Source organism: Pseudogulbenkiania sp. FW507-F1 (genome assembly GCF_058781125.1).
The window spans coordinates 85,705-129,706 of sequence record NZ_JBYSWM010000013.1; the positions used below are offsets into that span (position 1 = coordinate 85,705).

Genomic DNA, 44,002 nt, shown 5'->3' on the forward strand with positions numbered 1-44,002 from the left:
TGGGCTGGGAATGAGGCATGAACCCTCCAGAGCACGACGGCCGCGGCCGCCAGAACCCGACGTTGTAGCATCGCCGACGGGCTCGGGGCAAATGCGCTCGGAGGGCATCAAGGTTGGCCGAAGAGCATGCGGCATGCCGTCGGCGCGGCGGAACATGGAAAAACCTTGAGCGCGGGATGACGGCTCGGCGGCGCGGAAGCGGGCCTGGGGTGTGTCAGCAATGGTGCCGGCGCGGCGTGGGAAGCCATCGATGACCCACTCTAGCGCCGGGGGTTCACCCGTACCGCCAGCAGGCCCTTGACGTGGCGGTCCAGCACCACCACCAGCCAGCCCATGGCCACGAAGGCGAGCGCCAGGAACGCCGAGTTGACCAGCACCCCCTGGTAGCCCAGGCGCAGCACGTTGAGGAAGGGATAGGGATACAGCCCGACGAACACGCCGCGCAGCAAGGTGTAGGCGAGATAACCGCCGGGATAGGCCAGCCATAACAGCGCGTCGTGCCAGCGCAGCCGGGCCGGCGGCACGAACAGCACCCAGTGGACGAAGTAGCCGATCGGGATGACGTCGTGCAACAGCACGTCGCCCAGCCAGCGCCAGCCGGTGGGGTTCCACAGGTGCCGCAACAGGATGGCGTACACCAAGCCGACGATGGTGATGTACACCAGCGAGGCCGAGCGCACCGTCGGCCGCAGCAGGAAATGGCCGAAACGCGATTGCGGTCGCAAGCGCGGCACGGTCAACCCGGTTGCCAGGAACAGATTGGTGAGAATGGTGAAGTAGCTGAAGTAGTTGAACACCGTCCACTGCCACGCCACGCCCCGTGCGAGCTCGGCCACCACACCGAGATAGAGCTGCAGCACCAGCGCAAACCAGCCCAGCGACAACAGCAGCAACTCGAATACTTGTCTTGTTTTTTCGTTCTGCATGACACGCCCCTCGGCGTTGAAAGCCCACCATCGCAATCGCAATCACAATTGCGGGCTACGCTATATAAAGCATAGCCAAGCCGCATCCGGCTTGCGGCCAAATCCGGGGGAGCCATCACGATGAGCATCGCTTTTGCCGTGCACGGTGGCGCGGGGCCGGTCCAGCGCGCCGAACTCGATCCAGAACGGGACACGGCGCTGCGCGCCGGGCTGGCGGCGGCGCTCGACGCCGGTTATCGCGTACTACACGGAGGGGGCAGCGCGCTCGAGGCCGTGACCGTGGCCGTCGCACTGCTCGAGGACGACCCGCTATTCAACGCCGGGCGCGGGGCCGACTTTACCCTGGACGGCCGGGTGGAACTGGAGGCGGCCATCATGGATGGCCACAGCCGGAGCGCCGGCGCCGTCACCGGCGTCAGCGTCGTCAAGAACCCCGTCCGGCTCGCCCGCCGCGTGATGGAGGCGACCCCCTGCGTCATGCTGGGCTTTGCCGCCGCCGACGCCTTCGCCCGCGCCCAGGGCCTGGAATGCGAACCCCCGCAGTATTTCTTCACCGAGGCCCGCTGGCAGGCGCTGCAGCGCGAGAAGGCCCGCCAGGCCGAGGGACAGGCGAGCCAGGGTCATGGCACCGTCGGCGCGGTCGCGCTCGATTCGCAGGGAAGGCTCGCCGCCGCCACCTCCACCGGCGGGCGCGCCGGCAAGTGGCCGGGGCGCATCGGCGATAGCCCGCTGATCGGTGCCGGCACCTGGGCCGACGGGCGCTGCGCGGTATCCGCCACCGGGCATGGCGAGCACTTCATCCGTGCCGCCGTCGCCCACGACATCGCCGCCCGCCTCGCCTACGCCGGGCAGACGCTGGCCGACGCCGCCGACAGTGTGATCCACGGCACCTTGCTGGAACTGGGCGGCAGTGGCGGCGTGATCGCCGTCGACGCGGCAGGCCACGTGGCGATGCCGTTCAACAGTGCGGGTATGTATCGGGCGATGATCGATGGCACGGGGCGGCGCGCGCTGGCACTGTACCGTGACGACGCGCCGCCACCCTGATTCGTGACCGCCACAGGTGGGGGAAAAAGCGGGATGAATGGTGGCAGGCGGGCGTGCTGCCTTAGAGCCTGTTTACGATCTCTCGAGCTGGAGCGAGACAAGGCAAAAACGGCTGAGGAAGCGACGTTTCCACGTGGTCAATGAGCATTCCGAAGACGTTTTTAACGCCGTATCGCCGACGCGCAGCAGATCGTAAACAGACTCTCAGAGATCGACCTTGCCGCGCAGCGACTTGATGCCGCCGCGCCGGGCCTTGCCCTCCAGGCGGCGCTGCTTGGAACCGAAGGTCGGCTTGGTGGCGCGACGCGCCTTGGGGGTGTGGCTGACGCTGTCGATCAGCGCCTGCAAGCGTAGCAGGGCATCGGCCCGGTTCTGTTCCTGGGTGCGGTATTGCTGGGCCTTGATCACCACCACGCCGTCCTTGCTGACCCGCTGGTCACCCAGTTGCAGCAACCGCTCCTTGATGTAGGCCGGCAGCGACGAGGCGGTGACGTCGAAGCGCAGATGGATGGCCGACGACACCTTGTTGACGTTTTGCCCGCCCGCGCCCTGCGCGCGGATGGCGGAGAAGTCGACCTCCTCCTCTTGGACGGAAAAAACAGGGCGGGACATGGCGTGACGCTGGCGAGGGGATGAAGACCCGATTGTACCTGCGAATGGCGCCAGCGTGCGCCGCCCCTCCCCATCGTCCGGCTAGGACAGCAAGGCCACCAGCCAGCCGGGGTGGATCGACCAGCCGGCAAAACCGGCCAGCCCGAACAGCACGCCAAACGCGCCGAAACCCCAGGCCGACAGCAACAGCAGCCAGTTTTCCACCAGCGCCGCCACCGCGGCCGTGGCCAACGCGACCGACAAGGCGGCATCGCTCATGTCGAACTGGTCGTCGTGGAAGTTCAGCCGGTCGTACTCCGCCTCGCTGGCCTTGGCCTGCTTCTGGATGGCGACGGACCGCGCGGTGTACTTCTCCACATCCCGCGCCAGGCGAGCCTCTTCGGCGGCCATCACCTTGGCGTTGCCCGGCAGGCTCTGCGCCAGCAGCCGGGTCTGGTTCAGATTGCTTTCCGCCAGGTGCAGCTTGACCTTGTTGGACTGGTACTCGGCCCAGAAATCCACGGCGTCGGCCTTGGCCAGCTGCATGGCCTGGACGATGTTGTCGTCCTTGATCTTCGACACCCCCATGAACACCGACAGCAGCACCACCGTGATCGCGACGGCATTATTCAGCTGCTTCTTCTTGGCCTCGACACTGATTTCCACTTCCATATTGCCCCCCCTGTTGGATGACCCTGTCGCACGATGAGCGCAATCTACCACAGAGCCGTCGCCGCTTGCCGTGCTTGCCCCGGCCCGGCGCACGAACGGCACAGCGGACTCCACAGCCGAATGACCGCAACACAGCAAAAAAGTTGGCCGAAGACCGCGTGCTAACGGTCTTCGGCCAACCTTATGATCCCGGCGGGGTGCGCTGTTGCGCGCTGCTCAGCCGCCGAACTTCAGCAGCACCACGCCGGACATGATCAGCATCACCCCCATATAGCGCAGCAGCGACGAGGCATCGCCGAAAAACACCACCCCGACCAGAAAGGTGCCGGCCGCGCCGATGCCGGTCCACACCGCGTAGGCCGTGCCCATGGGGATCGTGCGCTGGGCCTGATACAGCAGGTAGCCGCTGAGTGCCATGCAGGTCACGGCAAAGGCGATGCCCTTGACCGTGTTGCCGCCGCTTTGCGCCATCTTCATCCCCAGCGGCCAACCCACCTCGAACAAACCAGCCATCGTCAGAAAGATCCAGGGCATATCCTTCTCCTCAAAAAATGCGTGTTGATGATTGCCGTCGTCCGTCAGCCGGCCGCGGCGCCGTCGATCAGGGCGTGCAGGCTTTGCACCACGTGCTCGCGTTCGGCCTGGCTGAAACCGACCAGCCCGAACAGCTCCAGAAACACCATGCCCTCGATCGCCAGGAAGGCCGTCAGCGCCCGGTCGTCGGGCAGCGCGGCGCGGATGCGCGGCAGGTGCCGGGCGTAAAAATCCTGCATCGGCGCCAGCAGGGTCGGATTGTTCATGGCGGCGGCCAGCATCGCCGCGGCGGTGCGGTGGTCCTGCCCGGTCAGCCCCAGCACGGCGTCGATATACGCCTTGAGATGGGCGACACCGGGCTCGGCGTCGGCCGGCCAGCAGCGCTCGATCTCCTCGTCGTAGCGCCGCACCATGCGCTCCATCAGCGCCTGGATCAGCGCTTCCTTGGTGCGGTAGGTGTAGAGCACCCCGCCCTTGCTGATGCCCGCCTCCGCCGCCACGGCGTCGATGGTCAGCCTGACCACGCTGTCGCGCATGATGACGCGCTCGGTGGCGTCGAGGATGCGATCCGGCTCGATGGTGGAGGTCCGTCCCATGCTGCGCCCCTTAATTTATCCGTCTGGACGGTATTCTATTAATGCTTGAAAAGAAAGGCAATACCTTCAACTCGGCAGCCGACGGCGGCGCCACGCCAGTGTCGACAGCCATACCGCGACGCTGCCCCTGTCCGTGCGGAGCGCCTCCGGACACCGCCGCACCCCGGCCAGCTCGCCCGTCCACCCTGCCTCACCTTGCGGTACGGCCGTTTACCGGCTTGGATGAAGAGAGACAGGCACCACTCCCGGGAGAGCTCATGCTCATCAACTGCGTCGCCTACCAGAACGGCAAGAAGCTGGCCGACCTGCCCATCGAGCAGATCCACGATTACCTCGCCCGGCCCGACTGCTTCGTCTGGGTAGCGATCCGCGACCCAGACGACAACGAACTGCAGCGCATGACCGAGCAGTTCCGGCTGCACGAACTGGCGGTGGAAGACGCTCGCCACGGCCACCAGCGCCCCAAGCTGGAGGAATACGACGGCATGCTGTTCTGCGCGCTGCAGCTGCTGGACTGCGACGAAGGTGGTGAGCTGCTGGTCGGCGAGATGGACCTGTTCGTCGGCCACAACTACGTGCTGTCGTTGCGCAACCGTTCGCAACAGGGCTTCCAGAACGTGCGCGCACGCTGCGAGCACGAGCCGCAATTGCTGCGCTTCGGCGCCGGCTTCGTGTTCTACGCCCTGATCGACTCCGTGGTCGACCGCTACTTCAGCGTGGTGCACCGCCTGGAAGACGAACTGGAAGAAATGGAGGAAAGACTGTTTGCGCGCGGCGACGCCGGCCAGCGCACCATCCACGACCTGTACCTGCTCAAGCGCAAGCTGGTCACCGTCAGCCACGCCGTGGTGCCGCTGAACGAGGCCGTGGCGCGGCTGCACGGCGGGCGCGTGCCGGAGGTGTGCCGTGAAGTACAGGAGTACTACCGCGACGTCGACGACCACCTGGCCCGCATCGCGCGCACCCTCGACTCGCTGCGCGACATGCTGGCCACCGCGATCCAGGTCAACCTGGCGATGATCTCGCTCGACGAATCGGCCGTCAGCAAGAAACTGGCCAGCTACGCCGCCCTGTTCGCGGTGCCGACCACCATCGCCGGCATCTACGGCATGAACTTCCAGAACATGCCCGAGCTGAAAACCAGCGTCGGCTACCCGCTGGCACTGCTGGCGATGCTGGTGCTCGACCTGTTGCTGTGGTGGCGCTTCAAACGCGTGGGCTGGCTTTAGGGCGTGTCATCCATGGCGTCCCCTTCGCGTTGCTGCCGCGAAAGTGGCCAGGCAAGGCACCGGGTCCCGCGCCCCGAGATCAGGCCGGCGCGGACGGCGCGTCCATCACCAGCAGGTCACGCTCGCCGTCACCCAGCGCCTTGTCCTGGTAAAACACCAGGCCCGGCAGGTCATCCGGCAGCGCCTCGGTCGCCGACGCCCCCTCCAGCAAGGCCAGCGCCGGGGCAATCACACAGCGCTGCAGGGCCTCGTCGCCCTCCATCTGCGCCAGGCGCAGGGAATAGGTCCACTCGTCGCCATACGGCGAGTCGGAATCGTCCCAGCACAACAGGCGCTGCGCCTCGTTCCGCCATGGCTGCCAGCCCTGCGCCGGAAAGCCGACGTAGGAATCGTATTCAAAGCTGAATTCGCAGGTCCAATGCGCCACGTGCAGCACCGGCTGGCAAGGCTGCTCGACGCCATCGACCAGGCGGTGCGGCACGCCGTCGCCAAACAGGCTGATCTGGTAGTTGAGCCAGGCCACGATCACTTCCTTGCGCTTCTTGCGCTTGATCAGCGGAAAACTCCCGGCCAGGGCGCTACGCCCCTCCCCTTCCCGTTGCTGCACGGCATTGATCACCGGCCCCACGTCGTGACACAGACCGCTGGCCGGTAACGCCTCGGCGATCAGGCGGTTCAGGGCATGCTGGATCGACTTCGCCTGTCGCCATTGTTCATTCGCTGCTTTTTCGCTGTGGTCAGCGCCTTCCTGCTCGGTGTTCATCGTGCCAACTCTTCTCATGTTCATCGCCAAGGCGGAAAAATGCCGGCCATGCGCTCCCACACTAACGGGACGGGCCGGCGGCACAGACCCTATACCATCAAACACCCACCCTTGCCCAGCGCAAGGGCCTGCGCCGTGCCTTTGCCAACCCGCCACATAATCAGAAGCAATTTATTGGCTTAATAACCAAACAAAAAGATATAATGAACGCTTTCCAGTCAGCAACGCCAAGGAAACGACAGCATGGAAGTCAGAGACAGCAACGGCACCCTTCTGAACGACGGTGATTCGGTACAAGTCATCAAGGACCTCAAGGTGAAGGGCTCCTCCACCGTGATCAAGCGCGGCACTCTGTTCAAGAACGTCCGCCTGCAGGAAGACGACGACGAGCACGTCGAATGCCGCAACGACAAGATCAAGGGCCTGATGCTGAAGACCTGCTTCCTGAAAAAAGTCTGATTTCCCCCGGCAGGCAGAACCAACGCCGCCTGCCGCGAGACGGACCCACGTTGGCCGAAAGCCCGGCAAACCGGGCTTCGGCCAACCTTCCACGCCCGCCAAACAAGCCGTGCCGCCCGGCACTTGAAACCCGCTGCCGATGCCCCCATTAATAATGGGATTATTCAGCGCGACGCATCACGCGGCGCATCCATCGACACGATCAGGACCTCCTCATGGCCATTACCGTAAACGGCGTTGAAATCACCGAAGCCATGGTGCAAGCCGAACTGGCAAACCACGCCGACGCCCCCAGCCCGCGCGATGCCGCTATTCAACAGCTGATCCTGCACGAGCTGCTGCTGCAAAAAGCCAAGGCCAGCGGTCTCGACACCAGCAACGAAGGCCAGGCCATCGGCGCCCTGCTCGACAAGGAACTGGCGTTTACGCCGGCCGATGAAGCCACCTGCCTGGCGTTCTACAACGACCACCCGGAACAATTCCGCCAGGGCGAAAGCGCCACGGCCAGCCACATCCTGTTCCCGCTGGGCCAGGGTGACGACGTCGCCAACATGCTCGCCAAGGCCAAGGCCGAAGGCGTGCTGGCCGAAGTACAAGCCAACCCGTCGCGCTTCGCCGACCTCGCCCGCGAACACTCCACCTGCCCGTCCGGCCAGCAAGGCGGCAACCTGGGCCAGTTCGGCCGCGGCCAGATGGTGCCGGAATTCGAACAGGCCGTGTTCAGCACCGAAGCCGGCCAGATCACCCCGAACCTGGTCGAAACCCAGTTCGGCTACCACGTCATCCAGGTCAACGACCGCCAGAGCGGCGGCCAGCTTGCCTTCGAGGACATCAAGGAACGCCTGGGCCAGTACCTGAACGAAATGGCCGGCCGCCAGATGATGCACGAGTACCTGAGCAAGCTGGTGGAAGAAGCAAAGATCGAAGGCTACTCGATGTCGGCGCAGTAATACCGACCGACAGGCAGCAACAAAAAAACCGGGCACCCGCCCGGTTTTTTTTATCTGAGCCGCCAACGACGCCAGCATCTTTCTCACGCCAGAGAGCCCCTCTCAGATCAGCCAGTCCAGCAGCGCCAGCCCGACCCAATTGGCAGCGATCAGCCCCACCGCCAGCAGCATCGGCCCCTCCCCCGCACGGTGACGCACCGCCGCCACCGCAAGCCAGGCGTACACGATCGACGCCAGCAAGCACACCCCGGCCTCGCCCCAGGCCCCGGCGGCGAAGAAACCGGGCCAATGTCCCACTACCTCCACCGCCACCACGGCCACCACGTTGACCAAGGCCCACCACGCCAGCTGGCGGTACAACCGTCCCGAAGACAAACTCATCACCTACCCCGTCCGACAAACCCGGCGCGATTATAAACACGCAAAGCCAACCGTCGGCATCTCAACAAGGGAATCACATTTGCCTCCACGAAAAGCCTTGTGCAAACGATCGACGTGCCGCACCAAGGCATCCGAACGACGACCCGGCAAGGCTACCGCGAAGAAATAATAGGAACCATCCGGAACATAATGGTGGCGGCAGGGGGTCGTCTGATTCCCCCGCACGGTTGCCTGGCTGGCCGATTGCAGGATGGGTGGAGCGCAGCGCAACCCATCACGACACGGGCATCATTTCAGTGAGGGGTTACGGCGCCAGCGCCTTCACCCATCCTACCAGCCAATTCATCAATTAATGGGCACGCACCTGCCAGCGATCAAAATAATCTGATTTGTATTCAGAAATCATTTTTTCTGCCGCATTCTTGGCAAACATATAATTCAAGCCGCCGCCAAGGACACCTCCTAAGACGGGAACAAATTTAGCAGCTTGATTCTTGGTTAGCTTAATGCCAAGCAATTTGGCAACCTCCATAATCAGACGAATAGCGACATTCGCGGAAGGCCCTCTCTTGGCAAGATTTTCAGCTGCAGCCTTCGTCATTTGGGTACGAATGGCGGCCTGAGCTGCCGCATCGAAACCCAGCGCCTTGAGATATATTAGTTGGGCCTTCTCCTTGTGGATCGCATTTTCAATATCGAACCCATTCAAGATGGCAATCTTCTGATTGAGCCTATATAGCTGAGCCGCCATGTTGGCGATATCGACGCCACCCAGGGCTATCGTCGTCGCAACACCACCAAACCCACTGGTTGCTCCACTTGCCGCACAATAACTTGCCGCCAAGCTGGCGTATTTAGTGGCAAGCTTTTCTATAAAAACATAATTATGAGGCTGTTCAACAAGGTCCTTTGCCGAGAAAACCTCCAAGCCACAGTCCCGCGCATCATTCAAAACATCTTGCGGATTGACATCCAGGACTATTTCCTTAATTTTCGAAAAAACAGATACCTCGTCGCTCACGTCATTTTCCTTTTTTGAAAAAAGCTATCAAGACATGTATCTTCACATATTCACTGCTATTGACAGCGCGTTATTACTGCGACAATTTACGATAAACACAACGCAAACATCATATATCAGACACGCCCCTCCTGGCACTTCAGACGCAAAAAAGCCGCCATCACTGGCGGCTTTTGATTTGTCTATTGCTTGGATCAGGCAAGCTTAACCAACTGCCCCTTCAGCTTCTCCAGCTTGTCGCCGAACTCGGCCAACTGAGTCTTGTCGCGTTCCACCAGATGCGCCGGCGCCTTATCGACGTAGCCCGGTTTTTCCAGCTTCGCAGTCAGCTTGGCCAGTTCGGCCTCGACCTTGCCGATTTCCTTGGTCAGGCGCGCGGTTTCGGCGGCCTTGTCCACTTCCACCTTCAGCATCAGACGGGCGTCGCCGCTGATCGCCACCGGGGAATCGTCTTCCGGCAGCTTGGCCAGCAGCGTGCCGTCGGTCAGGCGGCACAGCAGCTTCAGGTAGGGCACGAAGTCGGCCAGGGTCTGGTCGGTGGTTTCGATGAACAGCGGCGCCTTCACGGCCGGGCCGATGTTCATTTCGCCACGCAAGTTGCGCACCGCGTTGACCATGTCCTTGAACGCCTCCATGCGGGCGTTGGCGTCGGCATTGATCTTCTCCGGCACCGCCACCGGCCAGGCAGCCATCATGATCGAGTCGGTCTTGTTGGCGTTGGCCAGCGGAGCCACGGTCTGCCACAGCTCTTCGGTGATGAACGGCATGATCGGGTGAGTCAGGCGCAGCGCCACTTCCAGCACGCGCACGATGGTGCGGCGGGTGGCGCGCTGCTGCGCTTCGTTACCGTTCTGCAGCTGCACCTTGGCCAGTTCGACGTACCAGTCGCAGTACTCGTTCCAGATGAACTCGTAGATGGTCTGGGCGGCAAGGTCGAAGCGGTAGGTTTCCAGCGCGTTGGTGACGTCAGCCTCGGCCTGTTGCAGGCGGCCGATGATCCACTGGTCGACGAAGCTGTATTCCAGCGGCAGGCTTTCGTCCTGGCCGCAGTCCTTGCCCTCGACGTTCATCATCACGAAGCGGGTGGCGTTCCACAGCTTATTGCAGAAGTTGCGGTAGCCTTCGGCGCGCTTGAAGTCGAAGTTGACCGAGCGGCCAAGCGTGGCGTAGCTCGCCATGGTGAAGCGCAGTGCATCGCTACCGAAGGGCGGAATGCCTTCCGGGAACAATTTCTCGGTGGCCTTGGCGATCTGCGGGGCCTTTTCCGGGCGGCGCAGGCCGGTAGTGCGCTTCTCGACCAGCGGTTGCAGCGCGATGCCGTCGATCAGGTCCACCGGGTCGATCACGTTGCCCTCGGACTTGGACATCTTCTTGCCTTCGTGGTCGCGCACCATACCGTGGATGTACACGTCCTTGAACGGCACCTTGCCGCAGAAGTGGGTGGTCATCATAATCATCCGGGCGACCCAGAAGAAGATGATCTCGTAGCCGGTCACCAACACTTGCGACGGCACGAAGGCGCGCAGTTCCGGCGTGTCCTCCGGCCAGCCCAGCGTGGAGAACGGCACCAGCGCCGACGAGAACCAGGTGTCGAGCACGTCGTCGTCGCGGCGCAGCGTCTTGCCCGGCGCCTTGGCCTGGGCTTCTTCCAGGCTTCGGCCAACGTAGACCTGGCCGTCTTCGTCGTACCAGGCCGGGATCTGGTGGCCCCACCACAGCTGGCGGCTGATGCACCAGTCCTGGATGTTGTTCATCCACTGGTTGTAGGTGTTGACCCAGTTTTCCGGGATGAAGCGCACCTGGCCGGACTCGACGGCGTCGATGGCCTTCTCGGTGATGCTCTTGCCGGTGGCGTCGCCCTCGCCCACCTTGGTCATGGCGACAAACCACTGGTCGGTCAGCATCGGCTCGATCACCGAGCCGGTACGGTCGCCGCGCGGCACCATCAGCTTGTGCGGCTTAACTTCCACCAACAGGCCCTGCGCCTCGAGGTCGGCGACCATCTTCTTGCGCGCCTCGGAGGTGTGCAGGCCGGCGTAGGCAGCCGGCAGCTCGATGGTGCCCTGGGCCGAACCGTCGAAGCCGAACACCTGCGCCTTGTCGAGGATGGTGGCCTGCAGGCTCATCACGTTGATGAGCTGGGTGTTGTGGCGCTTGCCGACCTGGTAGTCGTTGAAATCGTGCGCCGGGGTGATCTTGACGAAGCCGGTGCCAAAGGCGGCATCGACGTAATCGTCGGCGATCACCGGGATCTGGCGGCCGGTCAGCGGCAGCTCGAGCATCTTGCCCAACAGGTGCTGGTAGCGCTCGTCGGTCGGGTTGATGGCCACGGCCACGTCGCCCAGCAGCGTTTCCGGACGGGTGGTGGCGACCACCACGGCCTCATCGCTGCCCACCACCGGGTAGCGGATGTGCCACATCGAGCCGTCTTCTTCTTCCGACAGCACTTCGAGGTCGGACACGGCGGTGCCGAGCTTCGGGTCCCAGTTCACCAGGCGCTTGCCGCGGTAGATCAGGCCCTGCTCGAACAGGCGCACGAACACTTCGGTGACCACGCCGGCGCGGGTCTCGTCCATGGTGAAGTACTCGCGGCTCCAGTCCACCGAGCAGCCGACGCGGCGCATCTGCTGGGTGATGGTGCCGCCGGAAACGTTCTTCCACTCCCACACCTTGTCGATGAACGCCTCGCGGCCCAGATCGTGGCGGCTCACGCCCTGCTCGGCCAGCTGGCGCTCGACCACGATCTGCGTGGCGATGCCGGCGTGGTCGGTGCCTGGAATCCAGGCGGTGTTGTCGCCCTTCATGCGGTAGTAGCGGGTCAGCCCGTCCATGATGGTCTGGTTGAAGGCATGGCCCATGTGCAGGGTGCCGGTGACGTTGGGCGGCGGCAGCTGGATGCAGAACGACGGCTTGTCGGAATCCATGTGCGGCTGAAAATAGCCGGCGTTTTCCCAGATGGTGTACCAGCGGCGTTCGATGTCGCCCGGTTCAAAGCTCTTGGCGAGTTCCATGGTCTGAATTCGTGTCCGTGAGGAAAGCAGAAAAATGGGATCGATTATAAACCGAATCGGTCCAACCTTCCGAGTCCGCCGTGTTATTTGGACAGCATGATGCAAAAGGCGTAGCCTATTCGGCCTGAAAGTCAAAACAACAACATATTCAATAAATTGCTTTTAAAAAAAAGCAATTACCACCTGATTTGCTTATGAAAACCCCAAAACGCGTGCTGGTCATCGAGGACAGCACCATGCTGATCCGTCCGGTCTGCCGCATGGTGGAGGAGCTGGGCTTCGAAGCGGTGCCGGCGATGAGCCTGGCCGAGCTCGAGCAACAGCTCGCCAGCGAGGTGCACTTCAGCGCCGCCGTGGCGGACTACTGCCTGCCGGACGCTCCCAGCGGCGAAGCGCTGCCGCCGCTGTTCCGGGCCGGTATCCCCACCATCGTCCTGACCGCCCACAACGACCAGCAGACGCGTGACGACATCCTGAGCATGCCGGTGGTGGACTACATCCCCAAGGACAGCCCCTCGGCGCTCGACTACCTGATGCGCATGCTCAAGCGCATCGATCGCAACCCCCAGATCAAGGTGCTGGTGGTGGATGACTCGCACACCACCCGCTCGCTGTTGCGCGACTACCTGCGGCGGCACCTGTACCAGGTGCTGGAGGCGGTCGATGCCGAAGCGGCGCTGCAGACCCTGCGCGAGCACAGCGACGTCAGCCTGGTGCTGGCCGATTACGGCATGCCGGGCATGGACGGCGCACAGATGACCAGCGCCATCCGCCGGCTCTACACCCACACCCGGCTCGCCATCGTCGGCATCTCGGTGCAGCAGGACAAGACCATGACGCCGCGCTTTCTCAAGGCCGGCGCCGACGATTATCTGCAAAAGCCGTTCACCTTCGAAGAGTTCACCTGCCGCATCACGCGCAATATCGAATTCGTCGAAAACCTGATGACGCTGGAGCATCTGGCGCATGCCGACCCGCTCACCGGGCTGTCCAACCGCCGCCACCTGTTCGAACAAGTGCAGAAGATCCGCGGTGCCTACGGCATCGCCATCATCGACATCGACCATTTCAAGCAGATCAACGACGGCTTCGGCCACGACGTCGGCGACGTCGTCATCCAGCACCTGGCCGACCGGCTGCGCGAGCACTTCCCGCGCGCCATCGTGGCCCGCTTCGGCGGAGAAGAGTTCGTGGTGCTGATGAAGCGTGACGCCGCCCACCCGCTGGCGCAACGGCTGGAAGAACTGCGACAGGAAGTGGAAAAAGAGGAAGTGGACAGCCACAAGGGCACGGTGCGCTACACCATCAGCATCGGCATGGCCGCGGCCACCGCACCGGATATCCGCGAGCTGCTGCGCCTGGCCGACGAGCGCCTCTACAAGGCCAAGCAAAACGGCCGTAACCGCGTCTGCGCAAGCTGAACCATCCTCGGAACAAACCCGTCGCAGTCGGAGTGCGAGCCAGAGTTGGTTGAATGCCGCCGAAGCACGGAAACCGGAATGACCAAGTCGCCCCTATAGAATGAGAGGAGCCTGGCGCCCCATCATCGATGGGCGCCACTCGCGCCGAGAGTTCCAGGCTCAGCATGGCCCCCGCGCAGGGAGCCCGCGGCGAGATCTGTCTCAGGCGGCGCGCTGCAGCACCCAGTCCAACGCGCGCGTGGGCAGCGCCCGCTTCAGGTACCAGAACAATTTTGTCGGAAACGTCACCCGGTAGCGTGCCGCCGGGTGTTTGCTCGCCAACGACTTGAGCACCGCGTCCAGCACCGCCTCCGGCGGCAGCGTGAAGGGCGCGGCGTGCCCCTCCTTCTTCAGGCGCACCAGCTGCTTCTCGTACGAGGCGCGGTGTGCGCTGTGCTCGATATCGACGTTCTTCAGGAAACGCGCCAGCGCATTGGGGCGGAAACGACTTTCGATCGGCCCCGGTTCGACCAGCGACACAAACACGCCGCTGCCCTCCAGCTCCAGCCGCAGCGTGTCACACAGCCCTTCCATGGCGTACTTGCTGGCGTTATAGGCACCGCGGTATTTCATCGCGGCAAAGCCCAGCACCGAACTGTTGAACAGGATGCGCCCGTGCCCCTGGCGCCGCATCGCCGGCAGCACGGTGTTGGTCAGCTCCCAGGCGCCGAACAGGTTGGTCTCGAACTGTTCGCGCAGCGCGGCGCGCGTGATGTCCTCTGCCGCGCCAGGTTGGCCGAAGCCCGCGTTGTTGAACAGCGCGTCGAGCGTACCGCCGGTGCGTGCCAACACCTCGTCGACCGCGACGCGGACCGAGGCCGAATCCGCCACATCCAGCAACAGGCACTCCAACCCCTCTTCGGCCAACCTTTGCACGTCCTGCGCCTGGCGGCAGCTGGCAAACACGCGCCAGCCACGCGCCTTGAGCCCCTTTGCCACGGTATAGCCAATGCCGCTAGAGCAGCCGGTGATCAAAATACTTGGGAGAGCCATGCAAGCGAAATCCTGTGAAACAGGCCAGAACGGCCACGCTGCGAACGGGCAGCAGATAGGTTGTTGATAGCGAGAACGGCATCATGCCTTTGCCGGACAGCAGGCCCGATCAGGCCGCATCTCCGTCGACACCGCATGGCATCGACTACACCAGGGTCCATGGCCTGCGACACCTCATTGGCAAGCCTCCGGCCTGCGGAGTGTACTACAGCCTGCCGCCGGCACGCGCGGAGGGGCGTCATACCAGCCCGGGGAATGCCGCCCCAAGCCCTGGCCATGATCCCGAACCGCACGAACCAACCAAACCGACCATTCACTTTAGAGAGGCTCTGCATAGAATAAAAAATGCCCGGCCAAGAAGTCGATGGAAATACCCCTGCCCCACCCACTTTGGCCCGAGCCGCGACCGCAAGCCCCCGTCCGCCACCGGATCCTCCATCGGGCACAGCGGGAAAGGAGAAACTCAAGATGCAGCTCATCGTGCAGAAAATCGACAAACCGGAAGCGGTCAACTTCATTCTGGGTCAAACACACTTCATCAAGTCCGTCGAGGACATCCACGAAACCCTGGTCGCAACCGTCCCTGGCATCCAGTTTGGCGTCGCCTTCTGCGAAGCCTCCGGCAAATGTCTGGTGCGATGGTCCGGCACCGACCCCGCCATGATCGAACTGGCCCAAAAGAACGCCCAAGCCATCGGTGCCGGCCATAGTTTCATTATTTTCCTGGGGGACGGCTACTTTCCGTTAAACGTGCTGAACGCAGTGAAAATGGTGCCCGAGGTCTGTCGCATTTTTTGCGCCACGGCCAACCCCACGGAAGTCATTCTTGCCGAAACGGAACAGGGTCGAAGCGTGCTCGGCGTAGTGGATGGCTTCTGCGCCAATGGCATCGAAGGCAACGACGACATTCAGTGGCGGAAGAATTTTCTGCGGCAGATTGGCTACAAGCTATGAGTGGATGCCCTTATGGCAGCCGCTGGTATTGGTCATGAACACGGCTCCTTGGTGGAGATTATCCACCTTAAGTTAGTGTCCCCGGTGAGCGGGACAGACCAGACTTCCTTTTGCAGCTAGAGCGCAGGGAGCTCATGAAGCTTCTGCGGAGCCTCGGGGTAGGATTGGTTGTTGTCAGCTTCGATAAAAGCATCATGTAGCGCCACGTTACCGTGCGTCGAGTCAAAGCGTTGGCGGTAGCTACGCGACACGGTTTGCATATCGAAGATTTGGTATTCAACCGGGACGTGCTGCAGCCGGGAAATGAGTGGGATCTCGGCCGCAAATCCCAAATCAGGAACCCTGATGCAGCAGGTGGGTAGCCCATTACTGGCTCGAGCTTCGCTCTTTCAAAGGAGCGGCATGACCAGCAAGGCAACGATCAGCGCCCATACCAGCGCCCCCACCGAAAACACCGTGTAGGCCAACGCTTCCGTCCGAACCGAGTCATCATGCTCAAACAGGGCATCAAGACCGTGATAAATCAGGCCGCCCGAGGCCATCAATCCGAGTATGGCCGCCAAAGCGTTGAATATCGGAACGGGAGCGAACAACGACAGGGCCGACAGCCAGATCGGCACCGGTGCGATGGCGGCCAGACGGTAGCAGTCGGCATAGGATGGGCGGGATTCGGTATGCACCGCATAACGGATAAACCAGGCCATCACATGCACACAACCCCAACTGGTCAGCAGGAAAAGCAGCGCGATACCAGCCCAATATTCGAACGTGACATGGGTGGAATAGACCTCGCCATGGAACCGGGCGGCGTACAGAATCATGCCGGTTGCCAGCAACGAGGGAATCAGCACGATTTTCAGGAACGAGCCCAAGGGCGAAGGATGGGTCCGTGATATATCGTTCCACCCCTCCTTGGAGGACACGACCATACGAAAAAGCGAGAGGGGTCTCATGGCAACACTCCTCGATAACAACAGGCAGTGAAATCAGTGGGGGCTTCTTCGACTATATAACGGCATGATCGGTTTGCAAGCACGCCAGCTGTGGTGGTCATGCCCGTGTTATGGACCGGCTTTTTTCAATAGCGTCGGTCTGACATCAAATCTATGCCATTCACCTCGGCGTTGGATGCCAGCCTTTCCAGGTACTGTTGCAGCGAACGGCTCAGGCTTTGCTCGGCAAGGTCGGAGGCCACGCGATCGCGTGCCATCTCCAGGGGCAGAAGTTTCCCCGGCTCACGCCGCTCCACCTTGACGATATGGAAGCCGTAACGGGTACGCACGACACGCGGCAAGACACCTACCGAGCCATCGGCAAACAGTACCGCCTCAAATTCCGGCACGGTATCCCCCCGTTGCAGTTGCCCGAGACTGCCACCAACCTGCGCCGACGGGCAGTTGGACATTTCGCGCGCCAATTCGGCAAAACGCGAGGCATCGGCCTGGGCCTGATGCAGTATCGCCTCCGCGCGCGCCAGCAGCGGCTGGATCGGTGTCCGTTCCGTCACTTGCAACAGGATGTGCGAGGCAAACACCAGTTCGCCCACCGTGTAACGCCCGGGATTCGCTAGGTAATGGCGCTCGACCTCTTCGTCGCCAGCCTGCGGCACCTTCACTTCACGTTCCAGCAAGTGTTCGAGCGCCGCCACAGTAGCGCTCTGGTCCGCATCCGCCGCCAGCAAACCCAGCGCCACGGCGCGCTGGCGGAGCAGTTCCTGCACGGAGGCAAACCGTAGATCGGCCGGCGTCCCCGCTACGATCTCGACGTCGTTGATGCGTGCAGTCAGTGATTGAGGGGTGGATTCGATGGGCATGAGTCAGGGCTCTTTAGGAAATTCGACGGTTGCTCGCCAGCTTTCTGTGGGTGCGCATCAGCTGATAGGGCCGAGAAAGATAGAAGATTGCCGCAAATCCACTCCAGATGTGGACCAAACGGGTAAACGGAAAAATCAGGAACACGGTGAGCCCGAGGAAGATATGGGCCTTGTACACCCAAGGCACCGAAAGGATCAGCGCAGCATTGTCTGCCCGGAAAATCACGATGCCTTGCACATAGGCAATCAACGCACCGAAGTCGTAACCGGGGACATGACTCGAGGAGTAAACCACGGTCAGCAGGCCAAGCGCGAGCTGGAGCCAGATGATCACCAGCACCACCATGTCCGCGGTACGGCTATTGCTCAGGATGCGTGGATCGCTGACCCGACGGTAAATCAGGATGCTGAGCCCGATGATGGAGAACACACCGGCCACCCCGCCCCCCACCATCGCCAACAACTCATGCGCCCTCTCGCTCATCAGTGCCAGCACGATGGGCTCCGGCATCAGGAAACCGATCAGGTGGCCGAAGAAGACCACAAGGACACCGAGGTGGAATAGCATCGAGCCCAGGCGCAGCTGACTCTTGCGCAGAATCTGCGACGAATCGCTTTTCCACGAATACTGCTCGCGGTCGAAGCGGATCAGGCTGCCGATGAAAAAGACCGACAGCGCAATGTAGGGGTAGAGGCCAAATAGAAAATCGTGCAGCGATTTCATGGTGCTTCTCCTCTCAATCCTGCTAGCGTGGCGGGCGCGGCATGAAACGGACCGTGGCGGTCGCGGGTTTGTGCACGCAGCTGGCATCGTCACCAAAGGCCGGGGGCGACTCCCAGTCGGCATCCAGATTCTCTTCTTCCTGAACCGTCAGGCAGGACCAGTCCAGGCCCGGCTGACGGATGCCCAGCAACAGAACGTCCGGCACGGCGGCGTACAGGCTGCCCTTTTCGATCAGGGCCTGCCCTAGTTTGCGCAGGACATCGGCACAATCGGTCAGCGTCGCATTGGCCTCGCTGAGGGGGCGCCGGCTCAGGAATTCGAGCACGGCGGGCAGATAATCCGGCAGTTCGCCTTCGACCAGCGACAAGCCCGCCCGGGCATACGCCAGATGCAGGTCGACCATCGCCGGCCCGCGATCGCGCGACTCCCCATGCACGTGCTCGAACAGGTACAAGGACGTACGGCGGCCCCGGTCGAATAGCGCGACGTAGTCTTCTTCCAGTGACAGCGGCTCTCCTGCTTGCAGCGCCTCGATCAGCCGCCGCAGCCGTTCTCCCGACTCGGCCGGCAGACGCCGGACAAGGGGCGTCAGCAGCTCGCCGATTTCCGGCAGCGCCGCCAGCAGAGCCGGTCCGGGATAGGTTAGCAACGCGCCCAGCGCGTGCAGCTCACGGGGGGTGTCAGTAATCAACGCTGTTCTCCGGATTGTGGCCCGCGATGGTTTTGAGCGGGATGACTTTCTTGCCACCCATCTTGCCGCCGAACAGACTCAGTTCACTGCTGCCGTCCGAGCAGCCGTTGCCAAAGGTAAAGCCGCACTCGCCGCGCAACTGATAGGCGTTTTCGGCGTATTCGCGGTGAGAGGTCGGAATGACGTAGCGGTCTTCGTAGTTGGCGATGGACAGGTAGCGATGCATGTCCTCCGCCTGGGCGACTGACAGCCCAGCCTGGGCCAGGATGTCCGGACTGTCGCGGCGCTCGAGCTGACGCACCCGGTAGAAGGCGCGCATCGCCAGCATCTTTTCCAGCGCCGCCGCCACCGGCGCTTCCTTGCCGGCGGTGAGCAAATTGGCAAGGTAGCGCAGCGGAATGCGCAGGCTGGAGACGTCGGGGATATGGCCCTTGGCGCCGATCTCGCCGGCGTTGGCACGCGCCTGGATCGGGGAGAGCGGCGGCACGTACCAGACCATCGGCAAGGTGCGGTACTCGGGATGCAGCGGGAAGGCGATCTTCCACTCCACCGCCATCTTGTAAGCCGGCGACTCGCGAGCAGCATCGAGCCACGCCAGCGGCATGCCCTGCTTCAGGGCTTCTTCGCGCACCGAGGCGGAATGGGGGTCGAGGAAGACGGCCAGTTGCGCTTCGTACAGGTCCTGTGGGTCTTCTACCGAGGCGGCGCTTTCGATCCGATCGGCGTCGTAGAGCAACACCCCGAGATAGCGGATGCGACCGACACAGGTTTCCGAACAGACCGTCGGCTGGCCCGACTCGATGCGCGGATAACAGAAGATGCACTTCTCGGCCTTGCCGCTCGACCAGTTGTAATAGATCTTCTTGTACGGGCAGCCCGAGACGCACATGCGCCAGCCACGGCATTTGTCCTGATCGATCAGGACGATGCCGTCCTCCTCGCGTTTGTAGATCGAGCCGGACGGACAGCTCGCCACGCAGGCCGGGTTCAGGCAGTGCTCACACAGGCGAGGCAGATACATCATGAAGGTGTTTTCGAATTCGCCGTAGATTTCCTTCTGCACCGCCTCGAAGTTGTAGTCCTGGCTGCGCTTGGCGAACTCGCCGCCGAGGATTTCCTCCCAGTTCGGTCCCCATTCGATCTTTTCCATCCGTTGTCCGGTCACGATGGAAATCGGCCGGGCCACCGGCGGGGTCGGCATCTCCGGCGCGGTTTGCAGGAATTCGTAGTCGAACGTGAAGGGCTCGTAGTAGTCGTCGATCTCCGGCAGATTGGGATTGCCGAACAGGTTGAGCAGCAACTGCAAGCGCCCGCCCTGCTTCAGCTTGAGCTTGCCGTTGGGCTTGCGCTCCCAACCCCCGCGCCAATGTTCCTGATTTTCCCAGTCTTTCGGATAGCCGATGCCGGGTTTGGTTTCGACGTTGTTGAACCAGGCGTACTCCATGCCCAAGCGGCTGGTCCAGACGTTCTTGCAGGTGACCGAACAGGTGTGGCAGCCGATGCATTTGTCCAGGTTCAGCACCATCGCGATCTGGGCGCGGATCTTCATGAGCGTTCTCCTCGTGCCGCAAGCGGGGTATCCATCCAGTCCACCTTGTCCATCTTGCGCACGATGACGAATTCGTCCCGGTTCGAGCCGACCGTGCCGTAGTAGTTGAAGCCGTAGGCCAAGTGCGCGTAGCCGCCAATCATGTGCGTCGGCTTGACCACGGTGCGGGTCACCGAATTATGGATGCCGCCACGGTGACCGGTGATCTCCGAGCCCGGGACATTCACGATCTTTTCCTGTGCGTGATACATCATGCACATGCCCTCCTTCACTCGCTGACTGACCACAGCTCGTGCGGCAATGGCCCCATTCAGGTTGTAAAGCTCGATCCAATCGTTGTCGACGATGCCACCTTTCTGCGCGTCGACCTCCGATAGCCAGACGATCGGCCCGCCGCGCGAGAGCGTGAGCATGATCAGGTTGTCGGTATAAGTGCTGTGGATGCCCCACTTCTGGTGCGGGGTGATGAAATTGAGCACGACCTCGGGATGGCCATTCGGCTTTTTCCCGACCAGCGGCGCGACGGTTCGGGTATCGATCGGCGGCCGGTAACTGGCAAAACCTTCACCGAAATCCCGCATCCAGGGATGATCCTGATAAAACTGCTGGCGCCCGGTCAGGGTTCGCCACGGGATCAATTCGTGCACATTGATATAGCCTGCGGTGTAGCTGACATGTTCGCTTTCAATGCCTGACCAGGTCGGCGAGGAAATGATCTTGCGTGGCTGCGCCTGGATGTCGCGATAACGGATCTTCTCGTCCTCCCGGACATCGGCAAGATGCGCGTGCTCGCGCCCGGTGAATTGCTCCAGCGCCTGCCATGCCTTGACCGCGACTTCGCCGTTGGTCTCCGGCGCCAGCGACATGATCACCTCGGCGGCATCGATGTCAGTTTCGATGCGTGGCATACCCTTGGTCGGTCCTTCCTCTGACACGATACGGTTGAGCCGTCCCAGCCCTTCGACCTCGGCTCCGGTATCCCAGCCAATACCCTTGCCTCCGTTGCCGAGCGTCTGCATCAGCGGCCCAAGGGCGGTAAAGCGTTTGTAGGTGTTCGGGTAATCGCGCTCGACCACCACGATGCTAGGCGCAGTCTTGCCGGGCAGCAGATCACACTCGCCCTTTTTCCAGTCACTCACGCCATAGGGTTGGGCAATCTCCGCCGGCGTATCGTGCTGCAGTGGTTGCAGCACGATGTCCTGCTCGACACCAAGATGGCCGGGCACCAATTCGGAGAATTTCTTGGCAATGGCCTTGTAGATTTCCCAGTCACTTCTTGTTTGCCAGGCAGGATCAACCGCCGCCGAGAGCGGATGAATGAAGGGATGCATGTCCGAGGTATTGAGATCATTCTTCTCGTACCAAGTAGCGGTCGGCAACACCACGTCGGCGTACAGGCAGGTCGTGGACATGCGGAAGTCAAGCACCGTGATCAGATCGAGCTTTCCTTCCGGCGCTTTCTCGTGCCAGACCACCTCCTCCGGCTTGGCTCCGCCGGACTCGCCCAGGTCGACACCCTGCATGCCATGTTGCGCCCCGACAAAGTGACGGAGAAAGTACTCGTGCCCCTTGCCGGAAGAGCCGAACAGATTCGAACGCCAGACGAACAGGTTGCGCGGGAAGTTCTCTGGACTGTCCGGGTCTTCGCACGCCAAACGCACCGCACCGGACTTGAGTTCACGGACCAGGTAGTCCTTGGCATCCAGCCCGGCGGCTCGCGCCGCGCTGGCAATGGACAGGGGATTGCGATCGATCTGCGGCGACGAAGGCAACCAGCCCATGCGCTCGGCACGGACGTTGAAATCGATCAAGCTGCCGCTATAGCGGGCCGGATCGGCCAATGGGGAGAGCAGCTCGCTGGCATGGAGCTGCTCGTAACGCCACTGGTCGGAATGCGCGTAGAAGAACGAGGTGCCGTTCATGTGCCGCGGGGGGCGAACCCAGTCGAGGGCGAAGGCCAGCGCCGTCCAGCCGGTCTGAGGCCGGAGCTTCTCCTGACCGACGTAGTGCGCCCAGCCACCGCCGGACACGCCGACACAGCCGCACAGCATCAGCATGTTGATGGCGGCCCGGTAGTTCATGTCCTGGTGGTACCAGTGGTTCATCGCGGCACCAATGATGATCATGGCCCGGCCTTGAGTACGCTCGGCGGTTTCGGCAAACTGGCGCGCGACGGCTACCACCTGTTCTGCCGGGACGCCGGTAATGGATTCCTGCCATGTTGGCGTATACGGCACATCGTCGTCGTAATCGCGGGCGACGGCCCCGCCCAACCCCCGGTCCAGCCCGTACTGGGCGCAAAGCAGATCGAACACGGTCGCGACATGGATGGTCTCTCCGTTCTGCTCCAGCCGCTTCACCGGGACATGACGCAGCAAGACGTTGCCCCCCTGCTCGTTGTGCCGGAACTGCGGGTGTTCGACCGCGCCGAAATAGGGAAAGGCAACTGTTGCCACCTCGTCGCGACGGTCGATCAGCGTCAGCGCCAGATCGAGATCACGGCCATCGGCCCCGTCTTTTTGTTCGAGATTCCACTTGCCGAGATCGCCGCCCAGTTGCTGGCCCCAGCGGAAACCGATCGCCCCCTGTGGTACGGCATAGTTGCCACTGGTCCGGTCGATGCCGACGGTTTTCCATTCCGGGTTGTTGCCCTGCCCGAGCTTGTCGGGAAAATCGCTGGCCCGCAGATAGCGGTCGGGCACGAACTGGTCGCCGTGCTGCTTTAGCGTCACCAGTAGCGGCAGATCGGTCAGCCGGCGGCAGTAATCGTCGAAATAAGGGACTTGCCGTTCGAGATGGAACTCGCGGAGGATGACGTGGCCCATCGCCATGCCGAGCGCCGCATCGGTACCCTGCTTGGGGTGCAGCCAGAGATCGGAAAGTTTGGCGACCTCGGAGTAATCCGGCGTGATCGCCACGACCTTGGTGCCGTTGTAACGGGCCTCGACAAAGAAATGCGCATCGGGGGTGCGCGTCTGCGGGACGTTGGAACCCCAGGCGATGATGTACGCCGAGTTGTACCAGTCGGCCGACTCCGGCACATCGGTCTGTTCGCCCCAGGTCTGCGGACTGGCCGGCGGCAGGTCGCAATACCAGTCGTAGAACGAGAGTAGCGTGCCGCCGATCAGGCTCAGGTAACGGGAACCAGCGGCATAACTGACCATGGACATCGCCGGAATCGGCGAGAAACCGACCACGCGGTCCGGGCCGTGGTGCTTGATGGTGTACACGTTGGCAGCGGCGACGAGCTCGGTTGCCTCATCCCAGCTCACTCGGACGAAACCGCCGCGCCCCCGAATGGACTTGTAGTCCTTCACCCGTTGTGGATCCTCAACGATCGAGGCCCATGCCGCCACAGGGTCAAGCGTCTTGCGCGCCTCGCGCCACAACCGTACCAGACGCCCCCGGATCATCGGATACTTGAGCCGGTTGGCGCTGTACAGATACCAGCTGTATGAAGCCCCGCGCGAACAGCCGCGTGGCTCATGGTTGGGCATGCCGGGGCGGGTCCGCGGATAATCAGTCTGCTGCGTCTCCCAGGTAACGATGCCGCCCTTGACGTAGATCTTCCAGCTACAGGAGCCGGTACAATTCACGCCGTGCGTGGAACGTACGATCTTGTCGTGCTGCCAGCGCTGCCGGTAGGCCACCTCCCAGTCGCGGTCCTCTTCCCGCACCTCGCCATGACCGTCGGCATAGGGCTCGCGTGGCCGGGTGAAAAAGCTCAGACGATCCAGAAAGTGGCTCATGAGGTTCCTCCTCTTTGGCGTCGGCCGCCGTTCAACAGGGCAGGCTGGCGTGCTTTCTCGCGTAAAACACCCAGCAAATCAATGTGCAGCTCAGGTAGAACAGTATGAATACATATAGTGCACCTTCCGTACGGCTGGTAAGCTTCATCGAAGCGCCGAATCCGTTTGGAATGGAAAAACCGCTGTAGGCACCGATGACGCCGGCAAAGCCGGTTATCTCGGCCGCTTCGGTCACGTTATGGGGTCGGCCACGCTACGACTCCTCGCTGTCGCCCTTGACCTTGACCTTGACCTTGACCTTGCGCTGGCTCAGTGCAGTGAACACCATGGGGGTCATGCGGGACACCGAGCAATTGCCAATTCCCGATAACAGGTACCGCAGTTGTACTACCTACCCCCCAGTAATTACCCCCCAGCTATCGTTCCGTTGGACAGTTTCCAAGGCAGGGACCTCAACACATTGAATGTCACCAGCGCCAAATACGACCAGCGACACCCGTGCACCACCGAGATAGTCGAAATCGCTATCCATTTCCAGCCGCGGGTCATGGCGGGCAGAACGCGATAGAAAAGGCGTAGCGTCGCACCAGACAGCGATGGCACGGCGGTCAGCATGAAAAGCTGGGCCTTACTGTAGGAGAAACCGGAGAACCACGATGCTCCAGATGACCTGAGGAGAAAGCCAGGATCGGGCAGAGGATCAATACCCCAGACTGCGGCAAGTGATACCCGAACCTTGCGGGCCCCAGAATCACTCGTCTTCATGCTCTCGGTACGTAATCGGCACTCCACTCACGGCAGGCCCTTCATTGGTGCAGCCAGTTACAACACTAGAATATGCTGCCGTGGTTTCCTAGGAAGACGACCAAAGGAATTATGCTGGTGATATGCCGATTTCAAATATTTGGGGATGAATAGGTCAAAAGCATTGATCTGCCTAGAGTTCAACGTTTGGCATGGTTCTACTTGCGTAATCCGGCTGAGGCAGAGAACTTCCCTGTGATTTCAAGTCCGTGTAGGGTAAGCGGACATCGCCTCGTTCCTTTACCTTGAAGGCCTCTTTTCGATGAACTTGTCCCCCACAACGGTTCAAATGTCCGTCGACTCCGACTTGGCCAACATGTCCCCAGCCTACTTCGGCATGGTCATGGCTACCGGCATCGTCTCGTTGGCTGCCTACCAGCAGGGTATCCTGGGCCTGGCACAGGTACTGTTCTATGCAAACATCGTCTTTTATGCAGTGCTATGGATGCTGACGGTGCTGCGCGCAGTGCGTTATCCGCACCAGTTCCTCGACGACATGATCGATCACCTGCGCGGGCCAGGTTTTTTCACGATGGTGGCTGCCACCAGTCTCATCGGCAGCCAAGCCGTTGTGCTCAATGGCAATTTCGCAGTCGGCATGACGATGTTCGCCGTCGCCGTCGGGCTGTGGGTCCTGTTGACGTACACAGTCTTCACCGGCTTCATCGTCAAGGAGACCAAGCCCACGCTCGACAAGGGCATCAACGGCGCTTGGCTGTTGGCGGTGGTGGCGTCGCAATCGCTGGCGGTGCTCGGCACGCTGGTGGCGGCCCATATCCAGCAGCCCAACCGGCTAGAAGTCAATTTCCTAGCACTATCGATGTGGCTGTTGGGCGGCATGCTCTACATCTGGACGATGTCGCTGATCTTCTACCGCTACACAATGTTCCGGTTCTCGCCAGCCGACCTGTCACCGCCCTACTGGATCAACATGGGCGCCATGGCCATCTCCACGCTGGCGGGCTCGATGCTGATCCTCAATGCCCCGGATGCGTGGTACTTGCGCTCGCTGGAGCCGTTCATCAAGGGCTTCACCGTCTTCTACTGGGCCACCGGTACATGGTGGATCCCGATGCTGCTGGTACTGGCCGCGTGGCGCCACATCTATCGACGCTTCCCGCTGCGCTACGACCCGCTGTATTGGGGCGCGGTGTTCCCGCTGGGCATGTACTCGGCCGGCACCCACCAAATGCTGCAGGCGATGGACTTTGGCTTCCTGTGGTTCCTACCACAGGCGTTCTTCTGGGTCGCGCTGGTCGCCTGGTCGGCCACTTTCCTCGGGCTGGTGCGCCAACTCATGCAACTCGTGGCGGCACGCTACGCGCGCCGGAGTTGAGCCGGTACGCCCCCGGGAACCCGCAGCGCGTGGGGCCTATCCGCTGCTGCCAAACCGCTTCCTGCCAGCTTCTTAGCCCAGCCACCCAGGTTACTTTCCATAATCGCAGGCTTTGCATAACCGGCCTTAACAGTCACGCTGGACATAGTCGAGTATTGGCTGCGTTACACAAAAATTCGGACTCACTCACGGTAGTGAGCAATTGGACTGCTGCTCAATACATTCCATCATGGAATCCATCAATGCCAAAGCTTCGTTTGAAAACATGCCATAGCAAGTTGAAACTTAGGCAAGTTTCAAAGGAGCAAGGCCATGCACAAAGTAAGCAGACTTCCGCGCATCGATGGTGACCTGGGGTGGTTCGAGACCGCGCCGGATCGCCAGATTCGTCTCGGCAAGCGCCTCAAGGGCGTCCATCAGTTCGACGTGGCCATCATCGGCGCTGGTTTTACTGGTGTTTCGCTGGCATATCGTTATGCCGAGATCAATCCTGGCGCGCGCATTGCCTTGATCGATGCGCTGCAGGTCGGGCAAGGAACGTCTGGCCGCAACTCGGGCTTCATCATCGATCTTCCCCACAACCTGGATGCAGGCAAGCCGGACGTTGAGCATGATCGTCGACTGTATCAGCTCAATACTTTCGCCATCGAACGCTTGCGGCAATTCAAGAATTCTCTCGACATCAACTGCAGTTGGCTCGACGTGGGCAAATATATGGCGGCCCATGAGGAACGCAATCTATCTGGCCTCGACAGTTTTATCCAAACCCTGAAGGCTTCGAATTTCGAATACGAGGTCGTTGAAGGCAAAGCCCTGGAAAAACGTCTCGGCACCAACTATTACCGCGCCGCGGTTTACACACCGGGCAACGTCTTGGTTAATCCCTCTGCGCTGATACGCGGATTGGCTGCCGGGCTGCCCAAGTCGGTCTCGCTGTTTGAAGAGAGCCCGGTCATGGCGTGCGAATACGGCTCTCCCCATGTGCTGAAATTCGTTGGCGGCACGATCAAAGCCAAGGTTGTCGTGCAAGCAGCTAACTCGTTCAACGAGGAGTTCGGCAAGCTTTCCAACCGGATTGCTCCTGTCTTCACCTATGCGAGCCTGACCGAGCCGCTGACAGATAAACAATATTCAGAGCATTTCAAGGCTGTTCAGCCTTGGGGAGTGACCTCGGCACATCCGGCGGGAGCCAGCGTGCGGTTTACTGCCGACCACCGCATTTTCGTCAGGAACATGCTCGATTTCGAACCCGGCCTGCAAAGCACCCAAGAGGGGCTGCACAAAGCCTGGATGCAACATCGCCGGTCATTCGAAGCACGCTTCCCATTCTTGAAATCGATGGCTTTCGATTTCACCTGGGGCGGCATGCTGTGCATGACGCTCAATCACGAGCCGGTGTTCAAGGATACCGGCGACGGCGTGTATCTGCTCGGCGGCTGCAATGGCGTGGGCGTGGCGAAGGGGACCTACCTCGGCTACTACATGGCGGACCATATGAACGGCATCAAGAGCGATAACCTCGGTTTCCTCCTTGCCAATAGCAAGCCAAGCTGGGTGCCGCCGGATCCTTTCCGGAAGGCCGGAGCCCGTCTGCGCCTCAAGTACGAATCGGGAAACGCCGGCGGCGACATATAACCTGATGGGGCTGGCGCGGGGCATCCGGCCGAGTGTTGTCTAGGCAGGCAATCGACGTTTCATGGACTTTGATGGAAACTTAACCAGGACTTGCATAATGATTACCCGAACAAAGCAAAACCAGCGGATGTCGCAACTCGTCAAATACGATGGGTTCATCGAAACGGCGGGGCAGGTGGCGGAAACCCCTGCGCTCGATATCAAAGGCCAGACCCTGGAAGTGTTGGGCAATATCGAGGCCCTGCTGGCTTCTGTCGGAGCGAGCAAGCAGAACCTCACACGCATCCAGATCTGGTTGGCCGACATGGGCGATTTTGACGCCATGAATGCGGTCTACGAAGACTGGCTCGCGGACGTGGAAAAGCCGGCCAGAGCCTGTGTGGAGAGCCGTCTGGCCGCGCCGGAGTACTTGATCGAAGTACAAGCCTTCGCCTATCTCAAATAGCACCTGGCATCCCTTCAGTAATGAAATACATAACCCTGGAGTTTTCAATCTCAGGGCTTTTGCACGATTTATCCAGGAATGCCAGGGGAAGCGGGACCGATATGCGGGCTATCCATGTGTATTGGCATGTTCTGCCTGCAGGTCGGCCAGCAGCCAGTCCCGGAATACCATGGCGGAAGGGCTCAGGGAGCGGCTTTTCCCGTAGACCAGATAGTCGCTCTTGCCAGGCGCGTAATAAAACTCACTGACGCGCTTGATGTCCTTGTTCGCCAATAGGGCATGCGTCATGAACTCCCAGCCCAAACCGATACCCATGCCTTGAACGGTTGCATCCAGGGCGAGCGTGACTTGATTGAACAACTGGGCATTCTTGGGGATGGTGTAGGCAATGCCGAAATGGGCGAACCAGTCGATCCAGGTGGGCCAGCGCCACGCGCTGGGGTCGAGATGAATCAGACGTTGCTGGAGCAGTTCTTCCGGCGTCAGCAGTTTGTCGATGGGATAGTCGTAGCGACTGACGGGATAGATCCGTTCTTCGAAGAGCATGTGGCTGTGCAAGGGCACTCGCCAGTTGTTGTCACCGTTGAGAATGCCGAGGTCGAAGCGCAAGCAGGACATTTCCGTGATCTCATTCGTCGCATAAATGTTGACGGTGATATCCGGGTGCTGCGTGTTGAACCGCGCGATGCGCGGGAACAGCCAGTAGTGTGACACCGCCTGGGTGCAACTGATGGTCACGCTTTGCCCTTCCGCCCAGCTGCGGATGCGGCTGATGCTCTCCGTCAATTGCTGGAGCATGGCATTCACGTCGCTATGGAGTTCCTTCCCGGCATCGGTCAACAGCAATTGCCGCGCCTCCCGCCTGAACAGTTCGAACCCCAGACTTTCTTCCAGAATCCTGATCTGCTTGCTGACCGCACTCTGGGTAATGAACAACTCATCCGCCGCCTTGGTGAAACTGCGATGCCGTGCCGCCGCCTCGAAAAACACTAGCGTATTCAAAGGTGGCAGATGCCGAAAAGTTGTTTTCATGGAAACGTTCCCGTATGCGGACTATTGCAACAGTTTACCTCGGTTAGGCACGGTTTTCGCATTCCATAATGGAATGCATATATGCCAAGAAATCCTTTGTTGCAAAAAGCCGATTGGCTCATATTTCACCATGAAAACCGCAGCTTATCGAACACGGTGAACGGTTTGAAGAAGAATGATGAGCTACCAGAAAACATCCACCCCAGCTTCTTTTTCGGAGCCAACCATGAGCGTCAAGAAATTCGTTCTCACCCTTGCCTGCGACGACCGTAAAGCGATCGTCGCAGCCGTCGGCAACTGCATCGCGGCCCAGAGCGGCAACATTATGGAGAGCGGCCAGTATGTGGACCCGGATAACCACCGCTTCTTCATGCGCGTGTGCTTCGAGGTCCACGAGAAAATGACCATCGACGATTTCAGGCAGGGTTTTGCGCCGGTGGCGCTGGCTTATGGCATGGATTGGCACGTGTTCGACTTGGATATCAAGCCGCGTGTGATGATCATGGTGTCGCAGCTCGGCCATTGCCTGAACGATCTGTTGTACCGCAACAGCATTAACCAACTGCCGATGGAGCTGATCTCGATCGTCTCCAACCATCAAACCTTTGCCCGCCGTGCCGAGCACGAGGGCGTCCCGTTCCATCATCTACCGATCACCGCTGACACCAAGGAGGAGCAGGAGGCAAAGCTGCTCGAACTGGTGCGGGAGCAGAAAATCGACTTGGTCATACTGGCGCGCTACATGCAGGTGCTGTCCGACGATCTGTCGCGCGAATTGGCCGGCCATGTGATCAACATCCATCACTCCTTCCTGCCCAGTTTCAAGGGTGCGCGCCCCTACCATCAGGCGCACAAGCGCGGCGTGAAGCTGATCGGCGCCACCGCGCACTACGTGACGGCGGATCTGGACGAAGGCCCGATCATCGAGCAGAACGTGCATCGCGTCGACCATTCGGCCACCGCCGACGACATGGTCGCCATCGGCCGCGACACCGAGTGCCAGGTACTGGCCAAGGCGGTGAAGCTCCACCTCGAACATCGGATTCTGCTCAATGAAGATCGCACCGTCATCTTTCACTAACCAGCCTTACCTCATCGATGGCAAGGCTTCGGCCAGCCAAGTCATCGCCAGTGTGACAGCGGCAGTCAGGGCGGAGCGACTGCGTCCCGGCCTGGCTGTCATCCTGGTTGGAGACGATCCTGCCAGCACCGTGTACGTGCGCAACAAGAGCCGCCGTGCCGAAGAGTGTGGATTTCTCTCGCGGCAATACACCTTGTCGGCCGAAACGCGGGGAAGCGAGCTGTTGGAATTGATAGGCAGGCTCAACGGCGATCCAGAAATTCACGGTATTCTCGTGCAGTTGCCATTGCCCAGGCATATCGATGCCTGCCAGATCATCAAGGCGATTGATCCGAGCAAAGACGTGGACGGCTTTCATTACGTTAACGTCGGACATCTCGCCACCGGGGCGCTGCACGAGGCGCTGGTGCCCTGCACCCCACTGGGGGCGCTGCACCTGATCCAGGAGGTGCTCGGCGACAAGCTGTGCGGCCTGCACGCCGTGGTGATCGGACGTTCCAATATCGTCGGCAAGCCAATGGCCAACCTGCTGCTGCAGCACGATTGCACCGTGACCATCGTTCATAGTCGTACCTTGTCCCCCGAGGCGGTGTGCCGCCAGGCCGATATCGTCATCGCCGCTGTCGGGGTGCCGGGCCTGGTTAAGGCCGATTGGGTCAAGCCGGGGGCCGTGGTCATCGACGTGGGCATCAACCGTATCGACCACCCGGGGGACTATTCGCGGCTGGTGGGGGATGTGGACTTCGACGAGGTGAAAACCGTGGCGTCGGCCATCACGCCCGTTCCCGGCGGTGTTGGCCCGATGACCATCGCGATGCTGATGCAGAACACGCTGAATGCCGCCAGGAGAAGCCGTATCCAGCAAGCAGCGGTGGTTTGAGGCGATGGCCCCCGCTCTTTTGCCTCGACTTACTATGGTCGGAACAGATGAGCGATGGGGCAGCTCAATGGCGCACCGCTTGGGGCTGCTAGTAGTGGACGAAATGGCGGAGACGGAAGGACAAGTGATGCTACTGGCAGCCCATGGTTGTGAGATGGTACAGGGACATTACTTCAGCAAGGCACTCTCTGCCGAGGCCTGCGAGAGGTTAATTGGGGCGGGCCCTTTAACGCTGCCGGTGGTCTCAATAAACAGAATCATCCCCCCACGCTGTTGGTTCTGGACGATGATCCTTTCGTCACGGACTTGGTGAGTAGGGAGCTGCGAAATGCCAGCTATCGCATACGGGTGGCCAATGACGTCGATGCCGCCTTCGAACTGCGGCGTGTCATCAGGTTGGAGTGGTGCTGAGTGACCAGAGCATGTCCAAACTGACAGGAACCGAGGGAGTGATGCATCCAGGGGCCCCTCGGGTTACGCACTAATTGCCAACGCGCTTAATAATCACATTTTAGGTTGTTATGATGCATAGTGAACGCAACAAAAGGCAGGCATCTGCAATCAAGGCACTACAGCGTGGGATGCTGCTACGCGCCCTCCTTCTCCCTCCCAGTCATCAAGTTCCGTCCTCGGCCGCCCTTTTTCTTGACTGCGCCGGCGATCAACCACAAGTGAGACAAAATTGGAGGCTATCGCACCACCCCCAATCGGCAGCGATGGCGGGATAAAGTGTCTATAGCGCGTCATGACATGAAACCCTTTCAAGAAAGAACCTGACTCGGCGACCCTGATGCTGTTCGCCGCACAACGCTGTACACAGCGTGTGCCCGATTAGGAGGAGCGTTTCGGATGGTAATCATTGTTGTGTTTTTCAAAGCGCTTGATCAGCTGCTCGGCTTCGTTTTTTGTAATTCCATAGGCATCCTGGATGCTTGTCCATCAACACGACTCGCTTGCCGGCAATCATGTCCAGGTAATCGTCGGGGAGATTGCCCCACTCTGCTTTCACCATGCCCTTGAATTGTTTCCAGTTACCTTCAACGATATCCCAGTTCACATCAAACTCCTTCCGTTTGGAACTCGACGGTGAAATGGCCAATCGAGCATCCTTCATCGCAGCTGGCCTCGTATTGCGTGTGCTCTTCGCTCAACGACAGGATGTTTCAGGAATCATGTGGCAACACGCCTAAGCTAACTTCATGGGAAGGCCCGATACCAATGAAAGACTAGTCGCATGATCAAGCGCAGTCGGTACGATGGCGCACATAGACCTCACGTGGTGGTGGACGGTGACATCGGCAATACTTCTGTAAGCTCGCTACAAGCCTAGTAGTGCCACTCCATGGTGACATCGGTGGCAACGGCGAGCAGAAAAATGCTGGCACCGTGTCAAGCTTACTTTAAAGCCCCCCTTCTCCATCTGCATCTAGAAACAGCAGCCCATCAATAGTGACAAGGGCGATGACTGCACCTCCGCTGTGCGTCTCCGATACGGTGCGAGGAGGAACTCATTTCTCGGGAGACGGAGCTGGAACGACCACCACGACATCACCGCCGGTTTTGCCACGCTCACCAGTAGCCCCAGTTGCGCCGGTCTCCCCAATAGAGCCGGAGGCTCCAGTGGCTCCTGTACTCCCGGTGGCTCCTGTACTCCCGGTGGCTCCTGTACTCCCGGTGGCCCCAGTGGCACCGCTGTAACCAGGTGATCCCGTTGTTCCGCTCGCCCCTGCGGCACCGGTCGGGCCAGCAGGCCCGGGAACGGGAACGGTAGCCGCCGGTGGAGAAGTCACGACAACTGGAGTTGGTCTATCGCACGCACTTAACGCCAAGGCAATCAGTACGGCTGAAAACAGGATCGAGTATTTCATGACAATTCCTTTGACTGTTTGACGAAAACAGCTCGAGTGGACTGATTTGCGACCATCTGGGGTTGCCGTTCAAAAGTACGCCGTATCAACAAGCGTTTCCGTTCGCTGGCGTACAAACCGCACATTAACTTGTCACGGGATAGTCAATCGAGGGCATCACCAACCAGCCCACAGGTAACGGAGATTCAGAGCTACGCCCCACCCTGGCCACCTGTGCCGTCGTAGAGCCGAACTGCCGCGCTGGCATTGGAGGACGAGCTTTTTTGTCTACCACCAGAAATTGTGGCTCTGGGTGCGATAGCGTACAGATAACTTTCTTTGTTTAACTAATATTAAAAACAGAGATAAGCAAGTGACTCCCAATAGCAAGGGTGGTCATCATGTCGTTTTGTGAAGGAGCTGGTGATGCGACTGAGCCTGCTCGATCTACCGTGGTGGGGTTATGTGCTGGTGACGCTGGGCCTGACCCACGTCACCATTGCGTCGGTAACGATCTTTCTCCACCGGCACCAAGCACACCGCACGCTCACGTTGCACCCCATTGCCAGCCACTTCTTCCGTTTCTGGCTGTGGCTGACGACTGGGATGGTCACCAAGGAATGGGCCGCCATCCACCGCAAGCACCACGCCCACTGCGAAACCTCGGAAGACCCCCACAGCCCGCAGATTTATGGCATCCGGAAAGTGCTATTCGAGGGCGCCGAACTCTATCGCCTGGAGTCCAGTATCCCTGCAACACTGGAGAAATACGGCCATGGCACCCCCGACGACTGGATCGAACGCAACCTGTACGCGAGGCACACCCAGCTCGGTATTGGCCTCATGCTGGGGATCGATATCATCCTGTTTGGTCCGATCGGACTCAGCATGTGGGCAGTACAGATGATTTGGATTCCGTTCTTCGCAGCGGGCGTCGTCAATGGTATTGGCCACTATTGGGGCTACCGCAATTTCGCACCGAACGATGCCTCAAGGAATGTCGTACCGTGGGGCATCCTGATCGGTGGCGAAGAACTGCACAACAACCACCACGCCTATGCCTCCTCCGCCAAGCTGTCCAGCAAGTGGTGGGAATTCGACATCGGCTGGATGTACATCCGAATCCTGGAGAGGCTTCACCTGGCGAAGGTATGCAAGGTTGCGTCCCAAGTCCGCTACAACACATCCAAGACCTGCTGCGACGTGGACACCCTGCAGGCGGTCATCACTCACCGTTACGACGTACTGGCCAAGTTCGCCAAATCCCTGCACCGAACCGCCGTAGAAGAAATTCGCAGCCTGCGGACCAGTACGCCCCCCGAATGGAAAGACTCCAAGGTACTGGTCAGCCTCTGGCTGCAAAGAGGGGTAAGGACATTGCCGGAGCAGGAACGCACCGCCCTTGAACAGGCCCTGCATTCCAGCACCGTGTTGAGCACCATTTACGCGATGCGGCAGGATCTTACTGCCCTGTGGAGCCGGTCCACCACGTCGAAGGAGCAACTGGTGAAACAGTTGGAAGACTGGTGCCGGCGTGCCGAGGAAAGCGGCATTGATGCGCTGCGAGAATTTTCTCGGACGCTGCGCTGCTACGACTCACAGTTAGGAGACATGGAATGACATTAGGAACCATTCTGCTGATCATCGTGGTTCTACTGCTGATCGGCGCTATTCCCACTTGGCCCCACAGCCGAGGATGGGGTTACGGTCCCAGCGGTGGTCTTGGGTTGATATTGGTGATCCTGCTCATCCTGTGGTTATTGGGCAGGATATAGCGCATTGCTCTGATTGCCTTTCAACAGACACCCAGTCCTAGACACCGAGCAAATCGATAACAGATGCACTTAGCCTGGATACCCTACGCTTTCAGCGTCGATATCAATAGCAGTGCCAGGTTGCTATAACAAAGCGAGCCATTCCCGCTCTGCCAGGGCGTGGTGCGCTTCAATCCCCCAGCGTTTGGAATACCCTCGCTGCTCTTACCCTGTTACAAACAGGAGGACAATATCTTGGCACCCAGCTATAGGACATTCAACCCCTTGCAACAGGCGCGCTGCCAACCAGAACGGCCAACTCCCCATTCAGGTGAGATAATGTACTTCGTTATGGGTAATAGTCGGAGGCAGTCGGGGTACGTAGAACTAACTTCCATCAAATAGGAACGATAACAATAGTTCCTATTTTATCCATCCCCCCACCAAACGGATAATTAGAATTATCTAACATAGTGAAATGTAGAACTTGGCTACGACAGAGGCCGGCGGAGACACCTACGCTTCCCATGGTCAAAAACGGCGCGCAGGCCGGCAGATTAGCTGGGGGCTCGTGAGGATGAGCCCCTCAGAGGGACTGCGGCAGCGGCAAGAAGCCTACCCTCAGGTGTCGACAACACTCGGTGGGTGGGTCTGAAAACAGCATGGCTTGCTGCCAAGCTGCCAGAGGAAGCTGGCAGAAATATCGCGTCAGCGTGATGGCCATCGTAACGATACGGCAGGCTTATTTCCTACGGGCAAGGAATGGAGGGGGTGGTTGGTTCATCCCGACACCAGCATGATCACTGGTGCGCGGTTGTAACCAGAAAGGTCAAAGTAAATCGCGCTATCCTGCTTGACGGCCACAGCCCCCTCTTACACTCCAGCAGGCCACCACACCCCACACTACCGCCAGCGCATTCCCCAGGGTAAACAGGACGTGGAATACCCTCGGCTCGACTAGCCATCCTTCCAGATGGTTCTCTCCTAGCACCAAGGAAAGACAACACAGCAACAGAGTGACATTGCGCTTGGTGGTCAAATCAGGTTGGCGTACCGCCTAGCTGAAAATGAAGGCCAGTAGCAGATCAAAGTAGGCAATCTCGCGTTGCCCGTGTGGCGACACGCCCCAAGTGGTGCCGCCTGCGGTCCATACCGGCATGGAGATAAGGGACACTACAGCACACACCGCCGCAACGGACCATAAGCACAGCAAGATATCAAAGCGGTAGTACCTCACCCCCTCCCTCCTTCTGATCATCATTACTCTGCAACTTCCTGCAGAGACAGTAGCGAGGTCAAGCCGGCACGGCAGGCTGAGCCGTTGACATCCACCAAGATGCAGAGAGGCGCACACCGATCTCGACGACAAGCCAAGAAAATGCCGTAAAATTTAATGCAGGTTTTTATGCAGGACAAAACAAACAGACAGCAAAAAAGCCCTGAATAATCAGGGCTTTTTTGACATATTCTGGCGGAGAGGGGGGGATTCGAACCCCCGTTAGGGTATTACCCTAAACACGCTTTCCAGGCGTGCGACTTAAACCACTCATCCACCTCTCCAGAACTGCTCCGATGTCGGCGTCGTTTGCGTTTCGTCGTCAGAGGCTGCGCAGTATATAAGCCATTTTTACGACTGGCAAGCTTTTTTATATGCAATATGCCACCCCTGTTCGTCGCCATACCCCGCCATAGCCAGCGTGTCCTGCGCGAACCTGGGCCAAACCACTGATCGAAAAGGAGAATCGGCCAACCTAATGCCTCGAACGCATCAACAGCGGTTCGAAACCACGAGCGAGCTGGTGTCCGCCTGACGCCCCAACTGGGGAGTGTCGGCGTGGCCGCTGTCGCCGTTCATCCCGTCATGCTCCCCCATGCCGGGAATACCCGGTTCGCTCGATAGACCGGGTGACAACGCATAAAGACTGAACCCCCGAAAAATCGGGGGTTCGCCAACGCTCGGCAAGACCATTCATTCCTCAGGAATGAACGGCAATGGAACGAGATATCGCCCGGCTCAGTCCGGCAGGCCCTGGCCCTTGGTTTCCGGCAGGAACCACGGCAGGATCAGGCCCAGCAGGTAGATCGAACCCAGCGTCAGCGCCGCATTGGCGACGCCGCCGAACGATTTGATCATGCTGCCGGCGATGATGGGGAACACCCAGGCGATCAAGCGCGCCACGTTGAACACGAAGCTGGCGGCAGTGGAGCGCACCGTAGAGGTGAACAGTTCCGCCGGGTAGATCGCCATCCACACGTAAGCGCAGCCGAGGGTGAAGAAGCCGTTGATCGGCGTGATCAGCATCATCGCCTCCACCGTCGAGGTCATGGCGTAGGTGACATAGGTGGTCAACAGCGCGCCGAGGAAGGTCAGGAACAGGAAGGGACGGCGGCCGATGACGTCGATGACGAAGCCCGCCACCATGTAGGCGACGATGGCGCCCGCGGTATACAGGATGGTGATCTTCGAGCCCCACGCAGGCGCATCCGCCAGACCTTGGGCCTTGGCCAGTGCGATGGTGAAGGTCGGCAGCCAGCTCGAGATCGCCCACCAGCCCACGGTGGTCACCAGGGACAGCAGCAGGGTGACGAGGGTGCGGCGGCGGGCTTCCGGCTCGCTGAAGAGCTGGACCAGGGTGAACGGGCGCTTGTCGCCGCTCCCCTTGGCATTGCCACCAGTGGCGTTCCAGCGCTTTTCTCGCACCGCCTGCTTCCATTTTTCCGATTCGTCGACGCCACGGCGGATGTACAGCACGAAGAAGGCCGGCACCGCACCCAGCGCAAACATCAGGCGCCAGGTTTCACCGCCCAGCGGATGCCACTGCGCCAGCACGTACCAGATCACGGCCGCCGCCAGGGTGCCCCAGCCAAAGCCGGACTGCAGGAAACCGGCGCCCTTGGCGCGCGCCTTTTCCGGCCAGGTTTCAGCCAACAGTGAGATGCCCGTGCTCCATTCGCTGCCCATGGCGAGGCCGGTGATAAAGCGCAGCACGCACAGCTGCGTGAAGGTCTGCGAGAAGGTGGTGAAGCCGGAGAACAGCGCATAGAGAAACACCGACCACAGCATCATGCGCTTGCGGCCGACGTAATCGGCCATCACCCCGCCCACCAGGCCGCCGATGCCCCAGCCCAGCAGGGTCACGCCGATGACGGTACCGGCATAAACGGTGGGAGACGCCAACTGCGCGGGCGTCAGCAACGAATGCAACATCGGGAACAACACGACGACCAGGGCGAATGCCTCGTAGCCATCGAAAATCCAGCCCAGGAAGCTGCCGGTGAGCACGCGCCAGTGGGTGGGGGTGAGATCGGCATGCCACGGTTTACGGGTGGCGACCAGTTGTTGGGTTTCCATCTAGTTCTCCTCTGAAGGGCGATCTGTTATCCAGCTTTTGTAGTTTTTGTTTCGTTATAGAAATGACCGGCACACCCGTGCCGACCGGGATCACGACAGCGTTGCATAGAGCCAGGGCTCCTCGGCGCGGCGCGCCTGTTCGAACCGGCTGATGGCCTCGCGGTGCTGCAGCGTCAGGCCGATTTCATCCAGCCCGTGCAGCAGACAATCCTTGCGGAACGGGTCGACCTCGAAGCGGGACACGCTGCCGTCCGGCGCCGTGACGGTCTGCCCGGCCAGGTCCACCTGCAGCCGGAAGCCGGGAGTAGCCGCGACCTGCTCGAACAGGCGCTCGACCACCTCGCCGTCGAGCACGATCGGCAGCAGCCCGTTCTTGAAGCAGTTGCCGTAGAAAATCTCGGCGAAGCTTGGCGCGATCAGCGCGCGGACGCCCCAGTCCCGCAAGGCCCACGGCGCGTGCTCGCGGCTGGAACCGCAGCCGAAGTTCTCGCGTGCGAGCAGCACGGACGCGCCCTGGTAACGCGCCTGGTTAAGCGGAAAATCCGGCACCAGCGGGCGGGCCGAACAATCCTGGCCCGGCTCGCCACGGTCCTGGTAGCGCCATTCGTCGAACAGGTAGGGGCCGAAGCCGGTCTTGCCGATCATCTTCAGGTACTGCTTGGGCAGAATGGCATCGGTATCGATGTTGGCGCGGTCGATCGGCACCACCAGCCCGTCGAGAGAAGTAAAAGCCTGCATGTGCTTGCTTCCTTTGCTTGCGTTCGTGGTTCAGATCTCGCCGACGGCAACGAAATGCCCGGCAATCGCCGCTGCCGCCGCCATGAGCGGGCTCACCAGATGGGTGCGCCCGCCGGCGCCCTGGCGTCCCTCGAAATTGCGGTTGGAGGTTGAGGCGCAGCGCTCGCCCGGCTGCAGGCGGTCGTCGTTCATGCCGAGGCACATCGAGCAGCCCGGGTCGCGCCATTCGAAACCGGCCTCGAGGAAGATGCGGTCCAGCCCTTCCGCCTCGGCCTGGCGCTTGACCAGCCCCGAGCCGGGCACCACCAGCGCCTGCACGATATTGGCGGCGATGTGCTTGCCCTGAACCACCTTGGCGGCGGCGCGCAAATCTTCGATACGGGCGTTGGTGCACGAGCCGATGAAAATCTTGTCGAGCGCGATATCGCGCAGCGCCGTGCCCGGCTCCAGCCCCATGTAGGCCAGCGCGCGCACGATGCTTTGCCGCCTGACCGGGTCGGCCACGTCGGCTGGGGTGGGCACGCGTCCGTCGATGGTGCTGACCATTTCCGGCGAAGTGCCCCAGCTGACATGCGGGCGGATGGCGGCGGCGTCGAACACGATGGTGGCGTCGAAAGTGGCGCCCTCATCGCTGCGCAGGGTGCGCCAGTAGGCCTCAGCGGCATCCCATTGCACCCCTTGCGGCGCGCGCGGGCGGCCACGCAGATAGTCGATGGTCTTGTCGTCCACCGCCACCATGCCGCAGCGGGCACCGGCTTCGATGGCCATATTGCACAGGGTCATGCGCGCCTCCATGCTCATCGCCGAGATGGCCGAACCGGCAAACTCGATCGCGTAGCCGGTGGCGCCTGCGGTGCCGATCTGGCCGATCAGCGCCAGCGCCACATCCTTGGACGTCACGCCCGCCGGCAACTCACCGTCGATCTGCACGCGCATCGTCCTCATCTTCTTGACCACCAGGCATTGCGTGGCCAGCACGTGCTCGATTTCGGAGGTGCCGATGCCGAACGCCAGCGTGGCGAAAGCGCCGTGCGTGGTGGTGTGCGAATCGCCGCAGACGATGGTCATGCCTGGCAGGGTGGCGCCCTGCTCCGGCCCGATCACGTGCAGGATGCCTTGGCGCGCGTCCTGCATCGTGTACTCGGTGATGCCGAAGCTGGCGCAGTTGGCGCGCAGCGTTTCCACCTGGCGGCGCGCGATGTCGTCGGTAATGCCGCCGGCACGGTTGGCCGTCGGCACGTTGTGGTCTTCGGTGGCCAGCACCGAGGCCGGACGCCACGGTTTCAACTGGCTGATGCGCAGCCCTTCGAAGGCTTGCGGGCTGGTTACCTCGTTGACCAGGTGCAGGTCGATATAGAGCAGCGTGTGGCCGTCGTCGGTATCGCGTACCGCATGCCGTTGCCACAGTTTCTCGAACAAAGTGCGAGCTGCCATGTGGTCTCCTCTTGTTTTATGTGTGCGCCGCGCATCGCGGCGGGTGTGCAAACCGGTGAAGCAGCGTCAGATGACGCCTCCCGCACGCAGGGCTTCGAGCGCGGCGGCATCGAGGCCGAGCGAACCCAGTATCTCATCGGTATGCTGGCCGAGCTGGGGGCCGACCCAGCGCGTGCTGCCCGGGGTGGCGGAGAGCTTGGGCACGATGCCGGGCAGGTCGATCGGCTGGCCGTCCGGCAGCGTGTGGCGTTCGATCATGCCGCGCGCTGCGTATTGCGGATCGCGTGCGATGTCCGCCGCGGTGTAGATCTTGCCGCTCGGCACGTCGGCCTGTTCCAGCACCGCCAGCACGGTGTCGATCGGATGGCGCGAGGTCCACTCGCCGATCACGCGGTCGAGCAGTTCGTTGTGCTGCACGCGCTTGGCGTTGTCGGCAAAACGCGGATCATTGGCAAATTCGGGCAGCCCGATGGCGTGCATCAAACGCTTGAAGATGCCGTCGCCGTTGCCGGCGATGATCACGTAGTTGCCATCGGCGCAGGGGTAGGTATTGGAGGGCGAAATGCCCGGCAGGCTCGAACCGGTACGCTCGCGGATGTGTTCGAACATGGAATATTCCGGAATCAGGCTTTCCATGATGCCGAACACCGCTTCGTACAGCGCCACGTCGATGAACTGGCCGGCGCCGCGGTTGGCCTTGACGTGATGCATGGCGAGCAGCGCGCCGATCACGCCGTACAGCGAAGCCAGCGAATCGCCCAGGCTCACACCCACGCGCACCGGCGGGCGGTCCGGGTAGCCGGAGAGGTAACGCAACCCACCCATCGATTCGGCGATGGCGGCAAAGCCGGGGCGTTCCCGGTAAGGGCCGCTCTGGCCATAGCCGGAGATGCGCACCATGACGAGCCTGGGGTTGATGGCCGACAGCTGCTCCCAACCCAAGCCCCAGGATTCCATCAGGCCGGGGCGGAAGTTCTCGATCACGATGTCGGCGTCTTTCACCAGATCGAGTACGATCTGCTGGGCGCGCTCGGACTTGAGGTTGAGCGTGACCGATTTCTTGTTGCGGCTCTGCGAGTACCACCACAGCGAAGTGCCTTCGTGCAGCTTGCGCCATTTGCGCAGCGGGTCGCCGTTGACCGGGGTCTCGATCTTGATCACCTCGGCGCCGAACTGGGCCAGCACCGTGCCGGCGTAGGGACCGGCAATCAGCGAGCCCATTTCGATGACCTTGATGCCTTGCAACGGCAGCGCTTGATCCGGTTGAGCCATGTCTTCTCCTCTTGGCTTCGTGTAGCGCGGCAAATCGAACCGGCCGCGCTGTTTGAATGCATCATGGACATTTCGCGTTCCGAGAAAAAACGCTAAATAATCAAGCGAGCCATCTCGAAACGAGAAGGCTCGAACCAGGAGATAAAGCATCATGCGTTTCGATCTCGAATCGCTGCAGGTATTGGTATCGGTGATCGAGGAAGGCAGCCTGGCGGCGGCCTCGGAGCGGCAGCACATCGTGCCCTCCGCCATCAGCCGCCGCATCGCGGAGCTGGAAAGCGACGCCGGCACCACCCTGCTCTACCGCCACAGCCGCGGCGTGGAGCCGACCCCGGCCGGCTCGGCGCTGTACCACCACGCCAAGCGCATGCTCGACCAGCTGCGGCAGATTTCGTCGGAAATGAGCGAGTACGCGCAGGGCGTGCGCGGGCACGTACGCATGCACGTGAACTTCTCCACCATGGTGCAATACCTGCCCGGCGACTTGTCGTCCTTCCTCGCCGCCAACCCGGACGTGAAGATCGACCTGGCGGAAAAAAGCAGCAGCCAGGTGCTGCGCGCGGTGGAGGCAGGCATCACCGACATCGGCATCGGCAGCCTGCCCGAACCGGTGCCGGGGCTGGAGGTGCGGCCCTACCGGGTGGACACCCTGGTCCTGATCGTGCCGCAGGAGCACCCGCTGGCTCAGGCCAGGCGGCTGCGTTTTGCCGACACGCTCGACCAGGACTACGTGAGCATGCCGCTGAGCGCCTCGATCTCGGCGCTGTGCACGCAAAGCGCCGAACAGGCCGGAAAACGGCACAAGATCCGCATCCAGGTGACCAGCTTCGAAGGGGTACGCAACATGGTATCGGCCGGGCTCGGCATCGGGCTCTTGCCTAAGGCGAGCGTCAAACCCTACCTGCGCACCAGCGCGCTGCGCATGATCGAGCTGGACGAGCCATGGGCGCGCCGCCCGCTTTCCATCGTTACGCGCAGTTATGCGAACCTGCCGGTGCCATCGCGCCTGTTGATCGACCACCTGGTGGCCCAGGCGGCGGCCGAAGCCTGAGCCTTCTCGATGCGAGAAGGCTTGCATCCCGATTGCTCAATTGTGCCGGCCCGTCCTGCGCTGCACACTGCCATCCCAAGCAGATCAACACGGGAGAGCAAGCGTGGTACTCAACGGCCAACAGAGGCGGGTATTCATCCAGGAAGTCGCCACACGTGACGGTTTTCAGATCGAACCGCGCATGGTCCCCACCCAGGACAAGATCGACCTAATCAACCGCTTGAGCCGCTGCGGGCTCGACAAGATCGAAGTCACCTCGTTCACCTCGCCCAAAGCCATTCCCACCCTGGCCGACGCCGAAGACGTGATGCGCGGCATCGAGCGGGTGCCCGGCGTCAGCTATGCTGCGCTGGTGCCCAATATGCGCGGCGCGGAACGGGCCCTGTCATGCGGGGTGGACGAGCTGAATCTGGTGATGTCGGTCAGCGAAACCCATAACCTGGCCAACCTGCGCATGACGCCGGAACAATCGTTCCAGCAAGCGGCGCAAGTGGCGGCGGCCTGCCAGGGCAGCCCGGTTGCGCTCAACCTTTCACTATCGTGCTCTTTCGGTTGCCCGATGGAAGGTGGAATCGCGTTCACCACGGTGCTGGGCTGGGCGGAAAAAGCCATCGACGCAGGAATCGGCGGCATCACGCTGTGCGACACCACCGGCATGGCCTGGCCGACCCAGGTATTCGAACTGTGCAGCGCATTTCACGAGGCTTTCCCCGACACCACCTTGACCGTGCACCTGCACAACACGCGCGGCATGGCGCTATCCAATACCATGGCAGCGCTACAGGCCGGCGTGGACCGCTTCGACGGCTCGCTCGGCGGGCTGGGCGGCTGCCCGTATGCACCGGGCGCCTCCGGCAACGTCTGCACCGAAGACATGGTGCACATGCTGGAACTGATGAATTACCACACCGGGGTCGACCTGCCGGCCTTGCTGGCCGCCTCTCGCCGGTTGCCCGGCTTGATCGGCCACGACACCAGCGGCCAGGTGGTCAAGGCCGGCCGCAGCCTCGACCTGCACACCATCCCCGATTACGTCAAGAAGGCCCGCCAGCACGCCCTGACCAAAACCGTCTGAATTCCTGATACTGTCAGTTGGACACCCGCGACCTCGTGTCGCGGTTTTTTTGACCGTCACGCCCCACCCCATCTGCCATCGCCGTTCGTGATGCGGACCCGTGAGCGGTTGACGCCCCCCCTTCCCCTTTCCCGAGTATCGCCCCACAAGAAC

At 61.0% G+C, this 44,002-nt stretch carries 38 protein-coding genes and 1 tRNA gene (1 of these 39 cut by a window edge); 15 read left to right on the top strand and 24 right to left on the bottom strand.

Going from position 1 to position 44,002, the window contains the following annotated elements; all coding sequences use genetic code 11:
- Together rarD and AC3WG5_RS10625 are read right to left on the bottom strand one after the other, a co-directional pair.
- Positions 1 to 19: the start of an EamA family transporter RarD gene (gene rarD, locus AC3WG5_RS10620; protein ID WP_008953556.1), read on the bottom strand. The gene continues 890 nt to the left of window position 1, outside the view; only the first 19 of its 909 coding nucleotides appear in the window; it begins with the start codon at positions 17 to 19; its stop codon lies off the left edge, out of view.
- Between the two features lie 241 nt (positions 20 to 260).
- Positions 261 to 926: a Pr6Pr family membrane protein gene (locus tag AC3WG5_RS10625; protein WP_492568643.1), complete on the bottom strand. Its 666-nt coding sequence runs from the start codon at positions 924 to 926 to the stop codon at positions 261 to 263.
- A gap of 120 nt (positions 927 to 1,046) precedes the next feature.
- Between AC3WG5_RS10625 and AC3WG5_RS10630 the strand changes: the two genes are divergently transcribed.
- Entirely contained in the window at positions 1,047 to 1,973 is a 927-nt protein-coding gene (locus AC3WG5_RS10630; RefSeq protein WP_492568644.1) for an isoaspartyl peptidase/L-asparaginase family protein, read from the top strand.
- Positions 1,974 to 2,177: 204 nt separating this feature from the next.
- On the opposite strand, the gene arfB is transcribed toward AC3WG5_RS10630, so the two are convergent.
- The 4 genes from arfB to AC3WG5_RS10650 all read right to left on the bottom strand — a co-directional run bounded on the left by arfB (position 2,178) and on the right by AC3WG5_RS10650 (position 4,366).
- Positions 2,178 to 2,585 (bottom strand): alternative ribosome rescue aminoacyl-tRNA hydrolase ArfB, encoded by a 408-nt coding sequence (gene arfB / locus AC3WG5_RS10635; RefSeq protein ID WP_482581035.1) that lies wholly within the window; start codon positions 2,583 to 2,585, stop codon positions 2,178 to 2,180.
- A gap of 81 nt (positions 2,586 to 2,666) precedes the next feature.
- Positions 2,667 to 3,236, bottom strand: coding sequence for a DUF4337 domain-containing protein (locus AC3WG5_RS10640; protein WP_482581033.1), 570 nt, complete (start codon positions 3,234 to 3,236; stop codon positions 2,667 to 2,669).
- 216 nt (positions 3,237 to 3,452) lie between these two features.
- Positions 3,453 to 3,770: a DMT family transporter gene (locus AC3WG5_RS10645; RefSeq protein ID WP_008953551.1), complete on the bottom strand. Its 318-nt coding sequence runs from the start codon at positions 3,768 to 3,770 to the stop codon at positions 3,453 to 3,455.
- A 44-nt stretch (positions 3,771 to 3,814) separates the two neighbouring features.
- Entirely contained in the window at positions 3,815 to 4,366 is a 552-nt protein-coding gene (locus tag AC3WG5_RS10650) for a TetR/AcrR family transcriptional regulator (RefSeq protein ID WP_492568645.1), read from the bottom strand.
- 257 nt (positions 4,367 to 4,623) lie between these two features.
- Between AC3WG5_RS10650 and corA the strand changes: the two genes are divergently transcribed.
- Complete coding sequence (corA, locus tag AC3WG5_RS10655; RefSeq protein ID WP_014087700.1) at positions 4,624 to 5,595, top strand: magnesium/cobalt transporter CorA; 972 nt, start codon at positions 4,624 to 4,626, stop codon at positions 5,593 to 5,595.
- 79 nt (positions 5,596 to 5,674) lie between these two features.
- On the opposite strand, the gene AC3WG5_RS10660 is transcribed toward corA, so the two are convergent.
- Positions 5,675 to 6,358 (bottom strand): hypothetical protein, encoded by a 684-nt coding sequence (locus AC3WG5_RS10660; protein WP_492568646.1) that lies wholly within the window; start codon positions 6,356 to 6,358, stop codon positions 5,675 to 5,677.
- Positions 6,359 to 6,601: 243 nt separating this feature from the next.
- Here AC3WG5_RS10660 and AC3WG5_RS10665 point away from each other — a divergent pair, with 243 nt between their 5' ends.
- Both AC3WG5_RS10665 and AC3WG5_RS10670 read left to right on the top strand, forming a co-directional pair.
- Complete coding sequence (locus AC3WG5_RS10665) at positions 6,602 to 6,817, top strand: alkylphosphonate utilization protein (RefSeq protein WP_008953547.1); 216 nt, start codon at positions 6,602 to 6,604, stop codon at positions 6,815 to 6,817.
- 215 nt (positions 6,818 to 7,032) lie between these two features.
- Positions 7,033 to 7,767, top strand: coding sequence for a peptidylprolyl isomerase (locus tag AC3WG5_RS10670; protein ID WP_008953546.1), 735 nt, complete (start codon positions 7,033 to 7,035; stop codon positions 7,765 to 7,767).
- A 102-nt stretch (positions 7,768 to 7,869) separates the two neighbouring features.
- Here AC3WG5_RS10670 and AC3WG5_RS10675 read toward each other — a convergent pair whose 3' ends face one another.
- From AC3WG5_RS10675 to AC3WG5_RS10685, 3 genes are all read right to left on the bottom strand, one after another.
- A complete protein-coding gene (locus AC3WG5_RS10675) occupies positions 7,870 to 8,148 on the bottom strand; it encodes a hypothetical protein (protein ID WP_482581026.1) in 279 nt (92 codons plus the stop codon).
- 349 nt (positions 8,149 to 8,497) lie between these two features.
- Positions 8,498 to 9,169 carry an EcsC family protein gene (locus AC3WG5_RS10680; RefSeq protein ID WP_492568647.1) on the bottom strand — a complete coding sequence of 224 codons (672 nt, stop codon included), beginning with the start codon at positions 9,167 to 9,169 and terminating at the stop codon, positions 8,498 to 8,500.
- 194 nt (positions 9,170 to 9,363) lie between these two features.
- The gene (locus AC3WG5_RS10685; RefSeq protein WP_492568648.1) at positions 9,364 to 12,180 is read right to left on the bottom strand and encodes a valine--tRNA ligase; all 2,817 of its coding nucleotides are present in this window, start codon (positions 12,178 to 12,180) and stop codon (positions 9,364 to 9,366) included.
- A gap of 194 nt (positions 12,181 to 12,374) precedes the next feature.
- On the opposite strand from AC3WG5_RS10685, the gene AC3WG5_RS10690 reads away from it, so the two are divergent.
- Positions 12,375 to 13,601 carry a diguanylate cyclase gene (locus tag AC3WG5_RS10690; RefSeq protein WP_492568649.1) on the top strand — a complete coding sequence of 409 codons (1,227 nt, stop codon included), beginning with the start codon at positions 12,375 to 12,377 and terminating at the stop codon, positions 13,599 to 13,601.
- 201 nt (positions 13,602 to 13,802) lie between these two features.
- Here the strand turns inward: AC3WG5_RS10690 and AC3WG5_RS10695 are convergent, their stop codons facing one another.
- Positions 13,803 to 14,633: an SDR family oxidoreductase gene (locus tag AC3WG5_RS10695; protein ID WP_492568650.1), complete on the bottom strand. Its 831-nt coding sequence runs from the start codon at positions 14,631 to 14,633 to the stop codon at positions 13,803 to 13,805.
- A 468-nt stretch (positions 14,634 to 15,101) separates the two neighbouring features.
- Between AC3WG5_RS10695 and AC3WG5_RS10700 the strand changes: the two genes are divergently transcribed.
- Complete coding sequence (locus tag AC3WG5_RS10700) at positions 15,102 to 15,587, top strand: adenosine-specific kinase (protein WP_014087708.1); 486 nt, start codon at positions 15,102 to 15,104, stop codon at positions 15,585 to 15,587.
- A 389-nt stretch (positions 15,588 to 15,976) separates the two neighbouring features.
- Here the strand turns inward: AC3WG5_RS10700 and AC3WG5_RS10705 are convergent, their stop codons facing one another.
- From AC3WG5_RS10705 to AC3WG5_RS10730, 6 genes are all read right to left on the bottom strand, one after another.
- On the bottom strand, positions 15,977 to 16,540 hold the full coding sequence (locus AC3WG5_RS10705; RefSeq protein ID WP_008953539.1) for a YIP1 family protein: 564 nt from the start codon (positions 16,538 to 16,540) through the stop codon (positions 15,977 to 15,979).
- A gap of 125 nt (positions 16,541 to 16,665) precedes the next feature.
- Positions 16,666 to 17,400 (bottom strand): peptidylprolyl isomerase, encoded by a 735-nt coding sequence (locus AC3WG5_RS10710; protein ID WP_492568651.1) that lies wholly within the window; start codon positions 17,398 to 17,400, stop codon positions 16,666 to 16,668.
- A 13-nt stretch (positions 17,401 to 17,413) separates the two neighbouring features.
- Positions 17,414 to 18,124, bottom strand: coding sequence for a respiratory nitrate reductase subunit gamma (narI, locus tag AC3WG5_RS10715; RefSeq protein ID WP_008953537.1), 711 nt, complete (start codon positions 18,122 to 18,124; stop codon positions 17,414 to 17,416).
- A gap of 22 nt (positions 18,125 to 18,146) precedes the next feature.
- Positions 18,147 to 18,815: a nitrate reductase molybdenum cofactor assembly chaperone gene (narJ, locus tag AC3WG5_RS10720; protein ID WP_008953536.1), complete on the bottom strand. Its 669-nt coding sequence runs from the start codon at positions 18,813 to 18,815 to the stop codon at positions 18,147 to 18,149.
- Entirely contained in the window at positions 18,805 to 20,364 is a 1,560-nt protein-coding gene (narH, locus tag AC3WG5_RS10725) for a nitrate reductase subunit beta (RefSeq protein WP_008953535.1), read from the bottom strand. Before narH ends, narJ begins: the two co-directional genes overlap by 11 nt.
- Complete coding sequence (locus AC3WG5_RS10730) at positions 20,361 to 24,113, bottom strand: nitrate reductase subunit alpha (protein WP_492568652.1); 3,753 nt, start codon at positions 24,111 to 24,113, stop codon at positions 20,361 to 20,363. Before AC3WG5_RS10730 ends, narH begins: the two co-directional genes overlap by 4 nt.
- Positions 24,114 to 25,233: 1,120 nt before the next feature.
- On the opposite strand from AC3WG5_RS10730, the gene AC3WG5_RS10735 reads away from it, so the two are divergent.
- From AC3WG5_RS10735 to AC3WG5_RS10745, 3 genes are all read left to right on the top strand, one after another.
- Positions 25,234 to 26,253, top strand: a complete 1,020-nt coding sequence (locus AC3WG5_RS10735; protein ID WP_492568653.1) for a tellurite resistance/C4-dicarboxylate transporter family protein — start codon at positions 25,234 to 25,236, stop codon at positions 26,251 to 26,253.
- A 312-nt stretch (positions 26,254 to 26,565) separates the two neighbouring features.
- Entirely contained in the window at positions 26,566 to 27,888 is a 1,323-nt protein-coding gene (locus tag AC3WG5_RS10740; RefSeq protein WP_492568654.1) for an NAD(P)/FAD-dependent oxidoreductase, read from the top strand.
- A 97-nt stretch (positions 27,889 to 27,985) separates the two neighbouring features.
- Positions 27,986 to 28,333: a RidA family protein gene (locus AC3WG5_RS10745; protein WP_492568655.1), complete on the top strand. Its 348-nt coding sequence runs from the start codon at positions 27,986 to 27,988 to the stop codon at positions 28,331 to 28,333.
- Between the two features lie 108 nt (positions 28,334 to 28,441).
- Here the strand turns inward: AC3WG5_RS10745 and AC3WG5_RS10750 are convergent, their stop codons facing one another.
- On the bottom strand, positions 28,442 to 29,365 hold the full coding sequence (locus AC3WG5_RS10750; protein ID WP_482581012.1) for a LysR substrate-binding domain-containing protein: 924 nt from the start codon (positions 29,363 to 29,365) through the stop codon (positions 28,442 to 28,444).
- Between the two features lie 226 nt (positions 29,366 to 29,591).
- Here AC3WG5_RS10750 and purU point away from each other — a divergent pair, with 226 nt between their 5' ends.
- Together purU and AC3WG5_RS10760 are read left to right on the top strand one after the other, a co-directional pair.
- Entirely contained in the window at positions 29,592 to 30,446 is an 855-nt protein-coding gene (gene purU, locus AC3WG5_RS10755) for a formyltetrahydrofolate deformylase (protein ID WP_492568656.1), read from the top strand.
- The gene (locus AC3WG5_RS10760; RefSeq protein ID WP_492568657.1) at positions 30,418 to 31,326 is read left to right on the top strand and encodes a bifunctional 5,10-methylenetetrahydrofolate dehydrogenase/5,10-methenyltetrahydrofolate cyclohydrolase; all 909 of its coding nucleotides are present in this window, start codon (positions 30,418 to 30,420) and stop codon (positions 31,324 to 31,326) included. The genes purU and AC3WG5_RS10760 overlap by 29 nt, the downstream gene beginning before the upstream one ends.
- An 871-nt stretch (positions 31,327 to 32,197) precedes the next feature.
- Here the strand turns inward: AC3WG5_RS10760 and AC3WG5_RS10765 are convergent.
- On the bottom strand, positions 32,198 to 32,383 hold the full coding sequence (locus tag AC3WG5_RS10765; RefSeq protein WP_492568658.1) for a CsbD family protein: 186 nt from the start codon (positions 32,381 to 32,383) through the stop codon (positions 32,198 to 32,200).
- A 1,216-nt stretch (positions 32,384 to 33,599) separates the two neighbouring features.
- Between AC3WG5_RS10765 and AC3WG5_RS10770 the strand changes: the two genes are divergently transcribed.
- Positions 33,600 to 34,793 carry a DesA family fatty acid desaturase gene (locus AC3WG5_RS10770; RefSeq protein WP_492568659.1) on the top strand — a complete coding sequence of 398 codons (1,194 nt, stop codon included), beginning with the start codon at positions 33,600 to 33,602 and terminating at the stop codon, positions 34,791 to 34,793.
- On the top strand, positions 34,790 to 34,948 hold the full coding sequence (locus tag AC3WG5_RS10775; RefSeq protein WP_008952645.1) for a DUF3309 family protein: 159 nt from the start codon (positions 34,790 to 34,792) through the stop codon (positions 34,946 to 34,948). The genes AC3WG5_RS10770 and AC3WG5_RS10775 overlap by 4 nt, the downstream gene beginning before the upstream one ends.
- A gap of 1,448 nt (positions 34,949 to 36,396) precedes the next feature.
- On the opposite strand, the gene AC3WG5_RS10780 is transcribed toward AC3WG5_RS10775, so the two are convergent.
- The 5 genes from AC3WG5_RS10780 to AC3WG5_RS10800 all read right to left on the bottom strand — a co-directional run bounded on the left by AC3WG5_RS10780 (position 36,397) and on the right by AC3WG5_RS10800 (position 41,723).
- Positions 36,397 to 36,487: transfer RNA gene (locus tag AC3WG5_RS10780), tRNA-Ser, on the bottom strand.
- A 454-nt stretch (positions 36,488 to 36,941) separates the two neighbouring features.
- Positions 36,942 to 38,279, bottom strand: a complete 1,338-nt coding sequence (locus tag AC3WG5_RS10785) for an MFS transporter (protein ID WP_492568660.1) — start codon at positions 38,277 to 38,279, stop codon at positions 36,942 to 36,944.
- 90 nt (positions 38,280 to 38,369) lie between these two features.
- Positions 38,370 to 39,017, bottom strand: coding sequence for a 3-isopropylmalate dehydratase small subunit (gene leuD, locus AC3WG5_RS10790; RefSeq protein ID WP_492568661.1), 648 nt, complete (start codon positions 39,015 to 39,017; stop codon positions 38,370 to 38,372).
- A gap of 30 nt (positions 39,018 to 39,047) precedes the next feature.
- A complete protein-coding gene (leuC, locus tag AC3WG5_RS10795) occupies positions 39,048 to 40,451 on the bottom strand; it encodes a 3-isopropylmalate dehydratase large subunit (protein ID WP_492568662.1) in 1,404 nt (467 codons plus the stop codon).
- A gap of 66 nt (positions 40,452 to 40,517) precedes the next feature.
- Positions 40,518 to 41,723: a CaiB/BaiF CoA transferase family protein gene (locus AC3WG5_RS10800; protein ID WP_492568663.1), complete on the bottom strand. Its 1,206-nt coding sequence runs from the start codon at positions 41,721 to 41,723 to the stop codon at positions 40,518 to 40,520.
- A 151-nt stretch (positions 41,724 to 41,874) separates the two neighbouring features.
- Between AC3WG5_RS10800 and AC3WG5_RS10805 the strand changes: the two genes are divergently transcribed.
- Both AC3WG5_RS10805 and AC3WG5_RS10810 read left to right on the top strand, forming a co-directional pair.
- Positions 41,875 to 42,774, top strand: a complete 900-nt coding sequence (locus AC3WG5_RS10805) for a LysR family transcriptional regulator (protein WP_492568664.1) — start codon at positions 41,875 to 41,877, stop codon at positions 42,772 to 42,774.
- Between the two features lie 103 nt (positions 42,775 to 42,877).
- On the top strand, positions 42,878 to 43,849 hold the full coding sequence (locus tag AC3WG5_RS10810) for a hydroxymethylglutaryl-CoA lyase (RefSeq protein ID WP_492568665.1): 972 nt from the start codon (positions 42,878 to 42,880) through the stop codon (positions 43,847 to 43,849).
- The last annotated feature ends 153 nt before the right edge of the window (positions 43,850 to 44,002 follow it).

What these genes read in the sequence shown, in the direction of transcription:
- AC3WG5_RS10625 (WP_492568643.1), bottom strand. Translation starts at nt 926, where the DNA reads ATGCAGAACGAAAAAACAAGACAAGTATTCGAGTTGCTGCTGTTGTCG.
- AC3WG5_RS10630 (WP_492568644.1), top strand. Translation starts at nt 1,047, where the DNA reads ATGAGCATCGCTTTTGCCGTGCACGGTGGCGCGGGGCCGGTCCAGCGC.
- arfB (WP_482581035.1), bottom strand. Translation starts at nt 2,585, where the DNA reads ATGTCCCGCCCTGTTTTTTCCGTCCAAGAGGAGGAGGTCGACTTCTCC.
- AC3WG5_RS10640 (WP_482581033.1), bottom strand. Translation starts at nt 3,236, where the DNA reads ATGGAAGTGGAAATCAGTGTCGAGGCCAAGAAGAAGCAGCTGAATAAT.
- AC3WG5_RS10645 (WP_008953551.1), bottom strand. Translation starts at nt 3,770, where the DNA reads ATGCCCTGGATCTTTCTGACGATGGCTGGTTTGTTCGAGGTGGGTTGG.
- AC3WG5_RS10650 (WP_492568645.1), bottom strand. Translation starts at nt 4,366, where the DNA reads ATGGGACGGACCTCCACCATCGAGCCGGATCGCATCCTCGACGCCACC.
- corA (WP_014087700.1), top strand. Translation starts at nt 4,624, where the DNA reads ATGCTCATCAACTGCGTCGCCTACCAGAACGGCAAGAAGCTGGCCGAC.
- AC3WG5_RS10660 (WP_492568646.1), bottom strand. Translation starts at nt 6,358, where the DNA reads ATGAACACCGAGCAGGAAGGCGCTGACCACAGCGAAAAAGCAGCGAAT.
- AC3WG5_RS10665 (WP_008953547.1), top strand. Translation starts at nt 6,602, where the DNA reads ATGGAAGTCAGAGACAGCAACGGCACCCTTCTGAACGACGGTGATTCG.
- AC3WG5_RS10670 (WP_008953546.1), top strand. Translation starts at nt 7,033, where the DNA reads ATGGCCATTACCGTAAACGGCGTTGAAATCACCGAAGCCATGGTGCAA.
- AC3WG5_RS10675 (WP_482581026.1), bottom strand. Translation starts at nt 8,148, where the DNA reads ATGAGTTTGTCTTCGGGACGGTTGTACCGCCAGCTGGCGTGGTGGGCC.
- AC3WG5_RS10685 (WP_492568648.1), bottom strand. Translation starts at nt 12,180, where the DNA reads ATGGAACTCGCCAAGAGCTTTGAACCGGGCGACATCGAACGCCGCTGG.
- AC3WG5_RS10690 (WP_492568649.1), top strand. Translation starts at nt 12,375, where the DNA reads ATGAAAACCCCAAAACGCGTGCTGGTCATCGAGGACAGCACCATGCTG.
- AC3WG5_RS10695 (WP_492568650.1), bottom strand. Translation starts at nt 14,633, where the DNA reads ATGGCTCTCCCAAGTATTTTGATCACCGGCTGCTCTAGCGGCATTGGC.
- AC3WG5_RS10700 (WP_014087708.1), top strand. Translation starts at nt 15,102, where the DNA reads ATGCAGCTCATCGTGCAGAAAATCGACAAACCGGAAGCGGTCAACTTC.
- AC3WG5_RS10705 (WP_008953539.1), bottom strand. Translation starts at nt 16,540, where the DNA reads ATGAGACCCCTCTCGCTTTTTCGTATGGTCGTGTCCTCCAAGGAGGGG.
- AC3WG5_RS10710 (WP_492568651.1), bottom strand. Translation starts at nt 17,400, where the DNA reads ATGCCCATCGAATCCACCCCTCAATCACTGACTGCACGCATCAACGAC.
- narI (WP_008953537.1), bottom strand. Translation starts at nt 18,124, where the DNA reads ATGAAATCGCTGCACGATTTTCTATTTGGCCTCTACCCCTACATTGCG.
- narH (WP_008953535.1), bottom strand. Translation starts at nt 20,364, where the DNA reads ATGAAGATCCGCGCCCAGATCGCGATGGTGCTGAACCTGGACAAATGC.
- AC3WG5_RS10730 (WP_492568652.1), bottom strand. Translation starts at nt 24,113, where the DNA reads ATGAGCCACTTTCTGGATCGTCTGAGCTTTTTCACCCGGCCACGCGAG.
- AC3WG5_RS10735 (WP_492568653.1), top strand. Translation starts at nt 25,234, where the DNA reads ATGTCCCCAGCCTACTTCGGCATGGTCATGGCTACCGGCATCGTCTCG.
- AC3WG5_RS10740 (WP_492568654.1), top strand. Translation starts at nt 26,566, where the DNA reads ATGCACAAAGTAAGCAGACTTCCGCGCATCGATGGTGACCTGGGGTGG.
- AC3WG5_RS10745 (WP_492568655.1), top strand. Translation starts at nt 27,986, where the DNA reads ATGATTACCCGAACAAAGCAAAACCAGCGGATGTCGCAACTCGTCAAA.
- AC3WG5_RS10750 (WP_482581012.1), bottom strand. Translation starts at nt 29,365, where the DNA reads ATGAAAACAACTTTTCGGCATCTGCCACCTTTGAATACGCTAGTGTTT.
- purU (WP_492568656.1), top strand. Translation starts at nt 29,592, where the DNA reads ATGAGCGTCAAGAAATTCGTTCTCACCCTTGCCTGCGACGACCGTAAA.
- AC3WG5_RS10760 (WP_492568657.1), top strand. Translation starts at nt 30,418, where the DNA reads ATGAAGATCGCACCGTCATCTTTCACTAACCAGCCTTACCTCATCGAT.
- AC3WG5_RS10770 (WP_492568659.1), top strand. Translation starts at nt 33,600, where the DNA reads ATGCGACTGAGCCTGCTCGATCTACCGTGGTGGGGTTATGTGCTGGTG.
- AC3WG5_RS10775 (WP_008952645.1), top strand. Translation starts at nt 34,790, where the DNA reads ATGACATTAGGAACCATTCTGCTGATCATCGTGGTTCTACTGCTGATC.
- AC3WG5_RS10785 (WP_492568660.1), bottom strand. Translation starts at nt 38,279, where the DNA reads ATGGAAACCCAACAACTGGTCGCCACCCGTAAACCGTGGCATGCCGAT.
- leuD (WP_492568661.1), bottom strand. Translation starts at nt 39,017, where the DNA reads ATGCAGGCTTTTACTTCTCTCGACGGGCTGGTGGTGCCGATCGACCGC.
- leuC (WP_492568662.1), bottom strand. Translation starts at nt 40,451, where the DNA reads ATGGCAGCTCGCACTTTGTTCGAGAAACTGTGGCAACGGCATGCGGTA.
- AC3WG5_RS10800 (WP_492568663.1), bottom strand. Translation starts at nt 41,723, where the DNA reads ATGGCTCAACCGGATCAAGCGCTGCCGTTGCAAGGCATCAAGGTCATC.
- AC3WG5_RS10805 (WP_492568664.1), top strand. Translation starts at nt 41,875, where the DNA reads ATGCGTTTCGATCTCGAATCGCTGCAGGTATTGGTATCGGTGATCGAG.